General features: G+C 65.9%; 53 protein-coding genes (1 of these 53 cut by a window edge). 37 read left to right on the forward strand and 16 right to left on the reverse strand.

Going from position 1 to position 57,382, the window contains the following annotated elements; genetic code table 11:
• The 3 genes from hsaA to JOF55_RS20240 form a co-directional block, all read left to right on the forward strand.
• Window positions 1–175, forward strand: partial view of a 3-hydroxy-9,10-secoandrosta-1,3,5(10)-triene-9,17-dione monooxygenase oxygenase subunit gene (gene hsaA, locus JOF55_RS20230; RefSeq protein WP_310276726.1) — the 3' portion only. The gene continues 989 nt to the left of window position 1, outside the view; 175 of the gene's 1,164 nt are visible here — the last part of the coding sequence; its start codon lies off the left edge, out of view; the stop codon is at window positions 173–175.
• Between the two features lie 65 nt (window positions 176–240).
• Complete coding sequence (locus JOF55_RS20235; protein ID WP_310276729.1) at window positions 241–873, forward strand: TetR/AcrR family transcriptional regulator; 633 nt, start codon at window positions 241–243, stop codon at window positions 871–873.
• A 79-nt stretch (window positions 874–952) separates the two neighbouring features.
• On the forward strand, window positions 953–1,729 hold the full coding sequence (locus JOF55_RS20240; RefSeq protein ID WP_310276731.1) for an SDR family oxidoreductase: 777 nt from the start codon (window positions 953–955) through the stop codon (window positions 1,727–1,729).
• Window positions 1,730–1,835: 106 nt separating this feature from the next.
• On the opposite strand, the gene JOF55_RS20245 is transcribed toward JOF55_RS20240, so the two are convergent.
• A complete protein-coding gene (locus JOF55_RS20245; protein ID WP_310276733.1) occupies window positions 1,836–2,771 on the reverse strand; it encodes a 3-oxoacyl-ACP reductase in 936 nt (311 codons plus the stop codon).
• 251 nt (window positions 2,772–3,022) lie between these two features.
• On the opposite strand from JOF55_RS20245, the gene JOF55_RS20250 reads away from it, so the two are divergent.
• From JOF55_RS20250 to JOF55_RS20265, 4 genes are read left to right on the forward strand one after another with little or no spacing between them, the layout of a single operon-like run.
• Window positions 3,023–4,183 (forward strand): steroid 3-ketoacyl-CoA thiolase, encoded by a 1,161-nt coding sequence (locus tag JOF55_RS20250; protein ID WP_310276736.1) that lies wholly within the window; start codon window positions 3,023–3,025, stop codon window positions 4,181–4,183.
• Between the two features lie 8 nt (window positions 4,184–4,191).
• Window positions 4,192–6,414 (forward strand): acyl-CoA dehydrogenase family protein, encoded by a 2,223-nt coding sequence (locus JOF55_RS20255; RefSeq protein ID WP_310276739.1) that lies wholly within the window; start codon window positions 4,192–4,194, stop codon window positions 6,412–6,414.
• Window positions 6,415–6,454: 40 nt separating this feature from the next.
• Entirely contained in the window at window positions 6,455–7,327 is an 873-nt protein-coding gene (locus tag JOF55_RS20260; protein WP_374727566.1) for a MaoC/PaaZ C-terminal domain-containing protein, read from the forward strand.
• Complete coding sequence (locus JOF55_RS20265) at window positions 7,324–7,980, forward strand: PaaI family thioesterase (RefSeq protein ID WP_310276745.1); 657 nt, start codon at window positions 7,324–7,326, stop codon at window positions 7,978–7,980. Before JOF55_RS20260 ends, JOF55_RS20265 begins: the two co-directional genes overlap by 4 nt.
• Before the next feature lie 96 nt (window positions 7,981–8,076).
• On the opposite strand, the gene casG is transcribed toward JOF55_RS20265, so the two are convergent.
• Window positions 8,077–9,726, reverse strand: coding sequence for a steroid-24-oyl-CoA synthetase (casG, locus tag JOF55_RS20270; protein ID WP_310276747.1), 1,650 nt, complete (start codon window positions 9,724–9,726; stop codon window positions 8,077–8,079).
• Window positions 9,727–9,898: 172 nt separating this feature from the next.
• Between casG and JOF55_RS20275 the strand changes: the two genes are divergently transcribed.
• The 9 genes from JOF55_RS20275 to JOF55_RS20315 all read left to right on the forward strand — a co-directional run bounded on the left by JOF55_RS20275 (window position 9,899) and on the right by JOF55_RS20315 (window position 19,745).
• Window positions 9,899–11,149: an NADH:flavin oxidoreductase gene (locus tag JOF55_RS20275; protein WP_310276750.1), complete on the forward strand. Its 1,251-nt coding sequence runs from the start codon at window positions 9,899–9,901 to the stop codon at window positions 11,147–11,149.
• Window positions 11,146–12,801 (forward strand): steroid-22-oyl-CoA synthetase, encoded by a 1,656-nt coding sequence (gene casI / locus JOF55_RS20280; protein ID WP_310276753.1) that lies wholly within the window; start codon window positions 11,146–11,148, stop codon window positions 12,799–12,801. The genes JOF55_RS20275 and casI overlap by 4 nt, the downstream gene beginning before the upstream one ends.
• Before the next feature lie 32 nt (window positions 12,802–12,833).
• Window positions 12,834–14,000, forward strand: coding sequence for an acyl-CoA dehydrogenase family protein (locus JOF55_RS20285; protein WP_374727567.1), 1,167 nt, complete (start codon window positions 12,834–12,836; stop codon window positions 13,998–14,000).
• Window positions 13,997–14,956 carry a bifunctional MaoC family dehydratase N-terminal/OB-fold nucleic acid binding domain-containing protein gene (locus JOF55_RS20290; RefSeq protein WP_310276759.1) on the forward strand — a complete coding sequence of 320 codons (960 nt, stop codon included), beginning with the start codon at window positions 13,997–13,999 and terminating at the stop codon, window positions 14,954–14,956. Before JOF55_RS20285 ends, JOF55_RS20290 begins: the two co-directional genes overlap by 4 nt.
• Window positions 14,956–16,074 carry an acyl-CoA dehydrogenase family protein gene (locus JOF55_RS20295; RefSeq protein WP_310276762.1) on the forward strand — a complete coding sequence of 373 codons (1,119 nt, stop codon included), beginning with the start codon at window positions 14,956–14,958 and terminating at the stop codon, window positions 16,072–16,074. The genes JOF55_RS20290 and JOF55_RS20295 overlap by 1 nt, the downstream gene beginning before the upstream one ends.
• Window positions 16,071–16,508: a MaoC family dehydratase gene (locus tag JOF55_RS20300; protein ID WP_310276765.1), complete on the forward strand. Its 438-nt coding sequence runs from the start codon at window positions 16,071–16,073 to the stop codon at window positions 16,506–16,508. Before JOF55_RS20295 ends, JOF55_RS20300 begins: the two co-directional genes overlap by 4 nt.
• Window positions 16,505–17,680: a lipid-transfer protein gene (locus JOF55_RS20305; RefSeq protein WP_310276767.1), complete on the forward strand. Its 1,176-nt coding sequence runs from the start codon at window positions 16,505–16,507 to the stop codon at window positions 17,678–17,680. The genes JOF55_RS20300 and JOF55_RS20305 overlap by 4 nt, the downstream gene beginning before the upstream one ends.
• A gap of 31 nt (window positions 17,681–17,711) precedes the next feature.
• Complete coding sequence (locus JOF55_RS20310; RefSeq protein WP_310276770.1) at window positions 17,712–18,149, forward strand: hypothetical protein; 438 nt, start codon at window positions 17,712–17,714, stop codon at window positions 18,147–18,149.
• Window positions 18,150–18,368: 219 nt separating this feature from the next.
• Complete coding sequence (locus JOF55_RS20315; RefSeq protein ID WP_310276774.1) at window positions 18,369–19,745, forward strand: 3-hydroxybutyrate oligomer hydrolase family protein; 1,377 nt, start codon at window positions 18,369–18,371, stop codon at window positions 19,743–19,745.
• Window positions 19,746–19,818: 73 nt separating this feature from the next.
• On the opposite strand, the gene JOF55_RS20320 is transcribed toward JOF55_RS20315, so the two are convergent.
• A complete protein-coding gene (locus JOF55_RS20320) occupies window positions 19,819–20,304 on the reverse strand; it encodes a hypothetical protein (protein WP_310276777.1) in 486 nt (161 codons plus the stop codon).
• Between the two features lie 75 nt (window positions 20,305–20,379).
• Here JOF55_RS20320 and JOF55_RS20325 point away from each other — a divergent pair, with 75 nt between their 5' ends.
• The 4 genes from JOF55_RS20325 to JOF55_RS20340 all read left to right on the forward strand — a co-directional run bounded on the left by JOF55_RS20325 (window position 20,380) and on the right by JOF55_RS20340 (window position 25,106).
• Window positions 20,380–20,652: a hypothetical protein gene (locus JOF55_RS20325; protein WP_310276780.1), complete on the forward strand. Its 273-nt coding sequence runs from the start codon at window positions 20,380–20,382 to the stop codon at window positions 20,650–20,652.
• A gap of 1,183 nt (window positions 20,653–21,835) precedes the next feature.
• Complete coding sequence (gene dctP, locus JOF55_RS20330) at window positions 21,836–23,035, forward strand: TRAP transporter substrate-binding protein DctP (protein WP_310278478.1); 1,200 nt, start codon at window positions 21,836–21,838, stop codon at window positions 23,033–23,035.
• Window positions 23,036–23,083: 48 nt separating this feature from the next.
• On the forward strand, window positions 23,084–23,629 hold the full coding sequence (locus tag JOF55_RS20335; protein ID WP_310276782.1) for a TRAP transporter small permease: 546 nt from the start codon (window positions 23,084–23,086) through the stop codon (window positions 23,627–23,629).
• A 190-nt stretch (window positions 23,630–23,819) separates the two neighbouring features.
• Window positions 23,820–25,106 (forward strand): TRAP transporter large permease, encoded by a 1,287-nt coding sequence (locus tag JOF55_RS20340; protein ID WP_310278480.1) that lies wholly within the window; start codon window positions 23,820–23,822, stop codon window positions 25,104–25,106.
• 133 nt (window positions 25,107–25,239) lie between these two features.
• On the opposite strand, the gene JOF55_RS20345 is transcribed toward JOF55_RS20340, so the two are convergent.
• From JOF55_RS20345 to JOF55_RS20365, 5 genes are all read right to left on the reverse strand, one after another.
• A complete protein-coding gene (locus JOF55_RS20345; protein WP_310276785.1) occupies window positions 25,240–26,007 on the reverse strand; it encodes an SDR family NAD(P)-dependent oxidoreductase in 768 nt (255 codons plus the stop codon).
• Between the two features lie 12 nt (window positions 26,008–26,019).
• Window positions 26,020–26,451 (reverse strand): nuclear transport factor 2 family protein, encoded by a 432-nt coding sequence (locus JOF55_RS20350; protein ID WP_310276788.1) that lies wholly within the window; start codon window positions 26,449–26,451, stop codon window positions 26,020–26,022.
• A 197-nt stretch (window positions 26,452–26,648) separates the two neighbouring features.
• Complete coding sequence (locus JOF55_RS20355) at window positions 26,649–27,902, reverse strand: MFS transporter (RefSeq protein WP_310276791.1); 1,254 nt, start codon at window positions 27,900–27,902, stop codon at window positions 26,649–26,651.
• Window positions 27,903–27,921: 19 nt separating this feature from the next.
• Window positions 27,922–29,082, reverse strand: a complete 1,161-nt coding sequence (locus tag JOF55_RS20360; RefSeq protein ID WP_310276794.1) for an NAD(P)/FAD-dependent oxidoreductase — start codon at window positions 29,080–29,082, stop codon at window positions 27,922–27,924.
• A gap of 36 nt (window positions 29,083–29,118) precedes the next feature.
• Window positions 29,119–30,363, reverse strand: coding sequence for a cytochrome P450 (locus JOF55_RS20365; protein WP_310276797.1), 1,245 nt, complete (start codon window positions 30,361–30,363; stop codon window positions 29,119–29,121).
• Between the two features lie 103 nt (window positions 30,364–30,466).
• Here JOF55_RS20365 and JOF55_RS20370 point away from each other — a divergent pair, with 103 nt between their 5' ends.
• Entirely contained in the window at window positions 30,467–30,658 is a 192-nt protein-coding gene (locus tag JOF55_RS20370) for a ferredoxin (RefSeq protein ID WP_310276800.1), read from the forward strand.
• Between the two features lie 27 nt (window positions 30,659–30,685).
• Here the strand turns inward: JOF55_RS20370 and JOF55_RS20375 are convergent, their stop codons facing one another.
• On the reverse strand, window positions 30,686–31,426 hold the full coding sequence (locus tag JOF55_RS20375; RefSeq protein ID WP_310276803.1) for a FadR/GntR family transcriptional regulator: 741 nt from the start codon (window positions 31,424–31,426) through the stop codon (window positions 30,686–30,688).
• 122 nt (window positions 31,427–31,548) lie between these two features.
• Here JOF55_RS20375 and JOF55_RS20380 point away from each other — a divergent pair, with 122 nt between their 5' ends.
• On the forward strand, window positions 31,549–32,313 hold the full coding sequence (locus JOF55_RS20380) for an enoyl-CoA hydratase/isomerase family protein (RefSeq protein ID WP_310276806.1): 765 nt from the start codon (window positions 31,549–31,551) through the stop codon (window positions 32,311–32,313).
• Between the two features lie 3 nt (window positions 32,314–32,316).
• Here JOF55_RS20380 and JOF55_RS20385 read toward each other — a convergent pair whose 3' ends face one another.
• Genes JOF55_RS20385 through JOF55_RS20395 form a run of 3 tightly spaced genes read right to left on the reverse strand, consistent with a single transcriptional unit; the run spans window position 32,317 to window position 35,144 of the window.
• Window positions 32,317–33,096 (reverse strand): crotonase/enoyl-CoA hydratase family protein, encoded by a 780-nt coding sequence (locus JOF55_RS20385; protein ID WP_310276809.1) that lies wholly within the window; start codon window positions 33,094–33,096, stop codon window positions 32,317–32,319.
• A 40-nt stretch (window positions 33,097–33,136) separates the two neighbouring features.
• On the reverse strand, window positions 33,137–33,901 hold the full coding sequence (locus JOF55_RS20390; protein ID WP_310276812.1) for an SDR family NAD(P)-dependent oxidoreductase: 765 nt from the start codon (window positions 33,899–33,901) through the stop codon (window positions 33,137–33,139).
• 49 nt (window positions 33,902–33,950) lie between these two features.
• Window positions 33,951–35,144 carry a thiolase family protein gene (locus JOF55_RS20395; RefSeq protein WP_374727568.1) on the reverse strand — a complete coding sequence of 398 codons (1,194 nt, stop codon included), beginning with the start codon at window positions 35,142–35,144 and terminating at the stop codon, window positions 33,951–33,953.
• A gap of 121 nt (window positions 35,145–35,265) precedes the next feature.
• Between JOF55_RS20395 and JOF55_RS20400 the strand changes: the two genes are divergently transcribed.
• The 11 genes from JOF55_RS20400 to JOF55_RS20450 all read left to right on the forward strand — a co-directional run bounded on the left by JOF55_RS20400 (window position 35,266) and on the right by JOF55_RS20450 (window position 47,487).
• Window positions 35,266–36,429 carry an acyl-CoA dehydrogenase family protein gene (locus JOF55_RS20400; RefSeq protein WP_310276817.1) on the forward strand — a complete coding sequence of 388 codons (1,164 nt, stop codon included), beginning with the start codon at window positions 35,266–35,268 and terminating at the stop codon, window positions 36,427–36,429.
• Window positions 36,430–36,480: 51 nt separating this feature from the next.
• Window positions 36,481–37,251: an SDR family NAD(P)-dependent oxidoreductase gene (locus tag JOF55_RS20405; protein ID WP_310276819.1), complete on the forward strand. Its 771-nt coding sequence runs from the start codon at window positions 36,481–36,483 to the stop codon at window positions 37,249–37,251.
• Window positions 37,252–37,272: 21 nt separating this feature from the next.
• On the forward strand, window positions 37,273–38,343 hold the full coding sequence (locus tag JOF55_RS20410; protein ID WP_310276822.1) for an LLM class flavin-dependent oxidoreductase: 1,071 nt from the start codon (window positions 37,273–37,275) through the stop codon (window positions 38,341–38,343).
• The gene (locus JOF55_RS20415) at window positions 38,340–39,983 is read left to right on the forward strand and encodes an AMP-binding protein (RefSeq protein WP_310276826.1); all 1,644 of its coding nucleotides are present in this window, start codon (window positions 38,340–38,342) and stop codon (window positions 39,981–39,983) included. Before JOF55_RS20410 ends, JOF55_RS20415 begins: the two co-directional genes overlap by 4 nt.
• A 31-nt stretch (window positions 39,984–40,014) precedes the next feature.
• Window positions 40,015–41,181, forward strand: a complete 1,167-nt coding sequence (locus tag JOF55_RS20420) for an acyl-CoA dehydrogenase family protein (RefSeq protein ID WP_310276829.1) — start codon at window positions 40,015–40,017, stop codon at window positions 41,179–41,181.
• A complete protein-coding gene (locus JOF55_RS20425) occupies window positions 41,181–42,074 on the forward strand; it encodes an HpcH/HpaI aldolase/citrate lyase family protein (RefSeq protein WP_310276831.1) in 894 nt (297 codons plus the stop codon). Before JOF55_RS20420 ends, JOF55_RS20425 begins: the two co-directional genes overlap by 1 nt.
• Window positions 42,071–42,580: a MaoC family dehydratase gene (locus JOF55_RS20430; protein ID WP_310276834.1), complete on the forward strand. Its 510-nt coding sequence runs from the start codon at window positions 42,071–42,073 to the stop codon at window positions 42,578–42,580. Before JOF55_RS20425 ends, JOF55_RS20430 begins: the two co-directional genes overlap by 4 nt.
• Entirely contained in the window at window positions 42,577–44,046 is a 1,470-nt protein-coding gene (locus JOF55_RS20435) for an aldehyde dehydrogenase family protein (protein ID WP_310276837.1), read from the forward strand. Before JOF55_RS20430 ends, JOF55_RS20435 begins: the two co-directional genes overlap by 4 nt.
• A gap of 44 nt (window positions 44,047–44,090) precedes the next feature.
• A complete protein-coding gene (locus JOF55_RS20440) occupies window positions 44,091–45,320 on the forward strand; it encodes a CaiB/BaiF CoA transferase family protein (RefSeq protein ID WP_310276840.1) in 1,230 nt (409 codons plus the stop codon).
• Between the two features lie 170 nt (window positions 45,321–45,490).
• Window positions 45,491–46,390, forward strand: a complete 900-nt coding sequence (locus JOF55_RS20445) for an oxidoreductase (protein ID WP_310276842.1) — start codon at window positions 45,491–45,493, stop codon at window positions 46,388–46,390.
• Between the two features lie 23 nt (window positions 46,391–46,413).
• Window positions 46,414–47,487, forward strand: a complete 1,074-nt coding sequence (locus JOF55_RS20450) for an NAD(P)-binding protein (RefSeq protein ID WP_310276844.1) — start codon at window positions 46,414–46,416, stop codon at window positions 47,485–47,487.
• Between the two features lie 114 nt (window positions 47,488–47,601).
• Here JOF55_RS20450 and JOF55_RS20455 read toward each other — a convergent pair whose 3' ends face one another.
• The gene (locus JOF55_RS20455) at window positions 47,602–48,366 is read right to left on the reverse strand and encodes an SDR family NAD(P)-dependent oxidoreductase (protein WP_310276847.1); all 765 of its coding nucleotides are present in this window, start codon (window positions 48,364–48,366) and stop codon (window positions 47,602–47,604) included.
• Window positions 48,367–48,493: 127 nt separating this feature from the next.
• On the opposite strand from JOF55_RS20455, the gene JOF55_RS20460 reads away from it, so the two are divergent.
• The 4 genes from JOF55_RS20460 (at window position 48,494) to JOF55_RS20475 (ending at window position 53,615) form a co-directional block, all read left to right on the forward strand.
• A complete protein-coding gene (locus JOF55_RS20460) occupies window positions 48,494–49,645 on the forward strand; it encodes an acyl-CoA dehydrogenase family protein (protein WP_310276850.1) in 1,152 nt (383 codons plus the stop codon).
• A 48-nt stretch (window positions 49,646–49,693) separates the two neighbouring features.
• Window positions 49,694–51,682 (forward strand): 2-oxoacid:acceptor oxidoreductase subunit alpha, encoded by a 1,989-nt coding sequence (locus tag JOF55_RS20465; RefSeq protein ID WP_310276853.1) that lies wholly within the window; start codon window positions 49,694–49,696, stop codon window positions 51,680–51,682.
• Entirely contained in the window at window positions 51,679–52,749 is a 1,071-nt protein-coding gene (locus tag JOF55_RS20470; protein WP_310276855.1) for a 2-oxoacid:ferredoxin oxidoreductase subunit beta, read from the forward strand. The genes JOF55_RS20465 and JOF55_RS20470 overlap by 4 nt, the downstream gene beginning before the upstream one ends.
• 116 nt (window positions 52,750–52,865) lie before the next feature.
• Complete coding sequence (locus tag JOF55_RS20475) at window positions 52,866–53,615, forward strand: FadR/GntR family transcriptional regulator (RefSeq protein WP_310276858.1); 750 nt, start codon at window positions 52,866–52,868, stop codon at window positions 53,613–53,615.
• A 99-nt stretch (window positions 53,616–53,714) separates the two neighbouring features.
• On the opposite strand, the gene JOF55_RS20480 is transcribed toward JOF55_RS20475, so the two are convergent.
• From JOF55_RS20480 to JOF55_RS20490, 3 genes are all read right to left on the reverse strand, one after another.
• Entirely contained in the window at window positions 53,715–55,427 is a 1,713-nt protein-coding gene (locus JOF55_RS20480) for an FAD-dependent oxidoreductase (protein WP_310276860.1), read from the reverse strand.
• Window positions 55,428–55,544: 117 nt separating this feature from the next.
• Entirely contained in the window at window positions 55,545–56,348 is an 804-nt protein-coding gene (locus JOF55_RS20485; RefSeq protein WP_310276863.1) for an amidohydrolase family protein, read from the reverse strand.
• 117 nt (window positions 56,349–56,465) lie between these two features.
• A complete protein-coding gene (locus tag JOF55_RS20490; protein WP_310276866.1) occupies window positions 56,466–57,257 on the reverse strand; it encodes an SDR family NAD(P)-dependent oxidoreductase in 792 nt (263 codons plus the stop codon).
• Window positions 57,258–57,382: the final 125 nt, after the last annotated feature.

Consider the following 57,382-nt stretch of genomic DNA (forward strand, 5'->3'; position numbering starts at 1 on the left):
CGACCTGCTGTTCAAGGCCGCGGGTGGGCGTTCGCTGAAGCGCGGCAACCCGATCGAACGTGCCTGGCGGGATGCCCACGCCGGCAGTGTGCACGTGGCCAACGATGCCGAACGTGCGCTCGCGATGTACGGCAAGGGTGCCTTCGGGCTGACCGTCGAGGACAATCTCATCTGAGAGATATGGTCAACAGGTCACGGTTTATCGTGCCCGGCCGGATCGTTTGGCCAAGAGGAGGAGCAGTGCCGAGAATCGCCGCAGCCAGGCCGGCGGCGGAGCCGAGCTCACCGCGGCAGAAGGCCCGGTACCGTCGGATCCTGCATGCCGCCGCGAATCTGGCGGCCGAAAGCGGGCTCGAGCGCGTTCAGATGCACGATGTGGCCAAGGATGCCGGTGTCGCGATCGGTACGCTGTACCGCTACTTCCCGTCCAAGACACATCTGTTCACCGGCGTGATGGCAGACCAGGTGGAGCGGCTCGACGAGACCACGCCCGTGCCTGCGCCCGGCGAGGACCCGGAGGAAGCGGTGGCCGAGCTGCTGGTGCGTGCCAGCAGACATCTGCTGAGCAGGCCGTTGCTGGCGATCGCGATGCTGCAATCGAACTCCAGTGCCCATGCGGCGACGATCCCCGACACCGGGCGCATCGACAACATGTTCCGTGACCTCGTCCTGCGGACGCTGGGTATCGATGCCCCCACCGCGCAGGACATCACGCTGGTCCGGTTGCTGGTGCAGTGCTGGCACGGCGTGCTGACCGCGAGCCTGAACGGCCGGACGCCCCTGCCGGACACCGAGTCCGATCTCCGGATGGCCTGCCACCTGCTGCTTGCGCCACGCTCCAACACCGCGGCGGACGGCCGGGATTCTCGCTGACCGGGAGCAGCACCCTGCGACGGCGAGACCGTCGCTAGCATCCTCGCTCGGCCGAATGTCGCGAAAAGGAGAAGCCGGCATGTCACGTTGCATCGCGGTCACCGGGGCCGCTTCCGGGATCGGTCGGGCACTGGCCGGGCTGCTGACGGAGCAGGGCGACACGGTGATCGGAGTGGATCTGCACGGCACCGAGGTGTGTGCCGATCTGTCCACCTCGCAAGGGCGGCAGCAGGCCGCGGACGAGGTGTCCCGGCGATGTGCCGGTGTGCTGGACGCATTGGTCGGTTGCGCGGGGAGTACCGCCCCACGGCCGGGAACCGTCGGTGTGAACTACTTCGGCACCGCGGAGTTCGTCGAGGCACTCCGGCCCGAGCTGGCAGCCGCGCAGCGGCCTCGGGTCGCCGTCGTCGGCTCGATCTCGGGCACCCAGACGTTCGACGAGGACATTGTGGACGCCTGCCTGGCCGGTGACGAGAAAACAGCCGTGCAATACGCCGAGGCGGCGGTGGAGCGCGGCGATGCGTCCCTGCTCTACCCGTCGTCCAAAGTGGCCGTTTCCCGGTGGCTGCGCCGGACGTGCGTCTCGCCCGGCTGGGCGGATGCGGGTATCCCGGTGAACGCGGTGGCGCCCGGGGTGGTGCTGACCCCGATGACGGCGCCGCTGTTGGAGGATGAGCAGATGCGCAAGGTGGCCGATACGGCTGTCCCCATGCCGCTGAACGGCTACGCCGAACCCGAGGTGATCGCACGCTCCCTGAGTTGGCTCGTCGGCACCGAGAATACCCACATCACCGGGCAGGTCCTGTATGTGGACGGCGGTGCCGAGGCCACCTTGCGCGGCCCGGAGGTGTTCTGAGCGGGGTTCGCCCGGATTGCCCGCGGGCGAACCGGGCGATTCGTCGCTGACTCGGCGAGCGAGGATCGCACCAGGTGACTCCCGCTCGCCGAATGCACTGCGAGTGTCAATGCGTACCGGCGACGTTCTCGATGCCGGTGGTGTCCAGTTGCGCCACGCTGTAGGCGGCGTAGTTGTGGTAAGGGCTGCGGCCCGAGAAGTAGGGTGTGACCTTCTCCTCGATCTCCTCGACGCTGAAGGTGCCGTCGGCGGCGGTGAACTTCTGCTCGACCGTCGGGGCGGCAAGCAGCGCGATCATGTCACCGTAGACGACGAAGACCTGGCCGTTGATCTCGTCGGCGGCCGGGGATGCCAGGTAGCTGACGAAGGTGCCCACCCGCTCCGGCGCGAGGATGTCGAGGTGCGCGTCGTCCTGCGGATCGTCCGCGAACACGTGGGCGGTCATGCTGGTGCGGGCACGCGGGCAGATCGCGTTGGTGCGCACTCCGTAGCGGGACAGGCCCTGCGCGGTTGAGAGCATCAGCGCGGTGATGCCCGCCTTGGCGGCGGAGTAGTTGGGCTGGCCCGCTGCGCCGAACAGGAACGCCTCCGACGTGGTGTCGATGACCCGGCCGTATACGGGACCACCCGCGGACTTGCTCGCCTTCCGCCAGTGCGCCGCTGCTGCGCGGGAGACCGAGGCATGACCTTTCAGGTGTACTCGGAGCACGTCGTCCCACTCGGGTTCGGTGAGGTTGAACAGCATGGTGTCGCGCAGCACGCCCGCGTTGTTGACGACGATGTCGAGGCTGCCGAACGTCTCCACGGCGGCCTGCACGAGGCGGTCGCCCAGGCCCCAGTCGCCGACGTCGCCGGTCACCGCGATCGCTTGGCGGCCGAGTGCCTTGATCTCGTCGACAACGGCATCGGCGGCCGGGCCCATGTCGTTGACGACGACGTCGGCACCGCGTGCGGCGAGGGCCAAGGCTTCCGCCCGGCCCAGCCCCGCACCGGCTCCGGTGACGACTGCGGCGCGGCCGGCCAAGCTGGTTGTTTCACTCACCGTGCTGCTCCTGTTCCTCGGACAAGCTTCAGGCCAACGGGACAGAAACTAGTATTCATTATAGAAATGTGCAAGTTCCATAGGAGAGCCATATTCCCTTGATCTTGTGCCCTCTTGCGCTCAACGATAATTCATTCTAGTTTTTTGGCGTGGTTTTCGAACCTGGCGAACCTGCTCGGGTCGAAGTGCCCTGAGCAGTGCCGCAGGTCCCCGCTCCCCGCATCGGGAGCCCGAACGCACGAGGAGAGAACATGGCTGAGGCCGTCATCGTCGACGCCGCCCGCACGCCGGTCGGGCGGCGCAACGGCGCACTGTCCGGTCTGCATCCCGCGGAGCTGCTCGGGATCACGCAGCAAGGGCTGCTGGACCGCACGGATACCGCGCCGAGCGAGGTCGGCCAGGTGATCGGTGGTTGCGTTACCCAGGCAGGCGAGCAGTCCAACAACGTCACCCGCAACGCCTGGCTGCACGCAGGCCTGCCCCACACGGCCGCGTGCACCACGATCGACTGCGCCTGCGGCTCCTCGCAGCAGGCGGTGCATCTGATCGCCGGGCTCATCGCGGCGGGCTGCATCAGTGCCGGTATCGGCTGCGGTGTCGAATCGATGAGTCGCGTCTTCCTGGGACGGGCCATCACCCCGGACACCGGCGTGCCCACCCCGCAGAGCTGGTCGCTGGACATGCCCGACCAGTTCGCCGCGGCGGAGCGCATCGCGGCGAATCGGGGCATCACCCGCACCGAGGTCGACGCGCTCGGACTCGCTTCGCAGCACAAGGCTGCGCAGGCCTGGTCGGAAGGGCGTTTCGACGACCAGATCGTGCCGGTGCCCGCGCCGGTCATGGGGTCGGAGGGGCCGACAGGTGAATCCACTGTGGTCACCCGCGACCAGGGACTGCGGGACACCACCGCGGAGGCACTGGCCGGGCTGCAGCCGGTACTGCCCGACGGCCTCCACACCGCGGGGAACTCCTCACAGATCAGCGACGGCGCGGCCGGGGTGCTGCTGATGAGTCACGAGCGGGCGCGTGCGCTCGGGATGCGCCCCCGCGCACGGATCGTCGCCTCGGGAATGGTCGGCGCTGACCCCTACTATCACCTCGACGGACCGATCGCGGCCACCGAGCACGTGCTGACCGGGGCCGGGATGGCGATGTCCGACATCGACCTGGTGGAGATCAACGAAGCATTCGCCTCGGTCGTGCTGTCGTGGGCGCAGGTGCACAAGGCGGACATGGACCGGGTCAACGTCAACGGCGGTGCCATCGCCCTCGGGCATGCGGTCGGTTCCACCGGTGCTCGGCTGATCACCCAGGCCGTGCACGAGCTGGAACGGTCCGACTCCTCGACCGCGCTGATCACCATGTGCGCAGGTGGCGCACATTCCACGGCCACCATCATCGAACGGATCTGAGGAAAGCCATGACCATCGGACTGACCGAGGAACACCGCGACCTGCGGGACTCCGTACGAGCGTTGACCAGCCGCCACATCACCACGGAGGTGATCCGAGAGACCGTCGAGGCGAAAACCGAGCAGCTGCCCGCGTTCTGGTCGCGGCTCGCCGAGCAGGGACTGCTCGGACTGCACCTCCCGGAAGCGGCAGGCGGCTCCGGGTACGGCCTGCTGGAGCTCGTGGTGGTCGCCGAGGAACTCGGGCGGGGAATGGTGCCCGGCCCGTTCCTGCCCACCGTGCTGACGAGCGCGGTGCTGCACCGCGCGGGTCACGGCCGACTGCTTCCCGAGCTCGCCGAGGGCACCGCGATCGGGGCAGTGGCCCTGCGCCCCGGCAGCCTGATCCTCACCCGCACCGATACCGGCGAAGCCCGGCTCTCCGGCGAGCCGGACCCCGTGCTGGGTGGGCATCTCGCGGACCATTTCGTGCTGCCCGCACGCGACGGGGACGGCACCACCTGGGTGGTGCTGCCGCGCAACGCGGTCGAGACCGTCGACCTGGCAGGCCACGACCTGACCCGCAGGCTCTCGCGGCTTCGTGCCGATGGCGTGACCGTCCCGGCGGGCGACGTGCTGGACGTGGCCGCGCAGGTGCCGGTCGACCTGGCAGCTACGCTGTTCGCCGCGGAAGCCTCCGGCCTGGCGGACTGGGCGAGCACCACCGCCGCCGAGTACGCGAAGGTGCGCCACCAGTTCGGCCGCCCGGTCGGGCAGTTCCAGGGCGTCAAGCACCGCTGCGCACGCATGCTCACCCGGGCCGAGCAGGCCAGGGTGTGCGTCTGGGACGCCGCCCGCGCGAACCAGCCCGACGCGGTGGAGGATCGGGACCAGGCCTCGCTCGCGGCGGCTGTCGCCGGTGCCACCAGTGTGGAGGCGAGCTTCTGCTGCACGAAGGACTGCATCCAGACGCTCGGCGGTATCGGCTTCACCTGGGAGCACGAGGCGAACCTGTATCTGCGGCGCTCGCAGACACTGCGGTTGCTGCTGGGTTCCACCGCTTGGTGGCGGCGGCGCGTTGCCCGGCTCACTCTGGCAGGCACCCGACGCGAACCGGGTATCGAGCTGCCGCCGGAAGCCGAGCGAGTGCGGGCCGAGGTCCGTGCGGAGCTGGCACCGGCGACCGAGCTCGACGGCGACGACCGCAGGAGCTACCTCGCCGAGCACGGCTACACCGCACCCCACCTGCCGTTCCCCTGGGGAAAGGGTGCCGACGCCGTTTCGCAGCTGGTGATCGACGAGGAGTTGCGCGCGGCCGAGCTGACCACGCCCGACATGGTGATCGGTGCCTGGGTGGTGCCGACACTGATCGCGCACGGCACGTCCGAGCAGCAGCAATGGTTTCTGCCCGCGACCCTGCGCGGTGACATCGTGTGGTGCCAGCTGTTCAGCGAGCCCGGCGCGGGCTCCGATCTCGCCGGACTGTCCACCCGAGCGGAGAAGGTGGACGGCGGCTGGAAAATCAACGGACAGAAGGTCTGGACCTCGATGGCGCGCGAGGCCCACCACGGCATCCTGCTCGCTCGTACCGATCCCTCGGCGCCGAAGCACAAGGGACTGTCCTACTTCATGCTGGACATGTCCGCCCCGGGCATCGACATCCGGCCATTGCGGGAGATCACCGGTGACGCGCTGTTCAACGAGGTCTTCTTCGACGACGTGTTCATCCCCGACGAAATGCTGGTGGCCGAGCCGGGCGACGGCTGGAAACTCGCCCGCACCACGCTGGCCAACGAGCGGGTGTCGCTTTCGCACAACTCGTCGCTGGGCAGCGGGGGCGAGGCGCTGCTGGCGATCGCGGCAGGTACCGGTTTCGAGCTCGATGACGAGCGGTTGACCACCCTGGGCGGCATTCTGTGCGATGCCCAGTCCGGTGGGCTGTTCGGACTGCGCAGCACCATCCGATCGCTGTCGGGTCAGCAGCCGGGGGCCGAATCCAGTGTGGCCAAGCTGATCGGCGTGGAGCACGTGCAGCAGGTGTGGGAGACCGCGATGGACTGGGCCGGTGCCGAGGCCCTGAGCGGCAACCCCGAACGGCACGAGGCCACCTGGATGTTCCTCAACTCCCGATGCATGTCGATCGCGGGCGGTACCACGGACGTGCAGCTCAACATCATCGGCGAGCGGCTGCTCGGACTTCCCCGCGATCCCGAGCCTGCGCAGGCGGATTCCGGAGAGGGACAGCGGTCATGAGGTACCGGATGGGAACGCTTTCCGCGGAACGGAGTTGATGATGCCGATCGATCTCGACAAGGCGCTGAGCGCCGATTCCACCACTCGTGAGGTGAGCTGGACGCGGCGTGACGTGCTGCTGTACCACCTGAGTCTCGGTGCAGGCCGGGATGCGGCCACCGACCCGGAGTTGGGCTACACCTACGAGCGTGATCTCCGGGTGCTGCCGACCTTCGCGATGGTGGCGGGGCAGGGGCCTTCCGCGGGTGACGGTGCGAGTTCCGGGCCGGAGCTGCCCGGTATCGACATCGACCTGCGCAAGATCCTGCACGCCGGTCAGGCCCTGCAGGTTCACCGTCCGTTGCCTCCGGAGGGCACCGCGACCGTGACCTCGCGAGTGACCGATGTACGGGACAAGGGCAAGGCGGCGGTGATCGTCCTGGAGCAGGCCGCGACCGGCGATGACGGCAAGCCGCTGTGGACGACGTCGATGCGGATCTGGGCGCGTGGCGAGGGCGGCTTCGGCGGCCCACCCGGCCCCGACACCGAGACGTCCGTTCCGGACCGAGCGCCGGATTACGTGCTGGACGCACCGACCACCGTGGAGCAGGCGCTGCTCTACCGGGTCAACGGTGATCTCAACCCGCTGCACGCCGACCCCGAGTTCGCCAGGACGGCCGGGTTCGACCGTCCGATTCTGCACGGTCTGGCGTCCTACGGCATCCTCGCGAAGACCCTCGTCGACGGCGTGCTCGATGGGGACGTGACGCGGTTGACGGGACTGTCGGTGCGCTTCGCCGGGTCGGTGTTCCCCGGCCAGACGATCCGCACCGGTGTGTGGCGACAGGACGGCGGGCTGGCGCTGTCGGCCACCTGCCCGGAACGTGACGATGCCCCGGTGCTCAGCCACGCGACCGCGGAGGTCCGATCATGACCGCCGACGTTTCGCCCGACACATCCGGCACGCGCGGTGCGGAGCGCCCGAAGCTGACCGCACCGCCGAACAACGAGGGCGTCGATGCCGCGGTCGCTGCTGCTCGCCGGGTGGTCGCCTCGCTGCTGCACGCAGGTGACAACTCTCCCGCGGAAATGGCGGAGGTGGCGACGAAGCTCAACGCGGTCGCGGATTACCTGGACGAGCACGCTCCCGCCATGGAGGAGCGCATGGTCGACATGTGGGCGGGTGAGGGGGTGACCCGGCACGACCCGGTGGCAGGGCCCGAGAACACGATCGCGCCGCCATTGCCGCTGGCCGGTTCCGAGGACGGCTCGATCCAGGGCGTGGCCACGCTCGGAATGCCGTACCAGGGCCCGCCGGGATACGTGCACGGCGGGATCTCCGCGCTGCTGCTCGACCACACGTTGGGCGTCGCCAATCACTGGAGCGGACCGTCGGGTATGACCGCGGAGCTGACATTGCGCTACCACCGGCCGACACCGCTGTTCGAGCCGCTGACCGTGTCCGGGCGGCAGGTGTCGGTCGACGGCCGCAAGATTCGCACCATCGGCGATATCACCGCGGGCGGCGAGTGCTGTGTCAGCGCGGAGGGGCTGTTCGTCACCCAGCACCCACCACGTCCGCGCTGAGCCGAGGGCGGCAGGGGGCCGTGGCACGGTGCCACGGCCCCCTGCCACGGCCCCCTGCCACCGGGTCGGTCCCGGTGGACGGAACCGCAGCACTGCTCACGGCTCGACGGTGACCTGATTTCGGACGACCTTGCCGGTGGCACTGCGGGGTAGCGGTTCCTGCGTGATCCGCCACCGGGTCGGCACTTTGAAGTGGGCCAGTCGCTGCTGCAGGAACGTGCGCAGCTCTTCTTCGGGCACCGCGCCGGCCTCGTGGGTGACCACCACGGCCGCGACCTGCTGACCGAGGTCGGGATGCGGCATTCCCAGCACGAGGCATTCACTCACCGCCGTGTGCTCGGCGAGCGCGTTCTCGATCTCCGCGGGGTAGACGTTCTCACCGCCGCGCAGGATCAGGTCCGAGCGCCGGGTGGTGAGGCGCACGCGGCCGTGCTCCACGACGCCGATGTCGCCGGTGTGCAGCCATCGATCGGCTCGGATGGCGCCGGCGGTGGCTTCCTCGTCCTCCCAGTATCCCAGCATGGTGAACGGGCTGCGGACGCAGATCTCGCCTTCTTCCCCCTCGGGGAGGGGATTATCGTCGGCGTCCCGCACCTCCAGGTGGACCGTGGCGATCGGGCGCCCCAGCGTGCTCGGGTCCGCTGCGAGGTCGTCGCCGGTGGCCACCGAGATCGCCGTCGACGATTCCGTGAGCCCGTAACTGTTCACCAGTGACCGCTCGGCCACCGGGAGTGCGTGGCGCAATCGCTGGTGGAACGCAGGCGAGGACGGTGCGGACGCCAGCGAGAAGGCGGTCAGCGAGGACAGGTCGTACTCGGAGAGATCGCCGTGCTCGAGCAGTCGGTGCGCCATGGTCGGCACCGCGCCCCAGTTGCTGACGCGTTCGGACTCGATCAGGCGCAGCACCCGATCCACATCGAAACGGCCCTCGTGCATGATCACCGCGCTGCCGTCGGCGATGCGGGGAACGACCAGGTTGTGCAGGCCCGCGATGTGGAAGAGCGGCACCGCCAGCAGGTAGCGCCGATCACCGGGATCCATGGGGTCGCCGAACGCCTGCGCCAGCGCATTGTTCATGCGGTGGTACTCGATGACCGAGGTCAGGTTGCGGTGCGAGTGCATCGCCCCTTTGGGGCGGCCGGTGGTGCCGCTGGTATAGACGATCACTGCGGGATCGTCCTCGGCGACCTCGCACGCGGGAAACGGTGCCTGCGGGTATTTCCGCGCCAGGCGCGGCACGTCGTGCTCGACGGTGAGTACTTCGACGTCCGACTCGCCGATCAGCGCGGCGCGCTTGGCATCGGCGACCACCACGGAGGGACGCGTGTGGCCGAGCGCGTAGGAGATCTCCTGCGGCGACCACCAGGCGTTGTAGCCGACGGCGATCGCCCCCATCGAGGTCGCGGCCCAGAAGGCGACGATCCACTCCGGTCCGTTGGCGGCGAGGATGGCCACGCGGTCTCCCCTGCCCACGCCGTACTCCGTGCGGAGCGCCAGGGCAAGCGAGCAAACCTGCGCGGCATGCTCGCGATAGGTCAGTCGCCGGTCCGCGGTGACGAGGTAATCCCGGTCGCCGTACCGCAACGAGTCGGCCAGTACCTGGCCCAGTGAGCCCGCGCGGTGGGCGAACACCGGCATCCTCGTCCCCAGGACATCGTCGTCGACGAGTTCGAACGCTCCGCCGGGGCCGGTCAGCCGGGACACGATGTCACCGGGCGATTCCTGGGAGTCGAGGGATGTGCTCAACCGAATGCCTTTCGTCGAGACAGCGTGTGCTTTCTGCTGGAAGGCCATTGTTCGCATGAACGGACACGAAGCAGATGCCGTTCCCGGTCAGCGGGACTCACGACGAAATCCGGCGGCGCCGGAACTAGCGTCGTGATCGCCAGGACAGCGCTGCGGACGATGGGACTGCTTGATGAACCTGCCGAGAACCTCGGAACGCGAGGTCCCCGATGTACTCGCCCCGGCACAGCTCGGGCCGGTCACGCTACGCAACCGTATCGTCAAAGCGGCGACCTATGAAGGGCTGAGCAGGCGCAACCTGGTCACCGACGACCTCATCGACTTCCATGTCCGGCACGCTGCCGGTGGTGTCGGCATGACCACCGTCGCCTACTGTGCCGTGGCACCGGAGGGACGCACCGATCGGCACCAGATTCTCTGGCGGCCCGAGGCACTGCCCGGATTGCGCAAGCTCACCGAGGCGGTGCATGCCGAGGGCGCGGCGGTCTCGGCTCAGATCGGCCATGCCGGACCGGTGGCCAACCCGAGAGCCAACGGTGCCCCGGCGTTGGCACCGAGCCGGATCTTCCACAAGACCACGCTGAGTTTCACCCACGCCGCGAGCCGCGAAGATCTCCACCGCATCGTGCGGGCACACGCCGACGCCGCGGCGATGGCCGCCGAGGCCGGCTTTGACGCGGTGGAAGTGCACCTCGGCCACAATTACCTGGCCAGCTCCTTTCTGAGCCCGAAGTTCAACCGCCGCACCGACGCCTACGGCGGTAGCCTGCCGGACCGCGCCCGGCTGTCGCTGGAGATCGTGCGTGCGGTGCGAGAAGCCGTCGGGAATCGGATCGCGGTGATCGCGAAGCTGAACATGGACGACGGCGTGCCGGGAGGTCTCTGGCTCGACGAGGCGATCCCGGTGGCACGCTGGCTGGAGGAAACCGAGGCGCTGGATGCGCTGGAGCTTACCGCGGGCAGCTCACTGGCCAACCCGATGTATCTGTTCAAGGGCGATGCCCCGCTGCGGGAGTTCGCCGCGGCGATGCCGCAGCCGCTGCGGAGCGGCATCAAACTCGTCGGCAACCACGTGCTGCGGAGCTACCCGTACCAGGACGGCTACCTGCTCGCCGACGCCCGTCAGATCCGCGAGGCCGTCACGCTGCCACTGATCCTGCTGGGCGGCATCACCGGCAGGCCGATCATGGACCGGGCCATGGCGGAAGGTTTCCAGTTCGTGGCGATGGCGCGGGCACTGCTGCGCGAACCGGATCTGGTCGACCGGATCCGCGAGGACGCCACCGCGAAGTCGCTGTGCATCCACTGCAACAAATGCATGACCACCATCTACAGCGGGACGAGATGCGTCCTCGCCGAGCACGAGAGCCCGCGCAGTGCGTCCCGGCAGGCGCAGACCGCCGTGACACGGGAGGACGCGTGAGACACGAGACGATCGCCGAGCTGCTGCTGGACCGGCTGGGTGACGACCGGCCGGGCCTGCGGACCCGGCAGCAGGAATGGACCTGGGACGAGGTGGTGCGGGCCTCCGAGGCCCGTGCCGCGCTGGCGCGGTCGCTGCGCCGCGAGGGACCGTTCCACATCGGAGTCCTGCTCGACAACGTTGCCGAGTACGTGTTCTGGCTGGGGGGTGCGGCGCTCGCGGGCGCGACGGTCGTGGGCATCAACCCGACCCGGGGTGGTTCGGCCCTGGAGCAGGAGGTCCGGCACACCGACTGCCAACTGATCGTCACCGACCGGGACGGTATGGCACTTCTCGACGGGCTCGACATCGGTGTGGACCGCAGTCGATTCGTGCTGGTCGACGACCCGGCATACGACGATCAGGTGAGCGCGCACGCCGAGCAGCCGAGCCTCGATCCCGCCATCACCCCGCAGACCCGCATGTTGCTGCTGTTCACCTCCGGCACGACCGGTGCCTCCAAGGCGGCGATCTGCTCCCAAGGACGACTGGCCGGACTCGGGTATCAGAACAGCACCAAGTACGAGATCACCTCCGACGACATCTGCTACTGCCCGATGCCGCTGTTCCACGGCAATGCGCTGATGGCGCTGTGGGCCCCGGCACTGGCCGCCGGGGCGTGCGTGGCACTGACACCGAAGTTCTCCGCCTCCGGTTTCCTGCCGGACGTGCGCTGCTTCGAGGCGACGTTTTTCACCTATGTCGGCAAGGCCGTCAGCTACGTCCTCGCGCAGCCGGAACGCCCCGACGACGCCGACAACACCCTCACGCGCGCCTTCGGCACCGAGGCATCGCCGGAGGACCAGCAGGCCTTTCTGCGGCGGTTCGGGTGTCGACTCATCGAAGGATACGGCTCCAGTGAGGGTGCGGGGATGCTCAAACCTCTGCCGGAGGGGCCGCCGGGAGCCCTCGGGGTCGCGGCGAAGGACAGTGTGCGGATCGTCGACCCGGACACCCTGGAGCAGTGCCCTCCTGCCTCGCTCGACGGGCACGGCCGAGTGCGCAACGCGGAGGAGGCGATCGGCGAGATCGTCGATCACGCGGGTGCCGCCAAGTTCGAGGGGTATTACAAGAACGAGACGGCCAACGCCGAGCGCGTACGGCACGGTTGGTACTGGACCGGTGACCTGGGCTACTTCGATCAGGACGGTTACTTCTACTTCGCGGGACGCTCGGGCGACTGGATCCGGGTGGACGGCGAGAACATCTCCGCGCTGCTGACCGAGCAGGTGCTGCGCAGACACGGCGACGTGCTGGCGGCGACCGCGTTCGCGGTGCCCGATCCGCGCTCGGGTGATCAGGTGATGGCCGCGTTGGAGATCCCCGAGGGGAAGTCCTTCGACGACCTGGGACTGCCGGACTTCCTGGCGGGGCAGCAGGATCTGGGCGCCAAGGGCGCTCCTCGCTTCGTGCGGGTGTCGTATGCGCTGCCGACGACCGGTACGGGAAAGCTGCGCAAGAAGGAGATGCAGGCCGATGGTTGGCGCACCGCCGACGCGGTCTACCGCCGGACGGGCCGGGGCGGACCGGAATACGCCCTGCTGACCGAAGCGGACAAAACCGCACTGCACGACGAGTTCGCGGCCAGCGGTCGGCTGCGCTTCCTGCCGTGAGACCGCAGACCGACGAGGTACGGGAGACGCCGATGGACCTTCGAGAGACCGCCGCGCAGCGCGCACTGCGAACAGAGCTGCGCGCGTACTTCGCGAACCTGCTTCCCCCGGACGAGCGCAGACGTGTGGGGGAGCAGGGAGTCGGCGGTGACCGGTTCCGCGAGGTGGTCAAACGACTCGGCTCCGACGGCTGGCTCGGGATCGGCTGGCCGACCGAGTACGGCGGGCAGGGGCGCTCGGTCCAGGACCAGTACGTGTTCTTCGACGAGGTGCAGCGGGCCGGGCTGCCGTTCCCGTTCGTCACCGTCAACACGGTCGGCCCGACGCTGATGAGCCACGGTTCGGCCGAGCAGAAGGAACGTTTCCTGCCGGGAATTCTTTCCGGGGACATCGTGTTCGCGATCGGCTACACCGAGCCCGGCGCGGGAACCGACCTGGCAGCACTGTCGACGCGTGCGGCCCGCGATGGCGACGATTTCGTCGTCGACGGCAGCAAGATCTTCACCAGCGGAGCCAATACCGCCGACCACGTCTGGCTGGCGTGCCGCACCGACCCGGACGCGCCGAAACATCGGGGGATATCGATCCTCATCGTGCCGACCGATGACCCCGGGTTCTCGTGGAGTCCGATTCGAACCGTCGGCGGGATGATGGTGACGGCGACCTACTACAGCGGAGTCCGGGTTCCCCAGTCCCACGTGGTGGGGGAGGTCGACGGCGGCTGGCGGTTGATCACCACCCAGCTCAACCACGAGCGGATCGGCCTGGCAGCGCTCGGCGGGCGCATGATCCAGCTGTGGGAGCAGGTGCTGGACTGGGCCAAGGACAACGGGGCCATCGAGTTGCCCTGGGTACGGCAGGACTTCGCGCGCAGCTACGCACGGCTGGAAGCCATGCGGATGATGAACTGGAAGATGACCGGTGCGGTGGCCGCAGGCACGCTCTCGGGCGCCGACGCGGGCGCCGCCAAGATCTATGGAACCGAGACGCATATCGAGGTGCAGCGGACTCTGACGGGCATTCTCGGCGCGGCGGGCCGCATCCGGCCGGAGTCGCCGGGTGCAGCCCTCGCCGGTCAGGTCGAGCAGCTTTCGCGGCAGGGAATCGTGAACACCTTCGGTGGAGGAGTCAACGAGGTGCTGCGGGACATGGTGGCAACGCAGGGACTCGGTCTGCCACGGGCGAGGGGTGGCGCATGAGCGAGGACTACGAGCAGCGGCTGCAGGCATTCGTCGGCCGGGAGCTCCACGGTTGGCGAGCGGGGCAGGACCCGGTGAACCGGCCGATGATCCGCCACTGGACCGAGGCGATGGGCGACGACAACCCGGTGTACGTCGACGACGCGGCGGCCCGCGCCGCCGGACGTGCGGGGGTGGTGGCGCCGGCGTCGATGGTGCAGGCATGGACGATGCGGGGCTACGCCGCGACGGTGCGTCCCGAGGACTCCGGCGATGCCTCCGGCGAGTTGCTGGAGCTGCTTGCCGAAGGCGGATACACCTCCGTGGTCGCCACCGATTCCGAGTTCGGGTTCGAGCGCGAGCTCGAGCCCGGCGACCACGTCGGTGTGGCCGAGGTGGTGGAGTCGATCTCGGGGGAGAAGGAGACCGCGCTGGGCGCAGGCCGCTTCGTCACCACCCGCAAGACCTACCGGGACAGCAGCGGAGAACCGGTCGCGACGCAACGTTGGCGGACGTTGCGCTTTCGGACCGCCGAGCAGTCGAGCGAGCAGCCGAGCGAGCAGCCGGGTGCGCAGCGACCGCGCCCTGCGCTCAATGCCGACAACAGGTTCTGGTTCGACGCGGCGCGCGAGCACCGGCTGCTCATTCAGCGCTGCACCGCGTGCCTGACCCTGCGGCACCCACCCGGTCCGTGCTGCCCGGAATGCCGTTCCTTCGACTGGGACACCGTCGAAGCCTGCGGCCGGGGCAGTGTCCACAGCTTCGTGGTGAATCATCACCCGCGCCATCCCGCATTCGAGTATCCGCTCATCGTCGCGGTGATCGAGCTGGCCGAGGGCACCCGGCTCATCTCGAACCTGGTCGGCATCGCACCCGGGGACGTCCGGGTCGACATGCCGGTGACTCTCGAATGGCTGGATGCGGATCCGGAGCTGTCCCTGCCGGTGTTTCGCGCGACCGCAACGGAGGAGACCTAATGGACTTCACGCTGGGCGAGGAGCTGGAGACCGTGCGCGGACTCGCTCGCGAGATCTTCACCGACCACGCCACCACCGAGCGCGTCCGGGCCGCCGAAGCCGGCGAGAACCGGATCGATGCCGAGCTGTGGGAACAGCTCGCGCGGGCTGGCCTGCTCGGGACCGTGATCGACGAGGACGACGGCGGCGTGGGGCTGGGGATCGGCGGACTGTGCGTGCTGCTGCAAGAGCAGGGCAGGGTTGTGGCACCGGTCCCGCTGTGGTCGGCGGCGGTGGCTGCACTTGCCATCGCCGAGTACGGCACGCCGCAGCAGCGGGCGGCCGTGCTGCCCGGCGTCGTCGACGGCTCGGAACGGATCACCGTGGCCTTGGAGGAGTTCGGACCCGTTGCCGCGGCAGAGCCGGCATGTGTGGCCAAGTCGGACGGCTCGCGGTGGCGGTTGACCGGGGTGAAGGCGGTCGTGCCCACGCCGTTCGGGGCGGATCGGGTGTTGGTGGCCGCGATGACCGAGCAGGGGCCGGGACTGTTCTTGACCGCAACGGACGCCGAGGACCTGCGCTGGGAGCACTGCGAGACGACCGACCACGATGCCGGCGGGAACTTGCAGCTCGACGGGGCCCTGGCCGAGGCGGTCGGCGCTCCGGGCGGTGGCGTACTCGACATGGTGCTGCGGTGGGCGGAGGTGGCACTGTCGGCGTTGCAGCTCGGTGTCGCGGAGGGCGCGCTGGCCCATGCCGCCGAGTACCTGCGCGAGCGCGTGCAGTTCGACAGGCCCCTGGGCAGTCTGCAGGCCGTGCAACACCAGCTCGCGGACTGCTACATCGAGACCGACGCCATGCGGGTCACGCTGTGGCAGGCGGTGCAGGCGGTGACCGAACTGACCGACGGTCACGCGCCCGCGAGCGCGGTGCTGGTCGCCAAGTGGTGGGCCGGCGACAGTGGGCTGAACGTGGTGCATCGCGTTCAGCACGTGCACGGGGGGATCGGCGTGGACACCGACTACCCGGTACACCGGCACTTTCTCTGGGGAAAGCAGATCTCCGGGCTGCTCGGTGGTCCCAGCGCCACCCTCGATCGGCTCGGCTCCGTTCTCGTCGAAAGTGGTGCGCGGACATGACAACCACCGGATTTCCCACCGGCCGAGACTGCGACCGGATCGCTGTGGGGGAGAAGCTGCCGGTGCTCACCATCCCGCTGGACCGCACCATGATCGTGGCCACCGCGATCGCAAGTCGCGACTACCAGGACGTCCACCACGATCCCGAACTCGCCCGGCAGCGCGGTTCGCAGGACATCTTCATGAACATCCTGACCACCAACGGGCTGGTGGACCGATTCGTCACGTCCTGGGCGGGTCCTGCGGCCACCGTGAAATCGATCAGGGTCCGGCTCGGAGCACCGAACTACCCGGGGGACACGCTGGTGCTCTCCGGAGAAGTGTCCGCTGTGGACGATGGCGGAGTGGAGCTCTCGGTGCGGGGAGACAACAGCGAGGGCGTGCACGTCAGCGGGACGGTCACCATCGCGATTCCGAAGGGGAGCACCGCGTGAGCGCGCTGTCCGGCGCCGCGGCGATTGCCGGAATCGGCGCGACCGAATTCTCCAAGCAGTCCGGGCGCAGCGAGCTGCAACTGTCCTGTGAGGCGACGCTGGCAGCGCTCGCGGATGCCGGACTCGATCCTTCCGATGTGGATGGCCTGGTGACGTTCACCGCCGATACCAGCTCCGAGATCCACCTCGCACGCAACACCGGGATGGGCGAGCTGACGTTCTTCTCCCGTGTCGGCTACGGCGGCGGTGCCGCGTGCGGCACGGTGGCCCAAGCGGCGATGGCGATCGCGACCGGCGCGGCCGAGGTGGTGGTGTGCTATCGGGCGTTCAACGAGCGATCCGGCGAGCGGTACGGCCTCGGGCAGGCGGACCGGGCGATGGACACCGGAGCGGACCGCGCGGCGTACTCCTGGATGACACCGTACGGGCTGAACACGCCCGCGCAGTGGGTGGCGATGTTCGCCCGCCGCTACCTGCACGATTACGGCGCCACCAGCGAGGACTTCGGTCGGGTGGCGGTGACCGATCGCAGGCATGCCGCGAACAACCCCGCTGCTTGGTTCCACGGCAAGCCGATCACGCTGGCCGACCATCAGGCCTCGCGCTGGATCGCGGAACCGCTGCACCTGCTCGACTGCTGCCAGGAGACCGACGGTGGGCAGGCGCTCGTGCTGGTCTCGGCCGAACGTGCGGGCGACTTGCCGCACCCGGTGGTGGCTGTCCGCGCGGCGGCGCAGGGGTCGGGCAAGGACCAGCACATGATGACCAGTTACTACCGCCGTGGCATTTCCGGGATCCCGGAGATGGGACTGGTGGGTCGGCAGCTGTGGGCGCAGAGCGGACTCGGACCGGACGATATGGGTGCGGCCGTGCTCTACGACCATTTCACGCCGCTGGTTCTGCCGCAGCTCGAGGAACTCGGTTTCTGCCCCACCGGTACGGCGAAGGACTTCATCGCCGAGGGCAACCTCGAGCTCGACGGGCGGCTGCCCACCAATACCCACGGCGGGCAGCTCGGCGAAGCCTACCTGCACGGCATGAACGGCATCGCCGAAGCAGTCCGGCTCATTCGCGGCACATCGTGCAACCAGCCGCGCGAGGTCGGCAATGTCGTGGTCACCGCGGGAACGGGTGTGCCGACCAGCGGGCTGGTGCTGGGAGCGGAGCGATGAGCAGCATCGATCCGGCATCGTCGGATGCGACGTGCGTCGATGTGGTGAGGGCGAGGGGACGGTGCGTGGTATGTGGTGGGTGGCCGCCGATGCCCACGCGCCGCATACGGCGGCGTTCCTGGCGGCGGCCGGCGCCCTCACGCACCGCACGGTCGGCGGGTGGCGTGGTCTGGCTGCGGAGTACGCCGGTCTCGTCGACACCCACGTCCGGGTGAGTGAGCTCGCCACGGTCTGCGGTCTTCCCGCTGTGCCGGTGACCGTGATCTCCGCGGGACTGCAGCCTGCGAATCGTTTCGAACGAGCGGGACGGGAGCTGCTGCGCACCGAGGTGCACCGGCGGATCACCGCACTCAGCCCGTACGGACGCCACGTCGTCGCCGAGCACAGCGGCCACATGATTCCGCTGGACGAGCCGAAGATCGTTGTCGACGAGGTGTGCGCCATGCATCAGCACCTGCACACGAGGTGAGATCTCGCGGCATCGCTCGTGTCCGGACACCTCGTGGCACTGCGGGGTCGCTCGCCGAACCGCTGCCCACGACGCCGATCCGGCCATCGATCGGGGATCGACGTCGCATGTCCCGATTCCCCATAGCGCTGTTGTGGTTCGTGTGGATTCGTCCCATTCCTTCTGTCGTGCCGGCTGCCTACCTTCGAGTGGTCGGCTCATCGGCCTGGAGGAGGTCTCGTGCGATCCGTACTCGGGTTTCGTCGTGGATTCGGTGCTCGGAGGGGTGCTGCCGTGGTGGCCCCGGTGTTGGCTGCCTGCCTGCTGACCTCTGCGGCGGGTTTTCCTGCCGGTGCGGAAAGGGACGGCCGTTGCGCGGGGATGGAGCGTCTGCGGGTTCCGGGGGCGGCACACCAGCAGCGCTCCTGTCTGCCGGAGTTGACCACGGCGGGCACCGTGTCTTCCGGGCACACCGATCCCGCCGACTGGTCCGGCCTGACCCCGGCCGGGTTGCCGACACCGCGCGGTGTGCCCGGGATTCAGATCGACGGCTACTTCCCGGACGATTCGCACACCAACAACACCCACGGCTGGAACCACGACTCCCAGTTCGTCATCCGGTTGCCCGACGATTTCAACGGGGGTCTGGTCGTCAGCGGCAGCCCCGGTAACCGACAGCAGTACGCCAACGACCGTGCCATCGCCGACTGGGTGCTGGCGCGCGGTTACGCGTTCGCCGCCACCGACAAGGGCAACACCGGTCTGGACTTCCACCGGGATGGCGAGCGGCCCGGCGATGCCATCGCCGAGTGGAACCGGCGGGTGACGCAGCTGACGATCGCGGCGAAGGCCGTCGTCGCCCAGCGCTACGGCCGCGCACCCCAGAACACCCTCGTCACCGGGCTGTCCAACGGGGGGTACCTGGTTCGCTGGCAGTTGGAGAACCGGCCCGGCCTCTACGACGGTGGCGTCGACTGGGAAGGCACGCTGTGGCGAGTACAGGCCCCGAACCTGCTCGGGTACCTGCCGAAGGCCCTGCGTGCGTATCCGCGCTATGCCGACGGGGGTTCGGATGCCGACGAGGCGCACGCCGCGATGATCGAGGCGGGTTTCGCGCCCGGTTCGGAATTCCTGTGGCCGTATCACCACGAGATCTACTGGGAACTCACCCAGCGCATCTACCGCAAAGAGCTCGACCCGAGTTATCAGGGTGAGCCCGCCGATTACGACTACTCGGCCCGCAAGGACATCGTCGCCCCGGCCATCGAGAAGATCGCACTGACCGGCCGCATCAAACGCCCGCTGATCACCATTCACGGCACCCTGGACACACTGCTGCCGATCGGGACCGATTCGGACCTCTACGCCGACATGGTGCGTGAAGAAGGCCGAAACTCGCTGTACCGCTACTACCGCATCGAGGGAGGCAACCACGTCGACGGGCTGGTGGACGAGTTTCCGAAGCGATTGCGTCCGTTGACGCCGTGCCATCGCTCGGCGTTCGTGGCACTGGAGAGCTGGCTTGCGCAGGGCGTGCAGCCGCCGCCTTCCGGAACCGTCGCGCGCCCGGCCGACGCGACCCCGGCCGAGCTGCTGACCCGGTGCCGGTTGGGATGATCCGCGCCGAGTGCGGACCACCCGGCGCGGAGATTCTCCTCTCGGTTGCACCCTGCTGCGAGGAGTTGTGTGGTCAGCGTGGGTGTCCGATGCCCGGAGCGGGTTCGTCACGGCCGAAGTGGTTGCCCGATGCCCAGACGTGCATCCATCGGTCGTTTTCCTGTCGGTAGGCGTTTCCCCGTTTGTTGACCTCGACGGGTTTTGACTCGTGGTAGAACCAGTTCTTGTCGATATCGCAGCGATTATCCGGAATGCCGCGGATCGCGATGGCTTCCTGGTGGCGACTGTCGGGAAAGACGTCCATGGTGAACTGGAACGTATTGTGGTGAATCGCGATGGTACCGCCGGCGACCTTGCTGTCGTCGCCGGTATTCTGATTCAGCCCGTGCATGTCGAAGGCATGGCTGATCGGGTGCTTGCCGACCAGGTTGTAGCGGGCCGTGTAGCCGTTGCTGGAGTAGCCGAATCCGGCGATCGAGTGCCGATTGTAGTCGAAGTAGTTCCACTCGATCAGGGACTCCCCGTTGTACAGGTTCACCCCGTAACCATAGTGTTCCATGGGATTGTTGTGGATGCTGCAGTGGTCCACCCGGGCATGCACGGGGTAGTTTCCGCCTCCGACGGAGATCGCGGCGTGGGTGAAGCCATACATCTGACAGTTGTCCACGCGACAGTTTTCACCGAGGAAGTGAATGCCGCCGATCAGGTAATTGTCGTAGGCCTCATCGTCGTAGGGGTTGCCGTCGTATCCTTCCGGGTCCCAGTAGTTCGCCAGTCGCGGTCCCTGGATCCGCAGGCCGGTGAACCGTACGCGGTCGCCGCGGGTGATGTGCGCGTCGTCCTTGATCCGGATGATGTCCCCATCACCGGCCTTTTCCAGGGCATTTTCAGCCCGGCGACATCTTGAACCACGAAGTCCGGAAGATCACCGGGGCTGGCGTGATAGGTCTTGCCGCACCCGCGATATTGCAGAGGCAGAACACGCCGCACACGACTCTTTCACGCGAAAACCGGCCGTCGCTGGCCGAAACTTATCGAAATAAGAAATCTCGATGCATGTCAAGATGACTTTGACGGTATTCCAGAATACGGAAATTCGGGTACAAATGGTAATCAAGCATCGATGTGCTCACCACACAAGAACCGACATGAGGTGGCAACCGCACCGCCGCGGACAACGCGCCATAGTTACGAACTCAGCATTCGCCTCCGCAGTTCGGTCATTTTCCGGCATGATCGTCAACGTCCGAGGGGGATCCTCGACTGCGAGGCCGACACGCGTCAACACCCGAACACAATAGGAGTAGCACTCCCAAGGCGGCATCGCGAGCTATCGCTGACGCAGTAGGTCCTCCTGGAATATTCCACCGAATTGTCCCGCTTCGGTAGCATGTGAAAATCATGGGGATCATTGCTTCCGCCGCCCGATGGGCCTTCGCTGATGAGTCGTTCCACGAAGCAACCATCGACGGCATTTCGACGTTCTGCCCATGAAGAATTTCCTGGGGGACGTCCTCGGCGATGTCGCGGCAGCTACACAGACCATTGTGGACTGGGTCGAGCCGTGATTCACCTCTCCGGGCGGGTCCGGCCCCCACGGCGGGCATCGGTTCCGGGTGCCTCACCGTGTCACCCACATCACCCCAGTTCAGGTCACATTCCCTGACCTCGCCGGGCACTGTCTCCGAAGGTGGGGCACTTCAACTTGGTTTTCAGTCTCGAATCAGGTGGTCGCTTCCCGGCTGAGGCGGTGTGGCTGTGATGTTTGACAGGAGCGGGCAGTCCGGTTCTGCCGTGCTGGAACCTCGGAGTGCACCAAGCCGCCGAGGTGCCCGGTGTGGGCGTGGTCGGCGCGAGTGATCTGCCGCGCAACGCGCACAGCAACCACGTTGAGTACATGCTTGCGCTCGTGCTGTGCACGATTTCGATGGAGTGTTCGCTCTTGACATCGGATGCACCGGCTTGGATTCTAAGTATGATAATGATTAGTCTCGATTTTGGCTTTGAATGGCTGGTGGACGATGTCAGGACGAGGTGGATCCTGGGCTTCTCGCAAGCAGGGGAGGGGCGTCAGACACCGACGCCGAGTGATGCGGAGGGTCACCGGGGTTATCCTGGTTGGTCTCTTGTCTGCGGCATGTACTAGCGGGCAGGGTGGCTCTGCCACGGCAACACTTCGATTCCAGGAGCTCTACGCCCCGGGCAACGCTTTCGCCGATGCGACCAAGGCGTACGGAGACGCGGTTACCGAGGCGACCGATGGCCGAGTGAAGTTCGAGTATCATTGGTCCAACAGCGTCGTGGACTCCGACCAGGTTGCCGGTGCGATGCGGGACGGCCTACTGGACATGGCTCGGCTGCAGCCACCGGCCAGCCCGGAAAAATTCCCGATCACCAACTGGCTCGCATCGGCTGCCCACCAAAGCACCAGGGCATTCCCAGCAGGGCTCCTTCAACAGATCGGTGCCCATCTGGAGTTTGCATTGAACTCCCGGGTCCTGGAGGAGGAACTGAAAGAGCTCGGGATCCGGTATGTGGCACCACTGGCGCTGGTGCAGCAGTACGACCTGTTCTGCCGAAACTCCATCACGTCCTTGCAGGATTTGCAGGGAACCCCGATCCGGGTCGCGGGAGAAACCTGGGTCAAGGAAGCGGAGAACCTCGGTGCGCAGCCGGTTACTCTGCCTGCTGCAGAGATCTACGAGGGTTACCAACGCGGTGTCGTCGATTGCGTGATGACCTATCCGACCCACTATATCGATTCGGGACTGTGGGAACTCGGCGGACACTACGTTCCGGTGAGCTTGACGGGCTGGAATCAGGATGCCATCGCCATCAGTCGATCCACCTGGAAGGAGCTGTCCGCGGAGGAACGCCGGGAATTGCTGAGCAATGTCCGCGTCTGGATCGAGACTTTCGTCCAGCAGCAATTGGACAAGTACTGGCGGTTCGCGGCAAAGGCTCCGCAGCACGGAGTCGAAATGCTCGAACCCAGTCCCGAGATCCAGGCGAAGGTCGACAAGCACCACGAGCGCGTACGCGAAAGCATGATCGAGAGCGCGCCCGAAGGTGTGCAGAACCCGGCTGCGCTCCTTGATCGTTACGAGCAGCTTCACGGAAAATGGCTCGGGATCATTCAGGAGCTCGGATTCAATACCGATGGTACGGGCCTTCGTGACTGGATGGAAAGCCTCGGCAGCGGCTCGCAGCCACCGGAGATCAATCTCGACCCCTGGTTGGATCGGGTTATGCAGGAGGCGTACGCGCCGCTGTTGTCGGAAATCAAATGACGGGTTTCCCGCCATAAATCCGGGTCCTCTGCGTGGAAGGAGTCGAGTATGGAGTCGACGGGCACGGTTCGTGCTGCCGGTCATCGGCAAGTAACAGTCATCGGCCGATACCTGTCACGAGGGTTCTGGGGATTCGTCACGGTACTGGCGGGGACAGCGGTAATCTTGCTTCTGCTGACGGTGGTCCTCAATGTGGCACTGAGGTACTTGGCCGGTGCCGGTATCCAGGCAGCGAATGCCATGGTCACAAACTGGTGGATGGCGCCGATAGCGATCCTCGGCCTGGCCATGGCGCAGCGGGAGGGCAGTCAGATCCGGGTGGATTTCGTGATCGATTCCCTGCCGCCGGCGATGAAGCGGTTGATCGAGCCAGTCGTGTTGGCTGTCGTCGCCGGATTCGGTCTCCTGCTTGCCTACATGGGGCTGCAGGAAGCGCTCGTGCAGATGGAACTCGGAGAGTACACAACGGTTGGCAGTCTTCCGATTTGGCCTGTTCGCTTCGCTGTTCCGCTCGGATTCTTCGCACTTGCGGTCGCAGCCGTCACGAGAGCTCTGCGACTCTGTCAATGCCGAAGGAGCATCTCGGATGAGTGACACCATTACGGAGTTCGGGTCGGGTACGGGACATCAGCAGGAGTCACAGCAGGACGGCACTGCGTCGGCCGGCATGCGACGTTTCAGTTCTGCGGTTGTGTTGCTGTCACCTATCGTGATTGTCGGCGGTGTCGTTGCCATGTTTGGTGACGTCGCCGGTGAGGTGCAGGGCATTGCAGCCATTGTCCTGATGTTCTGGCTGTTGCTCCTGCGTGTTCCGGTTGGGATCGCATTGGGGATCACGGGAGTTCTCGGCCTCTGGGGAATGGGAAGTCTCTCCGGTGCCGTCAATACCCTGCAGAATTCTCCGTGGACGACATCCGCTAGTTGGGCTCTCAGCGTCATCCCGATGTTTGTGCTCATGGGCATGTTGCTTGAGCGAAGCGGTGTGGCACGGGACATCTTTCAGGCCGTCCGCGCGCTTCTGGGGCGGTTTCCCGGTGGCTTGGCGATCAGTACGAATTTCGCCGGTGCCGCCATGGGCGCGGCGAGCGGTTCCACGCTCGGCATCACGTATACGGTCGGTAGAATCGCTATTCCCGAGATGGTCCGCAATGGATATGATCGTCGCTTTTCGGCTGCTGCCGTACTGACGGCGGGTACCGGTGGGCAGCTCATTCCGCCGAGCATCCTGCTCGTCGTCTACGCCGGAATTGCTCAAGTGCCTGTCGGGCAGCAGCTGATTGCCGGTTTTGTACCCGGTATCGCGGTGCACGCGGTCTACGCGCTGATGATGGTGGCAATTGTTCTCATGCGGCCACGGATCGCCCCCACATCGGGGGAGGCACGACTGCGCGGCCTGGAACGACTCCGTAAGGGGGTGGGGATCTGGCCGGTCCTGCTGCTCATCGTCGTCGTTCTCGGGGGGCTGTATCAAGGTGTCTTCACGTCCACCGAGGCCGGCGCGTACGGTGTGCTCGCCGCGATGTTCGTCGTACTCGTATTACGAGGGCCATCGGTACTGGTCAAATCCGTCCTGCCTGCGACGAGAGATACCGCCGTTGCGGTCGGTGCGGTTTTCCTGATCCTCATCGGTGGTGCGATGTTCGGGCGTTTCATGGCCTTGAGCGGGTTGCCTCGTGGCTTCGCCGAGTGGTTGGAAAGCGCGAACGCGGGTCCTGTCCATTTCATGCTCCTGGTACTGGTGATGTATCTGGCTCTGGGAATGTTCATGGATCCCATGGCCATGATGCTGATCACGGTCCCTATCCTGTTGCCGGTGGCAACCGCTGTCGGGATCGATCCGATTGTGTTCGGCGTGTTCGTCGTCCTTCTCGGTGAACTTGCCGTGCTCACTCCACCGGTCGGCATCCTTGTCTTCGCGGTGCACCGCATTGCGCGGGACAGCGGAGTCAACCTGAGCCTGAGTGAAGCATTCCGGGGAGTTTCGTGGTTCTACCCCGTTACGTTGTTGGTTGCTCTCGCGATGGTGCTATATCCCGAGTTCGTGCTGTGGCTTCCCGGACTCATGGATTAAGCAGTTGATCCGGGACGGAGTGCTTGCCGAAGTTCGGGCACATTGCCGCGGTGTGGGCATTCGAATCGGGGAACGCACCGAGCACGCTCGGTGCGTTCCCCGCTGGTCCTGATGCTTGCACTCGATACGGCGCTCAGCTGTCGGCCGCTATACCTTGTGCCAGCCAGCCACCGTCGATCGGCACAACGACTCCCGTGATGTAACTCGACAGTGGTGTACCGAGGAAATACGCCAGCTCGGCGACTTCCTCGGGTTTTCCGAACCGGTTCATCGGTATGCGGTTCAGGAAGCTGTCCGAGTTGATGACGCCTCGGCGAATCGCCTTCGACGACAGTGGTGTCTCGATCGATCCCGGGGCAATACCATTCACTCGCACTCCGTCCGGTGCCCACTCGGATGCGAGGCTTCGGACCAGTCCGGCCACGCCGGCCTTGGCCGCACCATACGCCGCGCGCCCCGGAAAGCCGACATGACCGTTGATGGAGGACAGAACGATGATCGATCCGCCGTTCGACATCGCCGATGCGGCTTGTCGCGCACCCACGAAACACCCCGTCAAATGTACGTCCAGCATCTTTCGCCATGATTCGAGCGAGTAGTCGAAGCTGGGGCCGGACTCATGGTGACCGGCATTGCCGATGAAGGCACGCAGGCCGCCCGGCACGGCTGCTGCGCGTGCGCATGCTGCGGTCACCGCAGACTCGTCGACCACATCCGCCTCGACTGCAGTGTGCGATCCGGGACCTGGCCAGGAGCGTGCTGAACGCTCGATCGCTTCCGCGTCACGATCGAGCCCGAAGACCGTGAAACCGCTGCGAGCGAATCGCTCGGCGATGGCGGCACCAATTCCCCGTGCAGCTCCGGTGACCATGATGGACCCGGAAGTGCTCGTGTCAGCCATTGGCCGGCTCCTTCATGTCGATGTCAGATGTATGCTGCGCTGTACGTCTATCTGCTTTCGAGCGATTAGCCATTGACCTCCGATCAGCTGTACGATGTCGCTGTACTCGCCGAACACGATCCATTGCGCGCTCGTCGACTCCATGGCCGCCTCGAAATACGCGGTCACATACGCGCGGTCACCTGCGAGCTCGATGTCCACGTTCGTGATTAGATGTTTGCTCCACCGTATCTCCGAATCGAAGACGCCGCGATAGAACTTCAGAAAAGATTCGCTGCCCACGCGCACGCCGTCCACACGTTCCAGTTCGACATCGTCGGTAATCAGGCGCTGCAGGTCGGTCAGGTCATGAGTATCCACCGCACGGGCATATGCATGTAGGGTGTCCTGTGCTTGCTGGCGATGCAACAACATTTCAAGCGCTGCAGCATTCTCGATCGTCATGGTTCTCGATCACTCCTCCGGCTCCGGTGCCGATCTGCGTGGAATTCCGCTGCGAGGTGAAATTCCGGGCATGGCGGGAAGAAGTACACTGTCGAATTTGTGGTGGCCAAGCGGGCCGGCGCTGCGTTCGAGAATCTGCAGTGCCGGCCACGGTAGTAGATTGAGCATCTTTGATTTTATTCCCTCGAAGACATCGCTCATCCGCCGGCCGTATCGATACCGGGGAGCGGTGGCGTGTGCGGGAGGACGTCGTTGACCGTCCGCCCTGGTCGGAATACCGGAAGCATCGCCAGGCATGCAACGCTGAGCATCAGCAGGATGCCGTATCCTGCAGTAAACCCACCGGTCAGATCGCGCATTGAACCGAGTAGCAGTGGGCCCGCGGCACCGGCAAGAAATGACACGGACAGAACCATGGCGCCCAGGCGGCCGGCTTCGGATTGGGTGCTCGTCGCATCCTGGATCAGAATCAGGGCCAGGGAGGACGCGCCACCGACACCGGTTCCGAACAGCATGACCGCCGGGAGTGCGAGCGTGGTGGGGGCCAGCACCATGAGCGAGAGTCCTGTGCCGGTACTGACCACGGTGAGCGCCAGCAGTGGGCGCCGGTCTCGTGTGAAGTCGGTCAGCAGCGGCAGGCTCAGCATCGCGCCGAGCTGGATGATCTGGAAGAGAGCGAAAAGACCGGCAGCATGCTGTGGCGAGAAGCCATGGTGGACGAACGTCGGAGCGATCCAAGCTACTCCACTGAAGCCGATCAGCATGTTCAGAGTGGTGAACGTGGTGATCCGGCGTGCTGTGGGGCTGTGCCAGGGGAGTCGCCCACGCGCCACCCCCTGAAGCACCGGATCCCGTGGCGCAGCGGCGGACAGCCGCGGAAGCAAGGCCGACCAGCAAATGGTGGTGATGCCTGCGGCCAAGCCCCACAGGGCCAGGGCGGGACGCCAGCCTCCGAGCAGGTCCGCGGTGGGACCGGCGATCCACGCTGCGATGGCCACGCCCCCTGCCATCGCCATCGAGTAGACGCCCGTTGCGGCTCCCGGAATACGGGGTAGGTGGTGGAAGATGAGCCCGGGCATCAGTGAGGAGATCCCGCCCATCCCGATGCCCGCCAAAGCGGTCGAGAAGAGCAGGGTCTCGATCGAGCCGACCCAGAAACGCATGAGACTGCTGACCGCGAGCACGCCGAGCAGTATCGCCGCAGTGCCTTCCGCACCGATCCGTGCGGCAACGAGCTGCGAGACCGGGGCGAACAGCCCCATGCACAGGATCGGTACCGAGGTCAACAGCGCTGCGGTGCTCGCCGAGAGCACGAGGTCCTCGCCGATGGAGTCGAGCAGTGGCGGAATGGCTCCCAACGTCGCTCGTAGATTGAATCCGATCGCTGCAACGATGGACACGAGCAGCCATGCCGGGAGCCGAATGTGCGCCCCGGCCTGTGCAGGCGGCATTGGATTCATCGGGACCGTGTCACCGAATGATGGTCGAATCGATGGGGATTCCGTCCGGAACCGTCCCGGCGTCGATGGCCTTTCGTGCCTCGATCATCCGCCTTGGCTGGTCGATGCTGAGATGCGCGGTGAGCTTGCCGTCGGTGTCGAGCCAGGCGGCTGCCCATTTCTCGGTGTCGTCGCCGCGAACGAGGACGGTGTCCGTGGGCGTGTGGTGGCCGACGTACTGGAGCTTGTGGCCGAACTGATCGCTCCAGAAGTAGGGAACGGGGTCGTGTACGGGCAATTCCTCCGATGGACCGGCAAGAACCGTTCCCGCGACGGTCTCCGCTGCAGCGCGTGCATCATCCCAGTGCTCGACGCGCAGGCGTGCGTTCCAGCGCGGTGACCACCGGGCCGCGACATCTCCGAGAGCATGGACGCCGGGCTGTGATGTCCGCAGGTGCTCGTCGACGAGCACGCCGCGCTCCAGGGCCACTCCCGACCCCTCGAGCCAGGAGCTCTCCGGACGCACGCCGATTCCGGTGACGACCACATCCGCGTCCAGGTGCTCACCACCGAGCAGATGCACTCCGTGCTCGGTGATCTCTTCCACCTCGACGCCCAGACGTAGATCCACCTCGGACCACCATGGCCGGAGCAATTCGGCGATCTCCGAACCGAGCGCGAGCTCGAACGGGGCGCGCCCTTGTTCCACGCAGGTCACCGAGCAGCCCTGCTTCAACGCTGCGGTGGCGATTTCGGCACTGATCCAGCTGGCCCCGGCCAGCACCACGCGTCGGCCGGGCCGGAGTTCCGCCCGGAGTGCGGCAGCATCCTCGCAGGTCCGCACCGTGAACTGGCGCCCAGATCCGGGGAGTCGTGCGGGGAAGGCTCCGGTCGCAATGACGAGTGCGTCATAGGCCAACTCGCCGCCGGTGGTCTGCACGATCCGTGCCTGCGGATCCAGGCCGGTGGCGCTCGTGCCGAGTCGCACATCCACCGACAGAGCATCGAAGTCGGTGCGCAAAGTCGTGTCGTGTTCCCCGGCCAGTACGGCCTTGGTCAGCGGGGGGCGGTCGTAGGGCGCATACCGCTCGGAGCCGAGCATGATCAGCTCACCCGCATACCCCTTCGAGCGCAATTGCTCGCACGTCCTTGTCGCGGCCAGCCCACCGCCTGCGATGACGATCCGGTCCATCGGATGCCTTACCTCCCTCGGTGGTTCAGCGATGGTTCAGCGGTGCTGCGAATCGGACAACAGGCGCTTTCCGGGAGTGAACCGTGCCGGGATGCGGACGTAACCCATGTTGGTGCCCTGGTGCGGATAGCGTTGCAACGCATCGAAGTCCACGGTGTAGTCGGGCATGCGGGTCAGCACCGAGGACAGCAGTGTCTTGGCCATCAGCCTGCCGAGATGGGAGCCGGCACAGCGGTGGATGCCGACCCCGAACGCCGTGTGCCGGTTCGGCCACCGGTCGATGTCGATGTCGTCGGGATTGTCGAACTGTCCCTCGTCGCGATTGGCCGAGGACCACGACAACAGCACCCGGTCGCCTTCCTGCATCGGGCAACCCCGGAACTCGGTGTCCTCGGTGACCGTCCTGGCCAGTGCCTGCGTCGGTGAGAAGTAGCGCAGGAACTCCTCCACGGCCCGGTCGAGCAGGCTCGGGTCGTCGATCAGACGCCGGCGCACATCGGTGTGCCGGGCGAGCCACACCAGGGTCTGGCTCACCAGCGACGCCGTCGTGCCGACCCCGCCTGCGATCAGCAGTTCGACGATGGAGAACACCTCGTCGTCGGTGATCGACCGCTCGTCGACCTCCTGGGCGACCAGGTAGCTGATGACGTCGTCCTGCGGATCTGCTCGCCGGGCGGCGATCGTCTGCCACATCTGTTCGGACAGGTAAGGGAGGTCGACCTGGGTGGCCTGGGTGTACTCCTCGCTGCCCGGCACCGCGGCCAGCACCGCATGATGGGCCCTGGAGTAGCGCTTCCAGTCCTCGATCGGAAGTCCCAGCCAATCGATGGTGACCAGCGCGGGCACGCCGATGACGGAGGTGAGGTCGCACTCGCCGCTTTCGATGACGCTGTCGATGAACGCCGTGACGTGATGCTCCACCATCCCCCGCATCTGCTCGACCGCGGCAGGCGATGTTATGCGATTGACAATCTTGCGGTACTTCCGAAAGTTCGGCGGATCGACTTCGATGGGGATGTGGTAGTGCATCGGTGTTTTGGGGATGACCACGGACAGGCCCTCCCCGCCGGAGGAGTTGCGTTCCGAGGAGAACACGTCGTCGTTGCGGGCGGCTTCGAACACGCTCTCGTAGTCGGCCAGGACCCAGTATCCGCCGTGAGCTTCGGTCCAGCCCAACCCGTGGCTCTTTCGCAGGGCGCGGTACGAGGCGACGGGATCCTCCGAGTGCTCTTGCGAGTTGTGGTCGAAGTGGATCACGGGGCAGCGCTGCTCGCCGGTCATGCGTCCGGTGTCCTTCCGTCGCGGTTGCTGTTCAAGTGATAATGGTTATACTAGATATCGCTGTTGTCAATGTCACGGGAAATGTTTCCGGCAAGGAGGAATCATGCGTGTTCAGGTCGATGCCGGTCAGTGTCAGGGACATGGGCTGTGCCAGATGACCTCTCCCGAAGTGTTCGCCCTGCGGGACGAGGACGGACATGCCTACCCACTTCACGAGGAGGTCGGTTCGGACCTCGCCGAGGCGGCGCGCAGCGGCGCGGACGCCTGTCCCGAACGGGCGATCAGCGTCGAATGACGCGCACGATGGGTGCTGTGTCGGCTCTCAGCGCGGCGTGCTGTCCCAGTCGATGACCTGGGTGAGTACCTCGGGGTACTTGCGCTGAGCATAGCGGGTGTAGGCATCGATGTGCTCCCGCATGTGCCGTTCCGACTCCTGCGGGTCCCGCTTGCTCAGCGCCTCGAGGATCTCCTGGTGGGCTGTGATGATCGCCGACCGTCGGTGAGTCGGGTAGTCGATGCCGATGACGGTGCCGTCCATGATCCCCAGCAGCGAGTCGAGCATGTAGCCGAACAAGGTGTTTCCCGAGGACCACGCGATGGTGTCGTGGAACCGCTTGTTGGCCTCCAGGAACACGGACTGGTCGTCGAGATTGTCGCGCATCTGGTCGATGGTGGAGCCGAGTTCCCGGAGTGACTCGTCGGTGATCCGCTCTGCAGCGAGGCAGCTGATCATGGGTTCGAGTGCCGACCGGACTTCGACGATGGTCTGAAATGGGGCCTTTTTCATCTGCATGAGCAGCACGACCGTGCTGGCGAGGTGGGTGGCATCGGGGTCGAGGAGGACGGGGCCTCCCCGCGGGCCCGGCTTGAGGGCGATCACCCCTTGGAACTCCAGCAGCCGCAGTGCTTCGCGGAGTGTGCCGCGGCCGACGTCGTAGTTCTCCAGCATCGTTCGCTCGGGGGGAAGCAGGTCCCCCGGGGCGAGTAGATCGCGTCCGATGTCGCGCACGATGCGCTGCGCGACGAACACGGCGGTCTTTGTCCGCTTGTTGCTTGTGCTCATGTCCCCTCCTGTTGGGATATTGGTTTCACAACAAGGATTATCATGATAATGATTACATCATACTTGTCCGGTTTTGTCCGAGCGGTACGACCGGAGAGACCCGACGAGAAGGAGAAGGGCTCATGGCAGATATCCTGACCGAACGAAAAGGCGACACCCTGTGGATCCGCCTGAACCGCCCCGAGCGCCGCAATGCCTTCGATCCCGCCATGTCCGGCGCCATCACCGAGGCTTTGCAGGACGCCGCTTCCATGCGGACGGTGGTCATCACCGGATCGGACGGCAGCTTCTGCGCCGGTGGTTCGCTGCAGCAGTTGGGCACGCCGACGACCGGGGAGATGCGTGGGCTCTACCAGTCGTCGTTGCAGATGCTCGATGCCATCCGTACCTGTCCACGGCCGGTGATCGCCGCGGTGAACGGTGCCGCTGCCGGCGGTGGCAACGAGCTCGTGATGGCCTGTGATCTGGCGATCGCCGCCCGCTCGGCCACCTTCGGGCAAACCGGACCGAAGGTGGGCAGTGCTCCGGTCACCGGCGCCACCAATGTTCTGGGCGTGCAGATCGGGGAGAAGCGGGCCAAGGAGATGGCGATGCTCTGCCGGCGGTACTCGGCCGAGCAGGCCGAGGACATCGGCCTGATCAACGAGGTGGTCGAGGACGATCAGCTCGTCGACTCCGTCACGGCGTGGTGCGATGAGTTGGCGATGCTCAGCCCGCGGTACCTGGAGATCACCAAGATCAGCTCCAACATCTGGTGGAACTCCGCGCGGGACTCCTTCAGCTCGGGGCTGGGCATGCTCGTGCAGGCTGTGGGAAGCGCCGATATGGTCGAGGGGGCCACCGCTTTCCTGGAAAAGCGGCGCCCCGGTTTCCCCGAGCCGGAGTGAGCCTCACTTCCCTTGCCAGCGGGGGGCTCGCTTCTCCTTGAACGCGAGCGCCCCCTCGCGGGCGTCGGCAGAAGAGCGGACCGGCTCGCTGATCTTCTGCTGACGCCCGAAGGCCTCATCGGAGGGCCAATCGCCTGAGGCGCGGATGATCTCCTTGGTCGCGCGTACGGCCAGTGGACCGTTGCAGGCAACGGTGCGAGCAAGTTCCAGCGCGGTGTCGCGAGCCTGCCCGGCGGCGGTGAGACGATTGATCAGATGCGCCTCGTGCGCACTCCGGGCGGGGATGAGCTCGCCGGTCAGCGCCCATTCCACAGCAAGGTGATAGGGCACCCGTTCGTGCAGCCGAAGCAACCCGCCACCCGCGGCAACCAGTCCGCGTTTGACCTCGGGCAGCCCGAAGACGGCTTCCTCCGAAGCGACGATCAGATCGCAGGCCAGCACGATCTCGAAACCGCCCGCGATGGCGTGGCCCTCGACAGCGGCGATCAACGGCTTGTCCGGGGGGCGTTCGACGATTCCGGCGAATCCACGCCCGGGCACCGACGGGCGCTCGCCGGCGAGAAAGGCCTTGAGATCCATCCCCGCGCAGAACCCCTTGCCCGCACCGGTGATGATTCCGGCGACCAGGTCGCTGCGATTGTCGAGTTCGTCCATGGCCGCGGCGATGGCCTCGGCGGTCGCGCTGTTGACCGCGTTGCGGGATTCCGGCCGGTTGATGGTGACGATCTGGACACCGTCGATCTGCTCGGTCAGGACGACAGGGGTGTCGGAAGTTTCGGACACGGTGACTCCTTGCTGTGTGCGGGTGGTAGGAGGGAAAGGATCACTTGGGCGGCATGCGGATGGCGCCGTCGAGACGGATGGTCTCGCCGTTGAGCATGGCGTTGTCGATGATGTGCTGGGCCAGCTCGGCGAACTCCTCGGGTTTGCCCATCCGCTGCGGATGCGGAACCTGCTTGGCGAGGCCGTCGCGGATCTCATCGGAGAACCGAGCCAGAATCGGGGTGTCGAAGGTTCCCGGAGCGATCGAGCAGACCCGGACCATTTTGCGCGCCAGGTCCCGGGCCGCGACGAGGGTCATGCCGACCACGCCCGACTTGGCCGAGGCATACGGGATCTGGCCGATCTGACCTTCCCAGGCCGCCACCGAGGCGGTCAGGACACAGACGCCGCGTTCGCCCTCGAGCGGCTCGTTGGTCACCATCCGCGCGGCGGCCATGCGCACCGTGTTGAACGTGCCGATCAGGTTCGTGCGCACGATGGATTCGTAATCGTCGAGCGATCCGGGAGAACCGTCCTTCTCGACCACCCGCACCGTCCCACCACGTCCGGCACAGTGCACCAGGGCACGGATCGGTCCGGCGGATTCGGCGAGATCGAGCGCTTGGCCGACGGCGTCGGGGTCGGTGACATCGGCCGGAGCGAAGTGCGCGAGATCCCCCAGTTTCTCGGCCACGCGCTCGCCGTCCGAGCTCGGCAGGTCGACGATCACGGTGGGCACTTCGCGGTCGATGAATCGCTGCACGGTGGCCAGCCCCAGTCCCGAGGCTCCGCCGGTGACCACGGCCGTTGCATTGTTCAACTGCATCTTTTTCCTGCTTTCGTCATTGCTGCGGGAATCCGGCTTCCCACGTGGGTCAGTCGGTCAGGGATTCGATGATCGTGGCGTTGGCCATGCCGCCGGCCTCGCACATCGTCTGCAGCCCGTAGCGTCCACCGGTGCGGGAGAGGTGGTGGATCATCGTGGTCATGAGTCGGCAGCCCGAGGCGCCGAGCGGATGCCCCAGTGCGATGGCGCCGCCAACGGGATTGAGCCTTGCCTCCTCGATGCCGAACTCCCGCTGCCAGGCCAAGGGAACCGGCGCGAAGGCCTCGTTGACCTCGAAGGTGCTGATGTCATCGCTTGCCAGCCCGGAACGTGCGAGCACCTTGTGGGTCGCCGGGATCGGACCGGTGAGCATCAGCGTCGGATCGTCACCCACCACGGCCGAGGACACGACCGCGGCGCGGGGACGCAGACCCAGTGCCCTCGCTCGCTGCTCGGACATGATGAGCAGGGCACTGGCACCGTCGGTGATCTGCGAGGAATTGCCCGCACTGATCACTCCGGGCAGTTCGGGGAAGCGTTCGCGGTAGGAGTTCAGGTCGAACGCGGGGTCGAGTCGGCCGAGACGTTCGGCCGTGGTGCCCTCGCGGATGGTCTCGTCGGCCGACACCGGGACCGGACCGTGCTCACCCGGCGCGGGGATGGGCACGATCTCGTCGTCGAAATCTCCCGCCGCACGAGCGTGTGCCGCGCGTTGGTGCGAGCGAGCCGAGTAGTCGTCGAGCTCACCACGGGTCAGCTTCCACTTCGCCGCCACCAGCTCGGCCGAGATTCCCTGCGGGACGAGGTCGGGAAACCGGCTGCGCGCTCCCTCGCCGTGCGGTTCCGCGCCCATCCGCGCGGAACCCATCGGAACCCGGCTCATCGATTCCACACCTGCGGCGATGGTGATGTCGTAGTGACCGGACAGGATGCCCTGGACGGCGAAATCGACCGCCTGTTGTCCGGACCCGCACTTGCGCTCGATGGTCACCGAGGGCACGTGCACGGGAAATCCCGCGGCGAGCACGGCCTGCCTTCCCGGTGTTGCGGACTGCTCGCCGGCCTGCCCGACGCAGCCCACGAGCACGTCGTCGATCGTTGCCGGGTCGAGATCGTTCCGGGATACCAGCTGTGTCAGGACGTGAGCGAGCAGGTCGACCGGGTGCACACCTGCCAGCGCCCCCGCTGCCTTGCCGCGACCCATGGGTGAGCGGACGGCGTCGACGATGACGGCACGGTCCATCGCTGTCTCCAAATCTATGTTCATGATAATAATGGATATCTTGCACCTGTCCGGCGGATCGAGCAAACTTGACCGCACGTACATCGATACTATGATGATGATTACTAGGAACGGAGAGCTCGTGCAACAGGTAATCGACGCTGATGAGCAGCGGGCGCTCGAAGAGGTCGCCGCCAAGGTCGCCAAGGAACGATATGCGCCATACGACGAGGAGTGGGACCGCTCTCGCATGGCGTTTTCGAAGCAGGAACGTCGCTATCTGGGCGAGCTCGGCTTTCTCGGTATCGCGTTGCCGGAGCAGTACGGCGGTGGGGGAGCACCCCTGCAGCACGCGCTGGGAGTCATCGAGGCGCTGGCCAAGGAATGCCGCCCGGCTGCCTTCCAGGTTTTCGAGGCCAACACCGGACCGGCCCAGGTGGTGGCCAGGTTCGGCACCGAGCAGCAGCGGGAGCGTTTCCTGCCGCCGATCATCAGCGGGGACGCGACCCTGGCCGTGGCCATCTCCGAGCCGGATGCCGGTTCGGCGGCCACGGACATGAAGACCAAGGCGACCGTATCCGGGGACTCGCTGGTCCTCAACGGCTCGAAACGCTGGATCTCCAACGGTGGCGAAGCCGACTACTACCTGGTCTACGCGCGGATGAACGATGAACCGGGCTCCAAGGGCATCGGTGCCGTTCTCGTCGAGGCCGACCGCGACGGGGTGAGTTTCGGCCAGCGCGAGAAGCTGATGGGCTTCCGCGGGATTCCGTCCGCGGACATCCTGTTCGATGATGTGGTGGTGCCTGCCGACAACCTCGTCGTGGGACCTGGCCGGTTTCGGGAGCTGTTCGGCGCATTCTCCATCGAGCGACTGGGCAATGCCACGATGAGCCTGGCGATCGGTCAGGCCGCGCTGGACCGGACCAAGCACTACGTGCAGGAGCGCGAGCAGTTCGGCAAGCCACTCGTGGAGTTCCAGAGTGTGCAGATGAACCTGGCGGACATGGTGCTGCAGGTGGAAGCCGCGCGACTGCTGATCCGCCGTGCGGCGGCGAATGTCGGTGATGAACTGCCGGATTCGCTGGAGGTCTCACTGGCCAAGTGCACCGCGAACGAAATGGCCAAGCGGGTCACCGACCTGGCCATGCAGCTGCACGGCGGTAATGGCTATACCGAGGAATACGGCTTGGAGCGTCTGCATCGGGACGCGCACGGTTGGGCGCTGGCCGGCGGCACTCCGAGTATGCAGCGCATCCGCATCGTCTCGGAACTGCTCGGGCGATCGTTCGATCAGCGCCGCTGACCGTCGGTGCAGGCACGGAAACGTATTCGACCATTTCGGGAGGGAAACACGATGACACACCGTTTCGAAGGCCGCATTGCCGCTGTGGTCGGTGGTGGGTCCGGTATGGGCCGGTCCATCTCCCATCGACTGGCGAGTGAGGGTGCTCATGTCTATGTCGCCGACCTCGGTGCCGATGCCTCCGAAGGGGTGGCCAAGGAGATTCAGGCGGCGAACGGCTCCGCAACCGGTGTGCAGGTCGACGCCACCGACAACGCGAGCCTGACGGCGCTGTACGACAAGATCCGCGCCGAGCACGGGGTGCTGCACGCGCTGCACGCTCAGGTGGGCATGCCCGGCCCCGCGGGGATGGAGGTCGACGACGCCGAGTGGGCCAAGAACATCGACGTCAACGTCAAGAGTGCCTACTACACCTGCACGCTCGGCTTCGACCTGCTCAAACAAGCCGATTCCGCGGCCATCACCATGACCTCGTCCACCTCGGCACTGGTCGGATCCCCGTTCAGCCCGATCTACTCGCTGACCAAGGGATCGCTGGTGCCGTTCACCCGATCCCTGGCGCTGATGGGTGCCTCCGAAGGAGTGCGGGCGAACGTGGTCTGCCCCGGCACCGTGCACACCCCGATGCTGGCCAGTTTCTTCGGCCGGGAGCCGGATGCCGATGTGAAGGAGCTGACCAAGGACTTCGTCAGCGGGATCCCGCTCGGCCGCGGCGCGGAACCGGAGGAGATCGCTTCGGTGGTCGCGTTCCTGCTCAGTGATGACGCCAGCTATGTCACCGGGGTCACCATCCCGGTCGACGGTGGCCTGACCGCCAAGTGAAACGAACGGGGAGGCATAGTCGTGGTACAAGTCGGTCTGTTGCTCAGTGACGTCCCGAAGTCGGTGACGCCTGATCAGCAATTCAAGGATGTGCTGCGCATCGTCGAGGCGGCCCAGCGCAACGGGTTCACCTACATCGCGATCGGCCAGCACTTTCTCTACGGTGATCTGCGGTGGCTGCAGCCGGTTCCGCTGCTGGCGCGGTTGGCCGCCGAGGTCGGTCCGGAGGTCAAGCTCGTCACCCAGATCATGATCGCGCCGCTCTACCATCCGGTGCTGCTCGCCGAGGAGATCGCCACGCTCGACGTGGTCACCGAGGGCAGGTTGGTCTTCGGTGCAGGGCTGGGATACCGCCCCGAGGAGTTCGACTACCTCGACGTGCCGTTCAAGCAGCGCGCCTCGCGGATGGACGAGTCGCTGGAGCTGATGAAGAAACTGTGGACCGAGGACACGGTGAATCACCAGGGCAAGTACTGGCAGCTCGAGGATGTCGCACCGCACCTCAAACCCGTGCAGTCCCCGCACCCGCCGATCTGGATCGGCGCGCACAGCATGGCAGGCACCCGACGGGCGGGCCGCTTCGGTGATGCTTATGCCTGTCCGCCGGAAACACCGCCGCACGAGGTGGCAGAGCGACTGACTGTGGTGCAGGAAGGGTTTGCCGCGCGCGGCAAGGAGTTCGGACCGCAGCCACTGCGCCGCAACGTCATGGTGGCCGACACTCGCGAGGAGGCCATCACCGAATACGCGAGGGTCGCCCAGGGCAGGTATCTGACGTATGCCCGCAAGGGGCTGGACGTCATGGCCGACACCGATCTGGAGAACGAGTTCGCACAAGCCGTTTCCGGACATGCGGTGATCGGGACACCCGACGACGTGGTCGGACAGTTGACGAAGCTGGCCACCGATCTCCCCGTCGACCCGCTGCTCGTCCGGCCGCAGTGGCCGACCATGGACGGCGACGAGACCATCGCCGCGATCAACCGGCTCGGTCGCGAAGTCGTGCCCTCCTTGCTGCCGATCACGCCGCGCCGGGACATTCCCGCCCCCGAACTCTTCTCGGAGCCTGCCGTAGGAGGTACGCAGCCATGACCCAGGTGTACCGCGATCTCGTGCCGAGCTTCGAGGATCCGGATGACTGGACCCTCGCCACGGTATTGCGCTCGCATGCCGCCACTCGCCCCGACGCGACATTCCTGATGGCACCGGAGGAGGGGCTGGAGTGGACCTACGCGGAGATGCTGTCCTCGGCGCAGCGGGTCGCAGGCACGCTGACCAAGTCCGGGGCCGAGCCCGGGGACCGCGTGGTCATCATGGCCGCCAACTCCTCGAGACTGGTGCGAACCTGGTTCGGAACAGCCGTCGGCGGCATGGTCGAGGTACCGATCAACACCAACTACGAGGGGGAGTTCCTGCGTCACCAAGTCGCCACGGTGGCGCCTCGGTGGGCGGTCATCGATGATGCCTTCGCGGAACGCATGGTGGCCATCGCCGACGACGTACGCGGTATCGACAAGTTCTGGGTGATCGACACCGGGCGCGGTGCCGAGGCGGTCGAGTTGCTCCGCGCCCACGGTTGGGCCGCAGAGCCGTGGGAGGATCTGGAGGAAGGGCCGGTACTCGATCTGCCCGATCCGCAGCCGCAGGACCTGGGCGCCATCTTCTTCACCTCCGGTACCACGGGTCCGTCCAAGGGCGTGGCGATGCCGCAGGCGCAGCTGTACTTCTTCGCCCAGGTGGTCGTTTCCCTGACCCGGCTGACTCCGGAGGACACCTATCTGACGACGACACCGCTGTTTCACGGCAATGCTCAATTCATGGCGGTGTTTCCCGCGCTGGTCGCCGGTGCTCGCGCGGTGGTGCGATCGAAGTTCAGCGCCAGCAAGTGGATCGATCACGTGCGTGAGTCCGGTGTGACGGTGACGAACTTCGTCGGCGTGATGATGGATTTCGCCTGGAAGCAGCCTCCGCGCCCGGACGACCGCGACAACGAACTCCGGTGCATCTATGCCGCCCCCACTGCCAGTACCATCGCTGATTCCTTCAAGGAGCGCTACGGTATCGAGGCTTTCGTCGACGCATTCGGTCTGACGGAGACGTGCGCGCCGATCCTGTCGCCTTATGGCGTCGAGCGTCCAGCGGGGGCGGCAGGATTGCAGGCTGCCGATTGGTTCGATATCCGCCTCGTCGATCCGGACACCGACCGTGAGGTGCCCGTCGGAGAGGTGGGAGAACTGGTGGTGCGGCCGAAACAGCCGTGGACCTGCAGCATGGGCTACTACGGCATGCCGGAGAAGACGCTGGAAGTGTGGCGCAATCTCTGGTTCCACACCGGCGACGCTCTCCGGCGTGATGAACACGGTTGGTATTACTTCGTCGATCGCTACAAGGACGCGCTGCGCCGACGCGGCGAGAACATCAGCTCCTACGAGATCGAGGAAGTGATTCTGGCGCACCCGGCCGTGGCCGAATGCGCGGTGATCGGCGTGCCGAGCGAGGTGGAAGCCGGTGAGGACGAGGTCATGGCCGTGATCGTTGCTCCGAGCCCGGTCGATCCGGGTGAGATATTCACCTGGTGCCAGGGCCGTATTCCCGAATTCGCGATTCCACGGTTCGCGCGGTTCGTGGACGCACTGCCGAAGACACCTTCCGAGAAGGTGCGCAAGGCCGCACTGCGCGAGGTCGGCGCCTCTTCCGACACGCACGATCGCCTTCGCGAGTCGGTCCGCTGAGTGTGGATGGCGACCGGACAGGAGAATCAACATGGATTTCAGCACCGATACGCTGCACGATGATATTCGCGCGGCGGTGCGAGCACTGTGCTCGGACTTTTCCGACGACTACTGGGCCGAGCACGATCGGACCCAGGAATTCCCGTGGGATTTCTACAACGGGGTGGTCAAGGGAGGTTGGCTCGGCCTGACCGTGCCGGAGCAGTACGGCGGTGGTGGGCAGGGTGTGACCGAGGCCGCGATCGTGGAGCAGGAGATCGCCGCATCCGGGGCCGGGATGAACGGCTGCAGCGCCGTGCACATCGGCATCTTCGGTTTCGAGCCGATCATCAAGCACGGCAGCGAGGAGCTCAAGCAACGGTTCCTGCCCCGGCTGGCCGAAGGTGATCTGCACGTGTCGTTCGCGGTGACCGAGCCGGATGCCGGTACGGATACCACGAACATCGCCACGTTCGCGCGCAAGGTCGAGGGCGGATGGTCGATCTCCGGCAAGAAGGTGTGGATCACCAAGGCGCAGGAGGCCGAGCGACTGCTGATCCTGTGCCGCACCACACCTCGCGACGAGGCGCCGAAGAAGACCGCAGGCATGACTCTGTTCTTCGCCCCGATGGATCGCGACCGGGTCACGGTCCGCAAGATCCCGAAGATGGGCCGTAACGCGGTGGACACCAACGAGCTGTTCATCGACGAGCTGTTCGTACCCGATTCCGATGTGGTCGGTGAGGTCGGGCACGGATTCCGCGCGATTCTGGCAGGCCTCAATGCCGAGCGCGTCATCTCCGCCAACGCGGCGATCGGGATCGGCCGGGCCGCGCTGCGCAGGGCCGCCGGATACGCCAAGGAGCGCACCGTGTTCGGCAGGGCCATCGGGCGGAATCAGGGCATCGCCTTCCCACTGGCGCAAGCTCAGATCCAGTTGGACGCGGCGGACCTGATGTGCCGCCGCGCAGCATGGCTGATCGACAACGACCATCCGGCAGGAAAGGACGCCAACGAGGCGAAATACCTCGCGGCGGAGGCGGGCTTCTTCGCCGCGGACGCGGCGCTGAGCGCACACGGTGGTTACGGCTACTCGCAGGAGTACCACATCGAACGGTACTTCCGGGAATCCCGGTTGATGCGGATCGCGCCGATCAGCCAGGAAATGGTGCTGAACTACATGGCCGAGCATGTGCTCGAACTCCCGAGGAGCTACTGATGCAGCCCTACCGATCCGTGCTGTTCCTGCCGGGGCATCGGCCGTCCTGGGTGGACAAAGCCTTACGTGCCGGGCCTGATGCGATCGTGCTGGACCTGGAGGATTCCGTGCCGGAATCCGAAAAGGTGGGCGCGCGAGCCACTGTTGCCTCGTCCATCGAGCGGCTGGCCGCCGAGCAAACGGCCCCGGACGTGCTCGTACGGGTCAATCCCCTGGACACCAAGCTGACCGGGGGAGACCTGGAGCAGGTGATGGTACCGGGACTGACGGGCATCTTCGCGCCGAAGATCGAGCAGGCCACCGACGTGCTGCGCTACGATGCGCTGCTCGACCACTTCGAGACACGCAACGGGGTGTCGGGGCTGGAGTACATCGTCCCGGTGGAGACCGTGCGCGCGATCCACGAATGCCGCGAGATTGCCGGTGCCTCACCGAGAGTGGGAGCGATGATCGGCCCCACCGCCGAGCACGCCGATATAGCTCGAGCCGTGGGATACGAATGGTCTCCGGAAGGCACCGAGACGCTGTATCACCGCAGCCGGATTCTGCTGGCATGCCGTGAGGCGGGAATCCACGCGTTGACCGGACTCTGGGAGAAGCTGTCCGATACGGATGGTCTTGCGGAGTTCGCACGGCGTGGTAGGCAGCTCGGGTTCCGCGGCATGATCGCCATCCACCCGAGCCATGTGGCGACGATCAACGAGGCGTTCACGCCATCCGATGAGGACGTCGAGTTCTACCGGGGGATCGTCGACACCTACGAGAAGGCCACCGCCGACGGCACCGGCGCAGTGCGCTACCGGGGGACACACATCGACAAGGCGCACTATGACAGGGCACTCGCGTGGCTCGAACGCGCGGAGCGCATCACCGGAACGGGGAACCGCCCATGACCATGCAAGCGACGCAAGCGACCATGCGGGGCCTGTACTTCGAGGAGTTCGAAGTCGGTGCCGAGTATCGGCACGCGCTGACCCGCACGATCACCGAGATGGACAATGTCATGTTCACCTCGCTGACCATGAACCTGCAGCCACTGCATCTGGACGAGGAGTTCGCCAAGGAATCGGTGCACGGTGCCAGGGTGCTCAACAGCCTGTTCACCGTCGCGCTGATCGGGGCGTTCCACGTCCCCGAACTGACCATGGGAACCACCCTGGGCAACCTCGGTTACGAAAAGATCGAGTTCCCGCACCCGGTGTTCCACGGTGACACGCTGCGTGCGGAAACCACGGTCCTGGACAAGCGAGAATCCCGTAGTCGCGACGATTCCGGAATCGTGTGGTTCGAACACCGTGGCTACAACCAGGACGACGTGCTCATCTGCCGCTGCCACCGCATCGGCCTGATGGCAAAGAAGCCGACGGACCCCGAGCAGAGCAAAGAAGGTGTGCGATGACTTCCACAACAGGTGCCGACCGCGACTACGTGCCCGACGTGCGCACGTTGACCATCGACAACCGGCAGGTGCAGCCGGAGGGCGCAGCGTGGGATGTGTACAACCCGGCGACCGAGCAGGTCCTCGCAACGGTGGCGGGAGCCTCGAGCAAGCAGGTCGACGATGCCGTTTCGGCCGCACGCAAGGCATTCGGTCGGTGGTCGTCGATGAGTGGGCACGAGCGCGCGGCCGCGATTCACCGATTCGCCGATGTGCTGGAGGCACGCACCGACAAGCTGCTGGCCTCGATCGTCAACGAGGTCGGCACGCCCGTCTCCCTGGCCGAGGGCTTGCAGGTCAAGCTCGGTCTGATGCATCTGCGCTGGCAGGCCGAGGCGGCGAAGAAGGACCGCACCCTGCACCTCGGCGGCTACGACCAGCCGGTACCGACGATGAGCGACGTGACGCACTACCCGGTCGGCGTGGTCGCGGCGATCACCGGATACAACTATCCGCTGAATCTCGCCATCTTCAAGTTCGGTGCGGCCCTGGCCGCGGGCTGCACGGTGGTGCTGCTGCCCTCCCCGCGAACCCCGCTGACCACGCTGCTGTTCGGTGATCTCAGCCGGGAGGCCGACCTGCCGGACGGCGTGTTCAACGTGCTGGTCGGTGATGCCGAGGTCGGACAGCAACTGACTTCGCATCCCGGAGTGGACAAGGTCTCGTTCACCGGGTCCGATGCGGTGGGCGCAAAGATCATGGAGCAGGCCGCGACAAACCTGAACGGCGTCACCCTCGAACTCGGAGGTAAATCCGCGAGCATCGTGCTGCCCGGCACCGATGTCGAATCGTTGGCCACCGAAACGCACCTGCGGTGGTCGCGCAACGGCGCGCAGGGCTGCGCCGCGCTGGCACGGTTGCTGGTGCACGAGAGCCTCTACGATCGCTTTCTGGAGGCCAGTGCCGAGGGATTCGAGCAAATGCGGGTCGGTGACCCGTGGGACCCGAAGACCAATATCGGACCGATGATCCGGCCGGACCACCGGGAGCGGGTGCAGGGGTTCATCGACGAGGCGCTCGGTGCGGGAGGCAAGGCACTGCTGTCGGTGGATCGGCCGCTGCCCGAATCCGGCTGGTACGTGAACCCGGTATTGCTGGGCAACCTGCCGCATGACGCGCGCGCGGTGCAGCAGGAGATCTTCGGACCGGTGGCGGTGATCGTGCCGTTCTCGGATACCGACGAGGCGATTCGGTTGGCGAATGACACGGCCTACGGGCTGGCGGCCAATGTCTGGTCACCCGATCTCGAGGAGGGACGCCGGGTGGCCGAGCGGCTCCGTGCCGGCACTGTGTGGATCAACGGAGGCGGGGCGATGCGCCCCGACGCGCCGTTCGGTGGTTCCGGACGTTCGGGGGTTGGCAGGGAACTCGGGGAGTGGGGGATCCATGAATACCTGGAACCCCGCCACATCCAGTGGCGTGTCTGATATCGGCTGGTCATTGGCTCGATACGGCTTCGGAGGTAGGCGACATGCCAGATAACAGGTCCGGCGGGGATGGGCCTCTCGCGGGTGTGCGGGTGCTCGAGCTCGGCACGATGTATGCCGCGCCGACGGCGGGGCGGATGCTCCGGGACTTCGGTGCCGAGGTCATCAAGGTGGAGGATCCGGTGGCCGGGGACTACGCTCGGCAATGGGTGCCTCAGAAGGAAGGGCTGTCTCTGGGGTTTTCGCGGCTCAACGCAGGCAAGCGTTCGGTCGGTGTCGATCTGCGTGAGCAGGACGGTCGCGATCTCGTCAGCCAAATGGCGTCTCAAGTGGACATCGTGATCGAATCCTTCCGGCCGGGACGGCTGGAAGAGTGGGGACTGGGCTACGAGGTGCTCAGTGCGAACAATCCCGGGCTGGTGCTCGCCCGTGTGTCCGGCTTCGGCCAGACCGGGCCCTACCGGTTGCGCCCGGGGTTCGGCACCGTGGCCGAGACGGCCAGCGGCTTCGCCCAGATCAACGGCTGGCCGGACTCGCCACCCACCTCGCCACCGTTCGGCTTTGCGGATTCGATCGCCGGCATGGCGGCCGCCATGGGTGCGGCCATGGCGCTGTACCGGCGGGGACAAACCGGGCACGGAGATGTGGTCGATGTGGCGCTGTACGAGCCGCTGATGTTCATCATCGGCGATCTGGTGCTCAAGTACACCGGGCTCGACGAGGTGCAGGGACGTATCGGCAACGGAACCGGGGCGGCTTCTCCGCGGGGTATCTACGAGGCGGCTGACGGGAAGTTCCTGTCCATCGCGGCGTCCAACCAGGCGATCGCTTCCCGGCTCTTTGCGGCGATGGGGCAGCGGGAACTCATCGACGATCCGAGATTCGCCACCAACGCCGCACGGCTGACCAACAATGATCTGGTGCAGAAGCAGGTCGCGGATTGGGTGGGATCGCTGCCGCGGGATGCAGTGCTGGCCGTGCTCGACGAATTCGAGGTGGTGAACTCTCCCGTCAACGATGCTTCCGACATCGTGGCCGATCCGCATTTCCTGGAGCGGACCCTGGTGGGCATCACGGGCAACGAAACACTCGAGTCCGTACTGATGCCGGGGCCGGTACTGCACATGGCCGGGTATGCGGGTCCGGTCTACGACGGTGTACCCGCTATTGGTGAGCACACCGATCAGGTGCTGCTCCGGGAGTTGGGACTTTCGGACGGGGAGCTCGGCGAATTGGCCGACCGGGGAGTCGTCAGCGGCTCATCCGCTCGGTGAGGCCGAGGACATCGCTGGTCGGCCGCGAATCTCGCGATCCGCGGCCGCCCCGCAATACCAGCACGTTGCAGCCCGCCATCGCTCCATGGGCAGGTTCGGATCGAATACGAGGACTGCCGAAGACATACGCCGGTCACGGTCCCGGTTGATCACCCGGGAGAAGTGCTCCGATGAAGCATTCACCTGATGAACCGGCCCACGATGTCTCGGAGGTCCCTGCCTATCCGCACGTCTTCGAGCCCATCCGGATCGGAGCCATGTCCCTGCGCAACCGGGTCATGTTGCCGCCACACGCTTCTGCGATCGGAAACCTGTGGGGATCTCAGGCCGATGCGAACCGCAACATCGCCTACTGGGAGTCGCGGGCAAAGGCCGGAGTGGCCTGGATCGACGGAGTCGCCGGACGGGTTCGCAATCGACTCGTCCCCGGCTTCGAACCCCACGGCTACGGTGCCGAGACCACGGGCTTCTACCGGTTGCCCTTCTTCGTCGAGCGGGTCCAGCAGATGGTCGCAGCCATCCATGCCGCGGGTGCGACCGTCACATCGCAGTTGACCGTGATCGGTGGGAATCCGCACACTCCCTCACGGCAACTGAGCGCGCCACTGTACAACTCCCGACCGCACGTGCTGCGGCGGGACGAGATTGCGTGGTACGTCGAGGAATACCGGTTTTCGGCACGACAGGCTCGACGGGCGGGACTCGACGGTATCGAGCTGCACCTCAATCACGACGACCTGCTCGAGTGGTTCCTCTCGCCCCTGACCAACCACAGGGAGGACGAATTCGGTGGCTCCCTCGAGAACCGTGCGCGGTTCGCGGTCCAAGTGCTGACGGCGGTACGCGAGGAGATCGGCACCGACATGACACTCGGTGTCCGGTTCAACCTGCGAGAGGAGATGCCGGGGGCTATGACGCCACCGAGGGGATCACCATCGCGCAGTACCTCGAAAGCACCGGCCTCATCGACTTCCTGCACACTGTCATCGGCTCGCCCTGGGGGGATCCGAGCTACATCCAACCGCAGTACTACGCCCCGGCGCAGTGGTCCCATCTGGCCGGTGATCTGAAGAAGGCCATCTCGCTACCGGTCGTGCACACCGGTCGGATCAACACCATCGACGCTGCCGAGCGCGTGCTCGCCGACGGCCACGCTGACATGGTGGGTATGGCTCGGGCACACATCGCCGACGGCGAGATCCTGTCGAAGGCCCGAGAAGGCCGTACGGACGAGATCAGACCCTGTATCGGTGGCAACGACTGCATCAGCCGCCGCTACGTCGAAGGGCTCCCCTTCGGTTGCGCGGTCAATCCGCATGCGGCGAAGGAGCTGGATGGTCCGTGGGGACCTGTCGCCCGACCACGGCGTCTCATGGTTGTCGGTGGGGGACCGGCGGGGATGGAACTTGCGGCGCTCGCCGCCGAGGGCGGTCACGCGGTCGATCTGTGGGAGGCCGCCGATGAACTGGGAGGACAGTTGCGCGTCGCCGCAGCCGCGCCCAGCTATGACCAGTACAGCCGGTACCTCGACTGGCAGGAGCGCCGACTGGAGCGGCTGGAGGTGAAAATCCGGCTCGGTGAATGCGCGGATGCCGACGCGGTGATCACCACGGGCACCGACGTGGTGGCCGTGGCGACGGGTGCGACCCCACATCGTCCCTTGATCAAGGGCATTCACGGCGAGAATGTCTTCGACATTCGCGAGGTTCTGCGTGGCGACGTCTCGGTGGGGCAGCGGGTGCTCGTCGTGGCACAGGACGACCACCTGCCGCCGCTGAGCGTGACGGATTTCCTCAGCGAGCGTGGGCACGACGTGACCATGGTGTACGCGACCACCGGTCCGGGGCAGTTGCTCGGTCGTTACATCCTGGGTGGGATTCTGGGCCGACTTCACTCGCGTGGCGTGGTCTTCCGCTTCATGGAGGAGGTCACCGAGATAGCGCCCGACCGGGTCCGGGTGGCCAACGTCTATTCACGATGCGAGGAAGAGCTGACCGGCTTCGACTCGGTCGTGCTTGCTTGCGGTGGTGATGCCGATGCGGAGTTGTACGACCAACTGCGCACGCGGATGCCCGAGGTGCACCTCCTCGGTGACGCGTTCGCTCCGCGGCGACTGGTGTCCGCGACTCGCCAAGCCTACGAATTGGCGAAGGTACTTCGCGCGTAGCGGTTTTCTCCGCTTTCGTGGAGTACCGACGCCGGAGTGCGTCCCCGTAACCGACGAGGACGCACCCCCGCACCGACCCGTGGGGAGCTCCGCGCTCGCGGCTCTGCTGTTTTCTCAGCGTTGTCCGCCATCCACGGTCAGCAGGGCGCCCGTCGTGTAGCTGGATGCGTCACTGGCCAGGTACAGGGCGGTACCGACGATCTCCTCCGGTTGGCCACCGCGCTGCAACGCGAATCCCTCGGCGCGTCGGGCGAACTGTTCGGAGTCCCACGAGGCACTGACGTCGGTGTGGAAGGTGCCTGCCACGATCGCGTTGCAGCGAACCGCCGGACCGAAGGCATGGGCGAAGCCGACCGTGAGGGCGTTGAGACCGGCCTTGGCCGCCGAGTAGGGTGCGATCTCGGGGCGGGGGTGCAGGGCACCCGCACTGCTGATGTTGATGATGGAGCCGCCGCCTGCTGCCGCCATCTTCGTGCCCACCAGTGCGGCCAGGCGGAACGGTCCCTTCAGATTCACCCCGATCACCTTGTCGAACAACTCCTCGCTGACCCCGTCGAGACTGTCGTACAGCGGGGACATCCCGGCGTTGTTCACCAGTACGTCGATGCGCCCGAACCGCTCGTAGGCAGCCTCGACCAGCGCGTCCAGATCCGCCCAGCGACCGACGTGGGCGCTGACCGGCAGCGCCGACCGTCCGGTGTCCCGTTCCACCTCGGCGGCGGTCTCCTTGCAGGAGTCCAGATTGCGGCTGGCGACGACGACATCGGCCCCGGCGCGGGCGAGGCCGTGCACCATCGCCTCGCCCAGTCCGCGGCTGCCTCCGGTGACCAGGGCGACCCGGCCGGTCAGGTCGAAAGCTGTGTGGGTATCGAACTTCACGAGCGCCTCCTCGGTGTGGAGCCGTACCGGTTCTCCGGAGTTGACCCTGCCATATTCATTGTTATGGTAATCATAGATATAGGTGCGAAGGCCAGAACTTCGCGATGCCGAGAAGAAGGAGCATCCGGTGGGTGACAACCACGATCAGCTGTTCGAGCTCTCCTCGAGCCACCGCCGGCTGCAGGAAGAAGCGCGCGCTTTCGCCGCGTCGGTGCGGGATATCGCCGAACGGGCCGACGAATCCGACGACGTCGACCCCGACATGCGCAAGCGGCTGGCAGGCAGCGGTCTGGCCGCGATCACAGTCCCCGCGGAGTTCGGCGGCCGCTATGATCGGGTGGATTCTCTTGCGGTCACCGTTGCCCGAGAAGTGTTCGCAGCCGAAAGCGCGCATCTGGATTCACTGCTCGGGATGCAGGGCATCGGCAGTTACGCGATCAGTGCCGGGGGAGACGACTCCGTTCGCGCGCACTGGCTGCCCAAGGTGGCACGTCTCGATGCGATCGCCGCGCTCGCCCTCACCGAACCCGATGTGGGGTCCGACCTCAAGGCACTGTCCACCACGGTCACCGAGCGCGATGGTGAGCTGATCGTCAGTGGCCACAAATCCTTCATCACCAATGGCGGCGACGCGGATTTCTACTGCGTATTGGCGCGAGAGAACGATGGGTACTCCCTGGTCCTCGTCCCGGCCGCCGCAACCGGCGTCAGCACCGAGAAACCGCACCAGATCATCGCTCCCCACGTCCTCGGCGACGTCGTGCTGGACGAGGTTCGTGTACCGGTGGAGTACCGGCTGGGTGCGCCCGGTGAGGGATTCAAGCTGGTGTTGGCGACCCTGGCAACCTTCCGGGTATCGGTGGCGGGTGCTGCGGTGGGGACGGCACAAGCCGCTCTCGAAGAGGCCGTGCGACATGCAAGTGGACGTGAGCAATTCGGGGTCAGCCTGGCTCGGCTCGGCTCGGTTCCCGCTTCCCTGGCAACTTCCTGGACCGAGATCGAGATGGCTCGCGCGCTGACCTACCGTGCAGCTGCCGCAGCGGCACGAGATCCACTGGCCAATCTGCACCTGTCCTCCATGGCCAAGGTGGGAGCGACCGAGACAGCAGGGCGCGTCGTCGACAGGTCGGTGCAGACAATGGGCCGTTTCGGATTGGTGCGCGGCAGCAGGATCGAGCGGCTTTATCGCGAAGCACGCCCCATGCGCATCTACGAAGGGTCGACCGAAGTCATTCAGGACTCCCTGGCCAAGCAGCTGGTGAAGCAATTCGCCCGGTAATCCGAACCGAGTGCATCTTCCCGGTAAAGCAAGGAGTGGCCGCCACCCATGAGCAACGACACCGCGCCTCGCCCGGACACAACCGGACAGAAGCGCACAGTGAACCGAGTGGTCATCCGGTTCGCCGGGGACTCCGGTGATGGAATGCAGCTGACCGGCGATCGCTTCTCCGCCGAAGCCGCGGCATTCGGCAACGATCTCGCAACACAGCCCGACTTTCCCGCAGAGATCCGAGCTCCGCAGGGAACACTACCCGGGGTCTCGAGCTTCCAGGTTCATTTTGCCGACTACGACATCCTCACCGCAGGCGACCGGCCCGACGTGCTCGTGGCGATGAATCCGGCGGCGTTGAAGGCCCATCTCGGCGCTCTCGCGCGTGGCGGAACGGTCATCGTGAACACCGATGAGTTCACCGGGCGCAACCTGACCAAGGCCGGCTATGCCGCGAACCCGCTCACCAGCGGAGAACTCGATGGTCTCGTCGTGCACGAGGTGGCAATGACCACGCTCACGCGCGGGGCGGTGGAAGCAACGGGGGTGAACAAGAAGGACGCCGGGCGAGCCAAGAACATGTTCGCTCTCGGCCTGCTGTCCTGGATGTATCACCGTCCGGTTGACGATACCGAGCGCTTTCTGCGCGAGAAGTTCGCCCGCAGACCCGAGCTTGCCGAAGCGAACGTGCTCGCGTACCGGGCGGGATGGAACTACGGTGAAACCACCGAAGCATTCGCCACCACCTACGAGGTGGGACCCACCGCGTTGTCACCGGGGACATACCGCCAGGTGACCGGTAACACGGCTCTGTCCTACGGGCTGGTCGCCGCGGGCCGCCGTTCGGGCTTGCCGGTCTTCCTCGGTAGTTACCCGATCACGCCGGCCAGCGACGTCCTGCACGAGTTGAGCAAACTCAAAAGATTCGACGTCACCACCTTCCAGGCCGAGGACGAGATTGCAGGCATCGGCGCCGCGCTCGGCGCGGCGTTCGGGGGCTCGCTGGGTGTGACCACCACGTCCGGCCCCGGACTGGCGCTCAAAAGCGAAACCGTCGGTCTGGCGGTGATGACCGAGCTGCCGCTGCTCGTCGTCGACGTGCAGCGTGGCGGCCCCTCCACAGGGCTTCCGACCAAGACCGAGCAAGCCGACCTGCTGCAGGCGTTGTTCGGGCGCAACGGCGAGTCGCCCGTCCCCGTCGTGGCTCCTCGCTCTCCGGCGGACTGCTTCGCAACGGCACTGGAAGCCACCCGCATCGCGGTCACCTATCGCACTCCGGTGTTGCTGCTCTCCGACGGTGCCATCGCCAACGGCTCCGAGCCCTGGAACGTTCCCGAACCGGATGAGCTGCCGGAAATCGATCCCGATTTCTCCCGTTCTTCCGAGTGGTCCGAATCGGGTCAGGAGTTTGCTCCCTATCAGCGGAATGCCGAGACCCTTGCCCGTCCGTGGGCCATTCCCGGTACGGCAGGTTCGGAGCACCGTATCGGAGGCTTGGAGAAAACCGATGGCAGTGGAAACATTTCCTACGATCCCGACAACCACGATTTGATGGTTCGTCTGCGCCAGGCGAAGATCGACGGAATCAGCGTCGATGATGTCACCGTGCACGACCCCTCCGGACAGGCCAGGACGCTGGTGCTCGGATGGGGGAGTTCCTACGGTCCCATCGGGGCGGCTTGCCGACGGGTGCGGGAAGCAGGTATTCCGGTTGCGCAGGCGCATCTACGGCATCTGAATCCCCTCCCGGTGAATCTGGGTGAGGTGGTGCGCGGCTATGAGCGCATCGTGGTGCCGGAGATGAATCTGGGGCAGCTCTCCTTGTTGCTGCGTGCGAAGTACCTGGTGGACGTGCAGCCGGTGACCAAGGTGCAGGGCTTGGCCTTCCTGGCCGAGGAATTGGAGGAAGTGCTGCTACAGGCGGAGTCCGGAACCCTGGCCAGGACCGAGCGGGCAAAAACCGCCGATGCCCGAGCGCGGGCCGTGCGAGGTAACCATCCTGCGGCGAGCGATTCCGCACCGTATCCTGAGAGGTCTGGACCATGAGCAGCACAGCCGTTACCGATTTGGGATTGACCTCGGTCGCCGGGGTTCCCACCACGGAAGCACCGCAGAAGGCCAAGGACTTCACCAGTGATCAGGAAGTGCGCTGGTGCCCCGGATGCGGAGATTACGCGATCTTGTCCACCCTCCGCGGTTTCCTGCCCGAGCTGGGGCTGAAGCGGGAGAACATCGTGTTCGTCTCGGGCATCGGCTGCTCCAGCCGGTTCCCGTACTACATGAACACCTACGGGATGCACTCCATTCACGGCCGTGCCCCGACGATCGCCACCGGGTTGGCCACCAGCCGACCCGATTTGAGCGTGTGGGTGGTCACCGGGGACGGGGACGCGCTGTCCATCGGCGGCAACCACTTGATCCACGCGCTGCGGCGCAACGTCAACCTCACCATCCTGCTGTTCAACAACCGCATCTACGGGTTGACCAAGGGCCAGTACTCGCCGACCAGTGATCAGGGCATGGTCACCAAGTCCACCCCGATGGGGTCGCTGGACACGCCGTTCAACCCGGTATCGCTGGCCCTGGGGGCCGAAGCCACTTTCGTCGCCAGGGCGATGGACTCCGACCGTCGGGGGCTCGCGGCAGTGCTGCGCCAGGCCGCTGAGCACCGCGGTGCTGCTCTCGTGGAGATCCTCCAGGATTGCCCCGTCTTCAATGATGGGACCTTTGACCTGCTCAGAAATGCGGAAGAGGCATCGTTGCGCTTGATCCCGATCACGCACGGCGAACCGATCGTTCTCGGCGCCGAGAGTGAACGTTGCGTGGTGCGCAGCGGATTCGGGTTGCGGGTTGCCGCCACGAGTGAGGTGGATCCATCCGACATCGTGGTCCACGACGCCACCACCGACGACCCGGAATACGCCTACGCCCTGAGTCGGCTCTCCGATCAGGAACTCACACACGTCGTCACCGGCGTGTTCCGCAAAGTGGCCAAATCCACCTACGATGATCTCGCTCGAGAACAGCTCCACCACGCCAAGGAAGCCGAAGGCCACGATGACGCCGCGCTGCGAGCGCAATTACGAGGGCAGGACAGCTGGACGGTCGTCTGACACGCTCGAATGCATCACCGGCCGCGTCGGCTCCGATTCGATCGGTGTCGACGCGTGAGCCGGGCGAGGGGTCTACCGCGCGGTAGATTCCGACCATCGGTATGATGCGAACTATTATGAGTGAAGTCGGGTCGGCCGCGAGCATTGCATGGGAGCGGCGTGGTGAGAAGGTCTCTTCGACCATCGCGCGGGACATCGTGCGTGAAATCGCCAAGAAGCGCCTCGCTCCGGGGGCCACACTCGAGTCGGAAAGCGCCATGCTCGAGCGCTATCAGGTCGCGCGAGCTTCACTGCGGGAGGCGCTGCGTGTTCTCGAGGTACACGGCCTGGTCCGGATGAAGCCGGGGCCCGGTGGCGGGCCCGTCGTCTCCGAGGTGGACAGCCGCGAGTTCGGCCGTATGGCCACGCTGTTTTTTCAAGTGCTCGACATTCGATTCTCCGAACTGGTCGAGGCACGACTGATCCTCGAACCGCTCGTTGCCCGCTTGGCCGCCGAGCGCCACGACCCGCAGGACAATGATGAGCTACGGGCCATTGTGCAGCAGGGACTCGACGCCGAGGAGGACGGCGAGTGGCTGGAGGCCAGTAATGCCTTCCACGCGAAGGTGCTGTCGATGTCGGGAAACGGCCTGCTCAACATCTTCGCTCGCGCGATGAAGGACATTTTCACCGAGCGGGCCTCGGCGGTTTACGTGGCCAGCAAACGTGGTCGGGTCAAACGGGTCCATGCCGAGATCGCCGATGCGATCATCGACGGCGACGCGGAAGTGGCGGAGCGCTTGATGCGCGAGCACATGAGTGAGTACGCCAAGACCGTTTCCAAGCGTGAGCCGCAGTTGATGAACGAGGTCGTCGACTGGCGCTGAAAGCTCCTCCGCCCGCAGGACCACTCCGGTGCGGGCTTCATGCCGGCAGGGCGGAACGGCCCTTTCCGCGGTGATCGCTCCACCCCACCGGCCCCTCCCTCAGCTCCGTACACCGCCGAGTTCGTTGGACACGAGATAGGCCAGTGTGATGCCTCGGCCGAGAGCGAAGCCGCTGTTGTAACCACTTCCCATTGTGGTCATCGCTGCGCAGGAACCCGCCGCGTACAATCCGGGGACGGCTGCGCCCGCCTCGTCGAGGACGTGACCGTCCCCGTCGATGTGTATCCCACTGGAGCCGATGCCGGTCCCCACGAACTTCAGCTTCAGGCCGTGGAAGGGCGGCTCGGTGATGGTGCCCAGCACCGGGTTGGGCCCGTGCTCGGGGTCCCCGGCGAAGCGCCGGACGTAATCGACCGTTCCCCGGCCGAACTCGGGATCCTCACCACGCGCTGCATTCGCACTGTAGTGAGCAGCGGTCGCCTCGAGCTGCTCGCCGTCGATACCGAGCGCCTCGCCGAGCTCACGCAGACTCGGAGCGGAGGTGACCAGTCCGTCCGGATATTCCCCGCCGGGTGGAGTGGCCGACAGACCGTACTTGCGATGGTGCTGCTCGTCCCAGACGAGGAAGAAGGGCAGGTGCGGATCATCGGGGTCCATGGTCTTGGCCACGATGTCGACCCAGTAGGAGTCGTTGCAGTAGCGCTTGCCGCTCTTGTCCACGATCATGGTGTGCGGCATCGCGTACTCGGGTCCGTACGCGAACCCGGTGCCGACCTCCGAGCGCCAGCCGGGCAGCATGGGAACGCTGGTGGCGGGGATCCGTGCGACCGCCCCGCCCACCGAACGCGCGAGCTTGATCCCGTCGCCGCGCAGGCTGTCGGGCGCGACACTGCCGAAGTCCTCCGGAGCGAGATTCAGCAGTTCTCGTACCAGTTCGGGATCCCAGTCGTAGCTGCTGGTGGCCAGCACAACCGCTCCGTGCCGCTCCACCCGGCCATTCGGTCCCTCGGCGCGTGCGCCGACGACCCGACCACGCTCGTCGCGCAGCAGCTCGGTCACCGGGTGGGACGGGAGAATCTCGATGTGGTCCTCCTTGAGCACCCGGGTGAGGAAGCTCGCCACCACACCGGTGCCGAAGGTCAGCGGATCGCTTTCCTCCGCGGCGGTCTCGGGCGGTTGATCGTGGCGGCCGGAAAGACCGAAGGCATTCATGCCGGCTTGTCCGGGCTCGTCGTCGTTGTCACCCTCGTCGACATGGGTCAGTCGTCGCCCCTTGACGAACATGTCGGCGTAGGTGGTGCCCACCGGGAAGTACGGGCTCACGCGCAGTCGCTCGCGCCACTGGCCGAGCATGCTGCCGTCGATCACTTCGTTGGTGAGGTACCGGCCTGCGTCGAGGGCACCGTCGGCCTCCCCATGATAGTCGGCGAGGCCCGGGATGACGGTCCAGTTGATGGCGCCCACGTCTTCCCAGTACCGCGTCGCGACCGGCGCCATGGTCAGCCAGCGGTGCATCGCTTGTTCGTCGCGTACCTCGGGGTGGTCCCGGCCGATGTCGCGAACGTAGCGCTCGGCGGTGTCGAGATCGTCTGCGATCTCCTCGCGCTCGGCGACGTGGTTGGCGCCGACCCAGACCTGTCCTCCCGAGTACGCGGCTGCTCCGCCGACCAGTTCGTCGGCTTCGAAGATGGTGACCGAGCACCCGTTGAGGGCCGCGCCCAGAGCGGTGGCCAGACCGGAGAGCCCTGCTCCCACGACGACCACGGGCTGTTTGGCACTGGTCTCGGTCTCGTTCGTTCGGTGGTTGGTCATCGGTGCACGTCCCTTCCCGCTGCTGGAGCTCGGAGTTGTTGTTCATCCGGTTTCCCGTCGACTCGTGGACGAGGAGCTCTCGTGGCTTGCACCGGTAGAGCGCTCGGTGTGGAACGCTTACCCGTCTGCGGGCAAGTCCAGGCGGAGTACGCGCTCGAGGTTCTTGCCGAGGATGGCCGCTTCGACCTCGTCGCCGAGGTTCAGCCTGCGGATGGCGTCGATCTCCTCGGCCGGGTTGGCCATCGGCCAGTCGGAGCCGAACACCACCCGTTCCGCACCGTGATTGTTGATCAGGCGGCGTACCGTGTTCGGGTCCATCCGAGCCAGCGCGGGAGGCCAGGAAGTTTCCAGGACGATCGGCAGGCCACGCAGTTCTTCCTCGGCTTCTTCAAGCATGTGGTACCCCCCGAAGTGGCAGGCGACCAGACGCAGGCGAGGGAAGGTCCGCACGATCTCGCGCAGCATCCGCGGTGTGCTCAGCGAGTTGACCTGCCCACTTCCGCCGGCTCCCACATGGGTGATGACCGCGATGTCCTCGTCGAACGCCTCGAACAGTTCCCAGAGGCGTTCGTGCATGAGGCCGAATCCCTGGAACAGGGGATGAACTTTGACGCCCCGGATCCCGTGGCGGCGCAGACTGTTGAGGTTTTCCTCCACGCTGAGATCCACATGCACCGACCCGAACGGGGTGAAACTCGCCCGGTCTAGGGAGGCCACGAACTCGTTGGTGCGGTCGACATGTCGTGCTGCGCCTGCCACTCCCAGAGCGATGCTGTGCCCGACACCGTTGTCGGGCATCTCGCCGGCGAGGGTGGTCGACTTTCCGTCGCCGACCGCCGACAGGCCCGGAAGCTTGTTGGCACTCAGCGCCTTGTCGGCCAATGCGTCGGGCCAAACGTGCGTGTGTGCATCAATGATCAAAATGACCTCGTTTCTTCGACACATCTCGACCGGATGGGATGTGATGGCCATTGCGGGTACTCAGGACGAAGCCGGTTGGCGGAGAGGTGCCCCGGGGAGTATCGAGTGCCTACCCCGTCACCTGGTGAGGTAGCCGCCATCGGCGGTGATTGCCTGTCCGGTGATCAGCGAGGATGCGGGGGAGCACAGCCAGAGATTGGCCTGCGCCACTTCCTCCGGCGTACCGAGCCGCCCGAGCAGACTCAGCCGTCCCGCCATGTCGGATTCGCTCTCCTCGCGTGCTTGTCTTGCTTCCCGCACCATTGGTGTGTCGATCGCTCCGGGGCAAACGGCGTTGACTCGTACACCGAACTCCGCGTACTCCAGGGCTGCGGTGCGGGTCAGTCCGATCACGCCATGTTTGGCGGAGGTGTATGCGGGTGCCCCGGAGCCGGCCCGGAAGGAGCGAACGGAACCGACATTGACGATGGAACCAGGGGTGCCCTGGCGAAGTAGCTGCGCGATCTCATACTTCAGCGACAGCAGCATCGAGGTCAGGTTGATATCGAGAATGTGCCGGAACTGTTCGGGATCGGCATCGACGATTCGGTGCCGATCCGGGGTGATCGCCGCGTTGTTCACGGCACAGTCCAAGCGGCCGTAGCGGTCGACGGTCTGCGTGACCAGCGTTTCGACGTCTTCGGCGCGACTGACGTCGGTGTGTACGAACGACGCTTCGCCACCGTCGATGGTGATTTCGTCGGCAACGGCGGCCCCGGCCTCAGAGGAGATGTCGGCGACGACGACTTTCGCACCTGCCGTGGCGAATGCCAGAGTGGTTGCCCGTCCCATGCCGGCACCACCACCGGTGACGATGACCACCTTCCCCGCGACGGTGTCCGGGGTTCCTGCCGTATTGCTCTTGGCCATGCACATGCCCCTGTTCGCCCACCCGGATGGGGACGCTTGTCCGTGGTTGTCTACCGCAAGGCGCTAAAGATAATAATCGTTATCCTGGTTGTGCGTCTTGTTGATGTCAAGGCTCTCCTGTGCGC

Origin of the sequence: Haloactinomyces albus (assembly GCF_031458135.1) — a bacterium.
GTDB lineage: Bacteria > Actinomycetota > Actinomycetes > Mycobacteriales > Pseudonocardiaceae > Haloactinomyces > Haloactinomyces albus.

Bases quoted from the DNA above. Each gene is read 5' to 3' on its own strand.
- JOF55_RS20240 (WP_310276731.1), top strand. From the start codon at position 953: ATGTCACGTTGCATCGCGGTCACCGGGGCCGCTTCCGGGATCGGTCGG.
- JOF55_RS20250 (WP_310276736.1), top strand. From the start codon at position 3,023: ATGGCTGAGGCCGTCATCGTCGACGCCGCCCGCACGCCGGTCGGGCGG.
- JOF55_RS20255 (WP_310276739.1), top strand. From the start codon at position 4,192: ATGACCATCGGACTGACCGAGGAACACCGCGACCTGCGGGACTCCGTA.
- JOF55_RS20260 (WP_374727566.1), top strand. From the start codon at position 6,455: ATGCCGATCGATCTCGACAAGGCGCTGAGCGCCGATTCCACCACTCGT.
- JOF55_RS20265 (WP_310276745.1), top strand. From the start codon at position 7,324: ATGACCGCCGACGTTTCGCCCGACACATCCGGCACGCGCGGTGCGGAG.
- JOF55_RS20275 (WP_310276750.1), top strand. From the start codon at position 9,899: ATGAACCTGCCGAGAACCTCGGAACGCGAGGTCCCCGATGTACTCGCC.
- JOF55_RS20285 (WP_374727567.1), top strand. From the start codon at position 12,834: ATGGACCTTCGAGAGACCGCCGCGCAGCGCGCACTGCGAACAGAGCTG.
- JOF55_RS20290 (WP_310276759.1), top strand. From the start codon at position 13,997: ATGAGCGAGGACTACGAGCAGCGGCTGCAGGCATTCGTCGGCCGGGAG.
- JOF55_RS20295 (WP_310276762.1), top strand. From the start codon at position 14,956: ATGGACTTCACGCTGGGCGAGGAGCTGGAGACCGTGCGCGGACTCGCT.
- JOF55_RS20300 (WP_310276765.1), top strand. From the start codon at position 16,071: ATGACAACCACCGGATTTCCCACCGGCCGAGACTGCGACCGGATCGCT.
- JOF55_RS20320 (WP_310276777.1), bottom strand. From the start codon at position 20,304: ATGGAACACTATGGTTACGGGGTGAACCTGTACAACGGGGAGTCCCTG.
- dctP (WP_310278478.1), top strand. From the start codon at position 21,836: ATGCGGAGGGTCACCGGGGTTATCCTGGTTGGTCTCTTGTCTGCGGCA.
- JOF55_RS20335 (WP_310276782.1), top strand. From the start codon at position 23,084: ATGGAGTCGACGGGCACGGTTCGTGCTGCCGGTCATCGGCAAGTAACA.
- JOF55_RS20340 (WP_310278480.1), top strand. From the start codon at position 23,820: ATGTTCTGGCTGTTGCTCCTGCGTGTTCCGGTTGGGATCGCATTGGGG.
- JOF55_RS20345 (WP_310276785.1), bottom strand. From the start codon at position 26,007: ATGGCTGACACGAGCACTTCCGGGTCCATCATGGTCACCGGAGCTGCA.
- JOF55_RS20350 (WP_310276788.1), bottom strand. From the start codon at position 26,451: ATGACGATCGAGAATGCTGCAGCGCTTGAAATGTTGTTGCATCGCCAG.
- JOF55_RS20355 (WP_310276791.1), bottom strand. From the start codon at position 27,902: ATGCCGCCTGCACAGGCCGGGGCGCACATTCGGCTCCCGGCATGGCTG.
- JOF55_RS20360 (WP_310276794.1), bottom strand. From the start codon at position 29,082: ATGGACCGGATCGTCATCGCAGGCGGTGGGCTGGCCGCGACAAGGACG.
- JOF55_RS20365 (WP_310276797.1), bottom strand. From the start codon at position 30,363: ATGACCGGCGAGCAGCGCTGCCCCGTGATCCACTTCGACCACAACTCG.
- JOF55_RS20370 (WP_310276800.1), top strand. From the start codon at position 30,467: ATGCGTGTTCAGGTCGATGCCGGTCAGTGTCAGGGACATGGGCTGTGC.
- JOF55_RS20375 (WP_310276803.1), bottom strand. From the start codon at position 31,426: ATGAGCACAAGCAACAAGCGGACAAAGACCGCCGTGTTCGTCGCGCAG.
- JOF55_RS20380 (WP_310276806.1), top strand. From the start codon at position 31,549: ATGGCAGATATCCTGACCGAACGAAAAGGCGACACCCTGTGGATCCGC.
- JOF55_RS20390 (WP_310276812.1), bottom strand. From the start codon at position 33,901: ATGCAGTTGAACAATGCAACGGCCGTGGTCACCGGCGGAGCCTCGGGA.
- JOF55_RS20395 (WP_374727568.1), bottom strand. From the start codon at position 35,144: ATGGACCGTGCCGTCATCGTCGACGCCGTCCGCTCACCCATGGGTCGC.
- JOF55_RS20405 (WP_310276819.1), top strand. From the start codon at position 36,481: ATGACACACCGTTTCGAAGGCCGCATTGCCGCTGTGGTCGGTGGTGGG.
- JOF55_RS20415 (WP_310276826.1), top strand. From the start codon at position 38,340: ATGACCCAGGTGTACCGCGATCTCGTGCCGAGCTTCGAGGATCCGGAT.
- JOF55_RS20420 (WP_310276829.1), top strand. From the start codon at position 40,015: ATGGATTTCAGCACCGATACGCTGCACGATGATATTCGCGCGGCGGTG.
- JOF55_RS20425 (WP_310276831.1), top strand. From the start codon at position 41,181: ATGCAGCCCTACCGATCCGTGCTGTTCCTGCCGGGGCATCGGCCGTCC.
- JOF55_RS20430 (WP_310276834.1), top strand. From the start codon at position 42,071: ATGACCATGCAAGCGACGCAAGCGACCATGCGGGGCCTGTACTTCGAG.
- JOF55_RS20435 (WP_310276837.1), top strand. From the start codon at position 42,577: ATGACTTCCACAACAGGTGCCGACCGCGACTACGTGCCCGACGTGCGC.
- JOF55_RS20440 (WP_310276840.1), top strand. From the start codon at position 44,091: ATGCCAGATAACAGGTCCGGCGGGGATGGGCCTCTCGCGGGTGTGCGG.
- JOF55_RS20445 (WP_310276842.1), top strand. From the start codon at position 45,491: ATGAAGCATTCACCTGATGAACCGGCCCACGATGTCTCGGAGGTCCCT.
- JOF55_RS20465 (WP_310276853.1), top strand. From the start codon at position 49,694: ATGAGCAACGACACCGCGCCTCGCCCGGACACAACCGGACAGAAGCGC.
- JOF55_RS20470 (WP_310276855.1), top strand. From the start codon at position 51,679: ATGAGCAGCACAGCCGTTACCGATTTGGGATTGACCTCGGTCGCCGGG.
- JOF55_RS20475 (WP_310276858.1), top strand. From the start codon at position 52,866: ATGAGTGAAGTCGGGTCGGCCGCGAGCATTGCATGGGAGCGGCGTGGT.
- JOF55_RS20480 (WP_310276860.1), bottom strand. From the start codon at position 55,427: ATGACCAACCACCGAACGAACGAGACCGAGACCAGTGCCAAACAGCCC.
- JOF55_RS20490 (WP_310276866.1), bottom strand. From the start codon at position 57,257: ATGGCCAAGAGCAATACGGCAGGAACCCCGGACACCGTCGCGGGGAAG.